Origin of the sequence: Micromonospora sp. NPDC050495, from assembly GCF_040655175.1 — a bacterium.
Classification (GTDB): domain Bacteria; phylum Actinomycetota; class Actinomycetes; order Mycobacteriales; family Micromonosporaceae; genus Micromonospora.
The window spans coordinates 112,552-165,652 of the sequence record NZ_JBFAJK010000011.1 but is presented as its reverse complement, the minus strand read 5'-3'; the positions used below and the strand labels follow the sequence as shown (position 1 = coordinate 165,652).

Genomic DNA, 53,101 nt, shown 5'->3' with positions numbered 1-53,101 from the left:
CCTAGTGACACACCCCGTCACCGGGCCAACAACTGTCTGCCCAGCTCACAGCCCAGATTCGCGGACTATATCGACGCCGAGCTGCGGAACGCAGGGGTCCGGGCGGTGCGGTGTCGCCAGGCTGTTCGGGTGGCAGAACGAGTACGGGTGCGCGAGGTCGATGACGACGAGGGGCAGCGGCTGCGGCGGATCATTCGTAGAGGCGCCGGTTCGGTGGTGACCTGGCGGCGAGCGCAGGTGGTGCTGCTGTCCGCGCAGGGCATGCCGGTGCCGAAGATCGCCGAGGTGACGTTCACCAGCGCGGATCGGGTCCGGGACGTGATCCACAATTTCAACGCCGACGGCTTCGACTCGCTCTACCCGAAGTACAAGGGCGGCCGGCCGAGAACGTTCACGCTGCCGGAGCGGCGTGAGATCAAGAAGATCACCAAATCCAAGCCGGCCGAGCATGGCCTGCCGTTCTCGACCTGGAGCCTGGCCAAGCTGGCCGATTTCCTGGTCGCTGAGGGGGTGGTCGACGACATCAGCCACGAGGGCCTGCGGGTCCTGCTCCGCGAGGAGGGCGTGTCGTTTCAACGGGTGAAGACCTGGAAGAGCTCCCGCGACCCGGACTACGCCGCCAAGAAGGCCAGGGCTTGATCAAGTTCCGTAGGCGTCCGGATCGTTGGTGATGCCCAGGATGGGGAGTGCTCGCTGGGGTTCGTCGCGGATCGCCCGGGTGGTCTTGGCGATGTTGTCGGCTCCGAGGGTTTTCAGCGCGCCGATGGCGAGGTTGCGGAGGGCCGCCATGGCCCGGGGTGCGGTTCCGGCGTGGATGGTGGAGGCGTCTTCGGCGAAGGTGACATCCCTGATGTGGTGTGAGGAGTTCTCCACTGCCCAGTGCCCGCGGATCGCGGCGGCCAGGTCGGCCGGGCTGGCCTGGTGGGCGTCGAGGCTGGTGACGGCGTAGATGCTTTCACGGGTCTCGTGCTTGCCGGACAGCTTGCGCCGGCGGTGGACGCGGATGGCCAGGCGGGCGTGGGGAAAGGCGATCCCGCCGAGTTCGTCCGCGACGGCGCAGGTCTTGATCGAGCGGGACTCGCGCCTGCCGTGCCCGGAGGCGGAGGCGGTGTGCTGCACGGCGATGTCCCGCCACGGCAGGGCCGCGAGCTGGCTGTGGGCGGTCGGTTGGTTGGTCTTGATCACGGCGATGTAGTGGGCGTTCTTGGCCTCGACCAGCCAGGAGATGTTCGCCTTGACCGAATGCAGGGCGTCGAAGGTGACGACGGCGCCGGCCAGGTCCAGCGGGGCCAGCAGCGGTTGGAAGTGCGTGGTTTCGTTCGTCTTCGCGCCGACCTCCACCTCAGCGAGGGTCACGACGGTGCCGTGCGTGACCGCCGAGAGCAGATGCCGGCGGGTCGCGGTGAGACGGGCTGATCCCTTGAGTGCTTTGCCGTCGACGGCGATCACGCGCAGCCGCCTGGACGCGGACGGCGACGGCGTCTGGGTGGGCTCGGTGGCGGCGCGATGCCGGGTGGCCAGGTAGGCGCACACCGCCCGGTCCAGGGCGTCACCGTCAACAGCCCCCAGCACACGGCCGATCGTGGCCGACGACGGAGTGCGCCGCCATCTGAACAGATGGACGCGGATCCCGATGACTGCCAGCAGCGCGTTCGAGGCGCGCTGGCCCCACTCGGCGAGTTCCTCGATGCTCTTCGCGCCCGAGACGACCCCGCAGGCGCACACCAGCAGGATTGCGGTCAGCGAGTACCACCGGCCACGCCGGGAACGCGGGTCGGGCACCGAGTCGAGGTAGGGGCGCAGGTCGGCGATCCGGCCGGTGTCCAGCGGCCCCAGTTTCACCAGCACGGCAGGGATGGGAGAAGATGCAACAGCAGGCACGGGCCACCTCGTGATCATCTGGCTTCGACACCACAATGATCACGAACCCCGTGCCTGCCCTGCTATACACCCCAACCGGTCACAACCCGACCAGCCACACAACCCCGGAACTTGCAACCGCCCTGCAAGAAGGCCCGCGTCGAGCACCTCTACGCGATCGCTGACGGCGAGGTCATACCCGAGGACGACGAGCCCGAAGTCATCTTCTGCCTTGACGAGTTCGGCCCCTTGAATCTGCAGCCCCACCCCGGACGGCAGTGGGCCGAACGCGGCGGACGACACAAGGACCCCGAGCGTGAGCCCAGGCCCCGCCGGCGGGCGACCTACACCCGACCCCACGGGATCAGGCACCTGTTCGCCGCCTACGACCTGGGCAAGGACCAGCTCTATGGCCACATCAAACCGACGAAGACCCGCACCCGGTTCCTGGAATTCTGCCGATACCTGCGCAGCCTGCACCCGCCGCAAACCCGGATCGCGATCGTGCTCGACAACTACTCCCCACACCTGAGCACGAAGAAAGACACCCGCGTCGGCGACTGGGCCACGGCCAACAACGTCGAGTTCGCCTACACACCCACCAACAGCTCCTGGCTCAACCGCATCGAGGCCCAGTTCACCGCCCTGCGCTACTTCAACCTCGACGGCACCGACCACGCCAGCCACCGCCAGCAGGGCAGCATGATCCGCCGCTACATCATCTGGCGGAACAAGAACGCCGCCAACGAACGCCTACGCGAGGTAGTCAACAGGGCGAACGTTGCCTGATGCGGCACTAGGTAGTCGGCTCGTCGATCTCCACAGGTCGTCCGAAGAGCACGCCAAACGACCAGGGAGAAATCCGGTGGAGATTATCCGTCCGATAGCCGGTGCACTTGAAACCCTTGGTACGCCGGGTGATCGTCGTCAGCTCGATGCGGACGATGCCTGCGTCAGTCTGCAAGTGCACGATGTCTCCGACGTGTAACTGTTCAGGGGCGACGACTCGGGCCACGCGGAGAGCTTGGCTGCTCATGCGTGGCCGCACAATCAGTTTGGAAGAGCGCGCTCAACGGGCCGTGATGCCCGAAGCGCCTGCGGCCAGCGGTAGAGTCCAATGCCGCTCGTGCCCGCTCATGACCGCTGCGCGCCACGTTTACCGGCCCGTGGATGGCCCGCCATCCGGCGCGAGCGAGAGCCCCCACGGCTACTGAGTGAGCTTGGTCCGTTCGTGGTGCGTTCTGAAGTCGAAGAAGCGCAAACCGCCGGCCGCCACGTCGTTAGCGATCTCGTCTGCCGTCCACGGATGGTCAGAGTAGTCGTCCATCGCGATGCCGCCTTGCGCGAGCAGCGCCAACGTCAGACGGCGAACCTCCACTGTCCCGTCAACTTGGCCCGAGACCTCGACCTGAAGCGCCCAACTGGGTCGCCGCCCGCAAGCCCGGCTCAGACCCCGCACGGCCTCCGGCTCCCAGTCCAGATAGAGGTACTCATCCTCGCTGGTCAGCTCCCCATACAGGCACCTGTCCACCCGCCACGGATGTCTCTGGCCCGGAGACAGCCTGTCGAGCAGAGCAACGACGGCGGCCTGCTCCATGTCCGGGAAGATGAAGACGGTACGCACGCCAAGAGCGTGGCACACCTCAGCCAACCTGACGGGATCTCCTCGTCGCGCACACTCCTTGCCCGGTCCGTCCAGCCTTCCCGGCCGAAGGTGGCCGCCAGTCTGCCCCCATCCCCGGATAGGGTGCCAAAGACTGCGCTGCCCGGTCGGGGTCAAGAGTGGCCGTAGGCCATCGGCGCGCCGAGGCGCAGCGCCCTTGACGCCGGCCGGGTGGCGTAGAGGATCGGGGCACCGGGGTCACCCCTGGTCCTCGTCGCCGTCGAACCGGCTGGAATCGCTTTTCGTCCTGCCGCTGGCGACCGGGCTTCGGCGGGCTGATCTGTTGGGCCTCCGGTGGTCGGATGTAGACCTACCGGGAAGGCACTGTTCGTTCGGCAGACGCTCCAGCGGACGGATCGCGGGTGGGGTTCGTGCCACCGAGGACGCGCCGGTCGAGCCGTCCGCTACCGCTGTCGACCCTGGCCGTGCGCGCGTTGGAGTCGCAGCGGGTACGCCAGGCCAAGGAACGGGATCAACCGGTGAAAGTGCTGGTGGAGCCCAGGGACGCGAACCCCTAACCCCTGCCTTGCAAAGATCAAGACTTCTGTCGGCCAGCGTCGACCCTTGCCGTTGACCTGCTCGACTCGTCGACCACGGTCGCTCGTCACCTGTCGCCGTCGGCCGGCTTGGCTGTACGGATGGCTGTACCGTCGCTGCGTGAAGCGCGAGGAGTTGATCTCTCTGCTTGCCGGCGAGAGCCCAGCCAACAAGGCGTGCCGTGAGGCCCTTGAGCGGGGAGCGTCCTTCCGCGTCTGGGACGGTGCGCACGGATTGGTCCCCGCCAACAACCTTGCGTCCACGTACCGGGCGCGGGAGTCGATAACCAGGAATCGAGGCATCCCGACGCTCGGTTTCGCGTTGGCCGTCGAGACGCTCCATGCGCTCGGTGAACAGCCTGTGCGACTTGGCGGGGTGACGCAGCCCGACCCTCCGTACTACTTTCAGCTCTTTTTGACGGCCGACGTGGCGTCAGTCCTCGCGTGTATTGGGGTGGATCAGAAACATCAAGAGCGGGATTAGTGCTCCTGACTGGTAGCGGGGCGGAGGTGTTCCCACTGCGGGTCGTAGCAAATAAGGCCGTGGTCGGCGGCCATTTGTGCTGCTGCGGCTGAAACCTCGTCGGCCCGGTTGAACGGGATCGTGAAGTAGACCATCGGGCCGGATGCCTCATCGATGAGCCCGTCCGACAGGGGGTAGAGCTGGGCGTCGTGGCCATAGAGGTCGGGCCATCGTTCCGCTACGGCATCGACGTAGGCGCGGATTCGGGGCGTGGGCGGCTGTTCCTCGTTCTCAAAGTACTGCTGGTACAGGGCTTCGTACGCCTCAACGGCCGATTCGTCGCCGGCGGGCATGTCGCCTTCCCACACCGCCAGGTCGTAACTCATGCGGGGAGTGTGCCAGTGCCTGCGGATCTCCTCCTCGGCGAGTCAGCAGATCGTCCAGATCCCCCGGCAGAAGGTGGTCGCCCAGGCTGTCCCCATCCCCCGGATAGGTGCTAAAGACTGCGGCGCCCGGTCGGGGTCAAGGGTGGCCGTAGGCCATCAGCGTGCCGACGCGCAGCGCCCTTGACGCCGGGCGGGTGGCGTAGAGGATCGGGCATCCGGGGGTGGGTCAGCCCTGGTCCTCGTCGTTATCGAACCGCCGACAGTGCCCGCGTGACTCGGGGGCAAGCAGCTCTGCTGCGCGGCAGCGATCGCCCCGCCCTCGAAGGTCAGCAACCCCGATGGCGATCGTCCCACCTAAGCCTCTCGTCCATGACTCCCCGCGGCCGGCCGGCCGGCTCGGCCGATGCCGGCCGCAGGTCGCTGCCGCTCCTCGTCCCTACATGTCTGCCGGCTTGGCTGTACTGATGGCTGTACGGTCGATCAACCAAAAGATCTCTTGGAGGTGCCGTGGACCGGGCAGACGATGATGCAGACGTCGACTACCTCCAGTCGGTCGAACGTCTCGCCCATGCGGTTGTTGAAGAGGCCGCTCAGGAAGGCTGGCTGGCCTTCATCGTGGACGAAGAAGTTGGCCAGACACAGCTCCAGCGGGCCATCAACGCGCTTGCTCGTGAGCTGCGCTTCGTTGCACTTCGACGGTGACGGCTGCCTCGACCACCCATAGTCGGTGTCTCCGACTGAGCTTCAGTTTGGAAGAGCGTGCTCAAGCGGTCGTGATGTCCAAAACGCCTGCGGGTGGCAGTCGGCCCGGTTGCGTCTCGTGCCCGCTGCGTGCCACGGTTACTGGCCCACCGATGGCCCGGCGGCTGACCGGCCACACGATGGCTGTGCGGCAGACTTGGGCCTTGTGCCAACTCAGCCGCTGATTCGCAAGGTTCGCTTTGAGGTCCGTCCGTGGGGCCATGGTCCCGACCCGGCACGCGAGTTATTGCCGTACGTCGACAATGTGAGCCTGGTGGACCTGGTCTCGGGCTTCGAGCGCGCGGCCGGCCACGATGTGCCCGGAGCGTATGCCGGGATCGTTCTCGATCACTTCAACTTCGGTGACCTGGGTGCCTACCTCACCGGACGCCCAGACTCCGCCTACTGCGGGAAAGGCGTCATCGCCCTACTCGGTTGCGACTGCGGCGAGGTCGGCTGCTGGCCTCTGGAAGCCCAAGTGATTACTACCGAGGAATCGGTGATCTGGCGCGGCTTCTCCCAGCCCTACCGCCCCCAGCGCGACTATGGGGACTTCGGTCCATTTGTGTTCCGTCGGAACCAGTACGAGCGCGCAGTTCGCGCGGCGGTGGCCGCCAGTCTGCCCGCATCCCCCTGATAGGTGCCATGGACTGCGGCGCCCGCTCGGAGTCAAGGGTGGCCGTAGGCCATCGGCGTGCCGACGCGCAGCGCCCCTGACGCCAGGCGGGTGGCGTAGAGGATCGGGCACCCGGGGGATGGGTCACGTCCTGGTCCTCGTCCTCATCGAGCCGCAGGAAGTGCCCACGAGAGTCCGGAGGCAAGCAGCTCTGCTGCGCGGCAGCCGATCGCCCCACCGTCGACGGGGAGCAACCCCGATCGCGATCGTCCCGCCTCAGCCCTTCATGCCCTTGATTCCGTCCGCCAGCGTGGCCGGCCGGAGGTCGCCAGCAGGCCGGGGCCGGTGCGGCGCGGCCCGCTTGCGGGCCGCCTTGGCTGTACGAGTGGCTGACTCGGGACCGAGATCAACCGAGGAAAGTGCTGGTGGAGCCCAGGGGACTCGAACCCCTAACCCCTGCCTTGCAAAGGCAGTGCTCTGCCAGTTGAGCTAGGGCCCCGGGGGCGGGCGGAGCCGCCCGGTGCTGGCAGTCGAAGGGACGGTCAGCGCAGGTCGGGCGAGGTGGTCGCCTCGTGCCAGAGCGCCCGCTCGTCGTTCGCGGCCTTCACCTTCTTGGCCACGACGGCGGCCACGCCGACGACGCCGACCAGGATCAGGAGCTTCTTGAACATTGGGGCGACCCCTTGCGCTCGACTACCGTCGGACGTTGCGGTGGGGCTAGCTGGAATCGAACCAGCGACCTCAGAGTTATCAGCTCTGCGCTCTAACCGACTGAGCTATAGCCCCGCGTAGCGACGAGCAAGGTTAACCCATCGCCGCCGCCGCTCCCAAATCGGGGTCGATGGCGCTGCCCGCGTGTCTTCGACCGTACCGGCAGCCAACCGGAGCGGCTACCGCTTTCCCCCGCCAGCCATGATCCACTCACTTTGCCGCAACCCGTGCCATCGACCGCCAGCGAAGGCCCAACCTGCCGCGACCCGGCCCATCACCCGCCGACGAAAGCCCAACCCGCCGCGACCCGGCCCATCACCCGCCGACGAAAGCCCAACCCGCCGCAACCCGGCCCATCACCCGCCGACGAAAGCCCAACCCGCCGCAACCCGGCCCATCGACCACGGACGAAAGCCCAACCCGCCGCAACCCGGGCCGGCCACCACCTGTCGGTGGATACGGCGACGCCGGGCGGCCGCGGTCGGCGGCTGCCCGGCGTCGGGTCGTCGTTCAGTCCCGCTCGGCGAGGGTCAGCTCGATCCCGCCGACCAGGTCGGCGCAGACGTTGTAGACGAAGGCGCCGAGGGTGGCCAGCGCGGTGAAGAGCACGACGTTGACCAGCCCGATCAGCGCGGAGCTGAGGATCACGCCCTTGGCGGTGATCCGGAAGCCGCCGCCGCCGGACTGGCCGCCGGCGTTCACCAGGTCGGTCAGGCTGTCGTTGACGCTCTTGAACACGCCCATCGCGTCCAGGGCCAGGTAGAGCACCGAGGTGGCGACGACCACCACGATGAAGAGCACCACCGAGACCGCGAACGCGAACTTCATCACCGACCACGGGTCGATCCGCTTGAGGTTCAGCCGGGCCCGGCGCGGTCCGCGCGACGCGGCCGAGCTGACCGAGGTACGCGCGGCGCGTACCGCCTCGCCGACGCGGGCGGCGCCGACGGCCGCCGCGCCGCTGATGCCCGGCGGCAGGCCGCCCCCGTTGGCGGGGCGGCCGGCGGTGCCGGGGGTGCCGGGGCGGGCGCCGTCCGGCGAGGGCTTCGGGGCGGTGCCGAGGCCGGCGCCGACGCGCGGCTGGGTGCCGGTGGTGCCGGTCGACGGCTTCGCCGTACCCGTGGGCTTGATCGGCTGGGTGGCGGTGACGGGCTTGGTGGCGGTGACCGCGGGGGCGGCCGCCGTGCCGTCGGCGGACGCCGGGGCGTCGGCCGTGGCCTGCTCGGGCGGGTCGCCGGCGGCCGAGTCCTCCCCGGGCTTGTCCGGTGGCGGAGCCATGCCGGGGGCCCGGGTGAACTTCGGGGCAGGCGCGTCGGCGGGGACCGTGGCCCGGCCCACGGCCGCGCGGCCGGTCGCTGGTGTACCGCCCTGCGCGGCCTCCTCGTCGACCGGGTTGGCCGAGGTCCCCTTGTTCCCCGACTTCGCCTGTGTCTCCGTCATCAACTAGTCCTGTTCGTCAGGCTCGTCGGCATTGCGAGCAATCGCCACGATAGTCACGCCGTCCGGGAGGTCCATCAGCTTGACCCCCATTGTGTTCCGGTCACGCGTACGGCGTACAGGCTTCACCGGAGTCCGGATGACGCCGCCGTTGCTGGTGATGGCAAACAGCTCGTCGTCCGGACTGATCACCACCGCACCGACCAGACCACCGCGTCGCTCGGTGATCTTCGCAGTCAGCACGCCCTTACCTCCCCGGCCCTGGACCGGGTATTCCTCGATCGGGGTACGTTTCGCGTATCCCCCGTTCGTCGCTACCAGCACGTCCTTCTCTTCCATGCCCTCACGGTGGATGACCTCCATGGCGAGCAGGACGTCTTCCTCGCTGAACCGCATGCCGATCACGCCGGAGGTGGCCCGGCCCATCGGCCGCAGCGTCTCGTCCGTGGCACCGAAGCGGATGGCCTGGGCGTTCTTCGACACCAGGAGCAGGTCGTCCTCCGGGCCCACCAGGGCAGCACCGACCAGCTCGTCCTCATCGCGCAGGTTGATCGCGATGATGCCGCCGGAACGGTTGGAGTCGAACTCCTCGAGCCGCGTCTTCTTCACCAGGCCGTTCTTCGTGGCCAGTACCAGGTAGGGCGCCACCTGGTAGTTCGGAATCTCGATGATCTGCGCGATCTGCTCGTCCGCTTGGAAGGCGAGCAGGTTGGCCACGTGCTGGCCCTTGGCCACCCTACTGGCCTCCGGAAGCTCGTACGCCTTCGCCCGATAGACCCTGCCCTTGTTGGTGAAGAACAGGATCCAGTCGTGGGTGGAGCATACGAAGAAGTGGCTGACAATGTCGTCCTGCCGCAGGGTCGCCCCGCTGACCCCCTTGCCGCCCCGCCGCTGCGAGCGGTACAGGTCGACCTTGGTGCGCTTGGCGTAGCCGGTGCGGGTGATGGTGACCACCACGTCCTCGCGGGCGATGAGGTCCTCCATGGAGACCTCGCCGTCGAACGGGATGATCTTGGTGCGCCGCTCGTCGCCCCACTTGGCGACGATCTCGCCCAGCTCGTCGGAGACGATCTTCCGCTGCCGCTCCGGCTTGGCCAGGATGTCCTTGAGGTCGGCGATCTCCAGCTCGAGCTTGGCCAGGTCGTCCAGGATCCGCTGGCGCTCCAGGGCGGCCAGCCGGCGCAGCTGCATGTCCAGGATCGCGGTGGCCTGGATCTCGTCGATCTCCAGCAGCCGGATCAGGCCCTGCCGGGCGTCCTCCACCGTGGGCGAGCGCCGGATCAGGGCGATGACCTCGTCGAGCGCGTCCAGTGCCTTGGCCAGGCCGCGCAGGATGTGCGCCCGCTCCTCCGCCTTGCGCAGCCGGAACGCGGTCCGCCGGCGGATGACCTCGATCTGGTGCTCGACGTAGTAGCGGAGGAACTGGGCCAGGTTGAGCGTGCGCGGCACTCCGTCGACCAGCGCCAGCATGTTGGCGCCGAAGGTCTCCTGGAGCTGGGTGTGCTTGTAGAGGTTGTTCAGCACCACCTTGGCGACCGCGTCGCGCTTGAGCACCAGCACGATCCGCATGCCGGTACGCCCGGAGGACTCGTCGCGGATGTCGGCGATGCCGGCGAGCTTGCCCTCCTTGATCAGCTCGGCGATCCGCTCCGCCAGGTTGTCCGGGTTGACCTGGTACGGCAGCTCGCTGACCACGAGCGCCGGCCGGCCCCGCTTGTCCTCCTCGACCTCGACCACGGCACGCATCCGGATCGAGCCGCGCCCGGTCCGGTACGCGTCCTGGATGGCGGCCTGGCCGACGATCAGGCCGTGGGTCGGGAAGTCCGGGCCCTTGACGATCTCCAGCAGCGCCTCGAGGGTGGTCGCCTCGTCGGCCTCCGGGTGCTCCAGGCACCACTGCACGGCCGCGCCGATCTCCCGCAGGTTGTGCGGCGGGATCTTGGTGGCCATGCCGACCGCGATGCCCTCGGAGCCGTTGATCAGCAGGTTGGGGATGCGGGACGGCAGGATGGTGGGCTCCTTGGCCCGGCCGTCGTAGTTGTCCTGGAGGTCGACGGTGTCCTCGTCGATGTCCCGCAGCATCTCCATGGCCAGCGGGTCGAGCTTGCACTCGGTGTACCGCATGGCCGCGGCCGGGTCGTTGCCCGGCGAGCCGAAGTTGCCGTTGCCGTCCACCAGCGGGTACCGCAGCGACCAGGGCTGCGCCATCCGGACCAGCGCGTCGTAGATCGCCGAGTCGCCGTGCGGGTGGAACTGGCCCATCACGTCGCCGACGACCCGGGAGCACTTCACGTAGCCGCGGTCCGGCCGGTAGCCGGAGTCGAACATGGCGTAGAGGATCTTGCGGTGGACCGGCTTGAGCCCGTCCCGGACGTCCGGCAGGGCCCGCCCGACGATCACGCTCATCGCGTAGTCGAGGTACGAGCGCTGCATCTCGACCTCGAGGCCGACCGGCTCGATCCGGTCGTGCTGGACGACCGCGGCCAGTGCCTCCGGGGTCTCCGGCTCTTTCGGGGTGGACTCGGGAGTATCGGTCACTGTTAACCCTTATCAGACTCAGAGTCGTGTTCGTGCTGTGGATAACGGCTGTGGAAACCGGCCTGGCTGTGGATAACTCTGTGGACCGCCGGGCCGACCGGTGGATCTCCGGCCGGCCCGGCGTGGTCCGTCAGATGTCCAGGAACCGCACGTCCTTGGCGTTGCGCTGGATGAAGGAGCGGCGCGCCTCGACGTCCTCACCCATCAACACGCTGAACAGCTCGTCGGCGGTTGCGGCGTCGTCGAGGGTCACCTGGCGCAGCGTGCGGGTGGCCGGGTTCATGGTGGTCTCCCACAGCTCGGGATAGTTCATCTCGCCGAGACCCTTGAACCGCTGGATGTCGTCCGGCCGGGCGTTGGCCTTCTTCTGCTGGCGCAGCGCGATCAGCCCGTCCCGCTCCCGGTCCGAGTACGCGTACTGCGCGTCGTCGCCCTTCTTGTTCCACTTGATCTTGTAGAGCGGCGGGGCGGCCAGGTAGACGTGCCCCAGCTCGACCAGCGGCCGCATGAAGCGGAACAGCAGGGTGAGCAGCAGCGTCTGGATGTGCTGGCCGTCGACGTCGGCGTCGGCCATCAGCACGATCTTGTGGTAGCGCAGCTTCTCGATGTCGAAGTCGTCGTGGATGCCGGTGCCCAGCGCGGTGATCAGCGCCTGGACCTCGTTGTTCTTCAGCACCCGGTCGATCCGGGCCTTCTCCACGTTGAGGATCTTGCCGCGGATCGGCAGGATCGCCTGGGTGCGCGGGTCGCGGCCCTGCTTGGCCGAGCCGCCCGCCGAGTCGCCCTCGACGATGAACACCTCGGACTCGCGCGGGTCGGTCGACTGGCAGTCGGCCAGCTTGCCCGGCATCGAGCCGGACTCCAGCAGCGACTTGCGTCGGGCCAGCTTGCGCGCCTGCTGCGCGGCGATCCGGGCCCGGGCGGCCTGGGACGCCTTGGTGATGATGATCTTCGCTTCGGCCGGGTTCCGGTCGAACCAGTCGACCAGCGACTCGTTGCAGACCCGCTGCACGAAGCTCTTCACCGGGGTGTTGCCGAGCTTGGTCTTGGTCTGGCCCTCGAACTGCGGGTTGGTCAGCTTGACCGAGATGATCGCGGCCAGCCCTTCCCGGATGTCCTCGCCGGAGAGCCGCTCGTCGCCCTTGAGCAGCTTCTTCTCCGCGCCGTAGCGGTTGACGACGCTGGTCAGCGCGGCGCGGAAGCCCTCCTCGTGGGTGCCGCCCTCGTGCGTGTTGATGTTGTTGGCGAAGGTGTAGACCGACTCGCCGTACGACTCGTTCCACTGCATGGCGATCTCGACGGACATCCCCTCCTCCTCGGCGGAGAACTCGACCACCGTCTTGTGGATCGGGTTCTTCGAGGCGTTGAGGTGCCGGACGAAGTCGGCGATGCCGCCCTCGTAGCGGAAGGTGACCTCGCGCGGCTTGCCCTCCTCGGTATCCGGGACCCGCTCGTCGAGCAGGTGGATGGTGAGGCCGCGGGTGAGGAAGGCCATCTCCTGGAGCCGGCGGTAGATGGTCTGGAAGTCGAAGTCGACCGTCTCGAAGACGTCCGAGTCGGGCCAGAAGGAGACCGCCGAACCGGTACGGTCGGTCGGCTCGCCCTTCTCCAGCGGGGTCGGCTTGGAGTTGTGGTACTGCTGCCGCCAGACGAAGCCGTCCTTGTGGATCTCCACGGCCATCTTGGTGGAGAGCGCGTTCACCACGGACACGCCGACGCCGTGCAGGCCGCCGGAGACCGCGTACGCCTTGCCGTCGAACTTGCCGCCCGCGTGCAGCACGGTCAGCGCGACCTCGACACCGGGCTTCTTCAGCTTCGGGTGCAGGTCGACCGGGAAGCCACGGCCGTTGTCGGTGACCTTGACGCCGCCGTCGGCCAGCAGCACCACGTCGATGGTGTCGCAGTATCCGGCCAGCGCCTCGTCCACCGCGTTGTCGACGACCTCCCACACGAGGTGGTGCAGACCGCGCTCACCGGTGGACCCGATGTACATACCGGGCCGCTTCCGGACCGCTTCCAACCCCTCGAGGACGGTGATCGACTCCGCGCCGTACTTCTTGTTGTCCTCCGCTGCCACCCTCGGCCACTTTCTCGCACCGGCCGCGCCAAGGCGCGGGGCGCGGGTTCGGCGGACAGGACGCGACGTCGGCGCACAAACCGGTCCCCGGGCGTCCAGGTCGCGGATCGCTGCGCCGGTCGCCGCGGTTGCCCGCGGATCGCGATCGGCTCGACCCGATCCGGGACAATGATCAAGGGCCCTGCGGGCCCGTGTCCGTCGCTCCGTGTCGGGTCTTTCGTCTCGCCTCCAATCTTACTGTGCGCAGCCGACCAAACCGCCACTCGGCACCCCTGCGGGGCGGCTGAGAACTCCGTAGCCGGCCGAACCGCGCTGTCCGCGACTCCCCCTACACGCCACGGAGGGCTTCCGGTCGGGGCGGGGCGTCAGACCCGGCCCGACGGATCGGTACCGGCAGTTGACCGACCGGGGGTCGCGGCGGGATCGGCCGTGCCGTACCTTTGCGGCGCCGCCGCTGCGGCCTTGATCTTTCACGGACCGAACCGGGACGATCGACCCGATCGGTGGTGAACGCGCTTGGTGAGAGGTGACGCGAGATGGGGCTGGACAACGTCGCGGTGCACTGGCCGCGGACCGGCCGCTTCTACGACCCGGTCGCGCCGGCCGAGTTCGTGGACTTCGGCGAGATCGTGGACCTGCCACGGATCTCCGCGCCCACGGCGGCGCTCGCCGAGCTGATCGCCAAGACCGGCACGGTACGCGCCACCGCGTACACCGAGCTGGTCGACCTGATCCTCGGCCTGGAAAATGTGCTCTACGCCACGGAGAACGCGGCCGAGGACGAGGACCCGGTGATCGACCCGGACGGGTGCTCCTGGATCGCCGACGGCGTGGAGAAGTTCATCGCCCGCCACCGGCCGATCGGCGAGTCGGTGACCTTCGAGTCGGTGAGCGAGGTGCTGCGCTCGCTGCTCGGCGACGGCCGGCTGGCCGAGCAGCAGCTGCGCTGGCTGGACACCCGGCTGGACCGGCTGCGCGACGAGAACGGCGAGCCGCCGCAGTGGAACTTCACCTGCGCCGAGCTGAGCGTGCTGGCCGCCTTCTACCGGCGCTGCGCCGACCGGGGCTTCGCGGTCTACGCCGACGTCTGACCGGGCCGGTCGGCCGGGGCGGCCACCGCCCGGTTGGCCGCCGCGATCACGCCGGTCAGCACGGTGTGCAGGTGCCGCAGCTCGGCCAGGGGCAGGCCGAGCCGTTCGACGATCGCCGGCGGGATCTGCTCGGCGCGGGCCCGCAGCGCCTGTCCGCTGGCGGTGAGCGAGACGGCGAGGCTGCGCTCGTCCGCGGCGTCCCGTTCCCGCCGTACGTAGCCGGCGGCCTCCAGGCGCTTGAGCAGGGGTGACAGCGTGCCGGGGTCGAGTTGGAGCAGCCGACTGAGTTCCCGGACCGAGAGCGGCGCGTACTGCCACAGCGCGAGCATGACCAGGTACTGCGGGTGGGTGAGCCCCATCGGCTCGAGCAGCGGCCGGTAGACGGCGACCACCCCGCGCGCCGCCACGGAGAGCGCGAAGCAGACCTGCTCCTCCAGCGCCAGCGGATCCCCGTCGAGCTGGTCGGACACCGGACGCCTCCTCCTGGTCGTTGCGATCGTAGCAATGATTGGGGTACAAACAGTTTGCACACCAACTTTATCCCCGTGGCGGAGGAGAGACGAGCCCGATGAGCGAGGAGAAGCAGGCGGACGCGAGACCCGGCGAGGGCGGCCGGCTCATGGGCTGGGTCTTCCGCAACCTCGCCGGCCCGTCCGACGTGCACGGCGCGGTGCAGGGCGGCTCGCAGCAGGCCCGGGAGGCCTGGAAGCGGGACCTCGAACTCCGCAAGCAGTGGAGCCGGGAGCAGCGGGAACGCCGGCGCGCGGAGCGGGCGGCCCGGCGCGGCGGTGACGGTCAGCCGTAGGTGTCGCGCGGGCCCCGGCCCCGGACCCGCCGCGGCCCGCGCGCCCAGGACGGCGCCGCCGGGCCGTGGATGTGCAGCTTGCGCACCACGTTGTGGCCGACCTCGCGGCCGATCTGCTGCAGCAGCGAGCCGGCCAGCAGCCGGAGCTGGGTCGCCCACGCCGTCGAACGGGCCTCCACGGTCAGCTCGCCGTTCTCCAGCTTCACCGGGCGGCTGTGCTGCGCCACCTCCGGCCCGACCACCCGCTCCCAGGCCCCGAAGACCGTCGCCTCGGCCGCCGGCTGCTGCCAGCCCCGCGCCTTGACCAGCTTGTCCAGCACCGCGCCGAGCGGCTGCGGATCGCGCGGGTCCGGCCCCGGGCCGGAGTAGCCGCGCAGCCGCTTTTCGCCCTCGCCCCGCACCGCGCTGCGCCGCCGGGTGCCCGCCGCCGCCTGCCGGCGGGCCTTCGCCGCGTCCAGCACCGCCCGGGCCAGCTCCGGCCCGGCCGCCCCGTTGGGCGGATCACCGCCGGCCGCGCCGCCCGGCGCCGGTTCCGGCCCCTCGGGGGTACGGGCCCGACCGGCCCCCTCCGGGGTACGGGCCCGACCGGCCCCGTCCGCCCCCTCCGGGGTACGCGCACCGCGTCCCGGCCCCAGCCGGGCCGGCGGGAGCTGCACCTCATCCGACACGGCGCACCGTCCCTTCGCCCACCGCGTACCGGGCCCCGCGCAGCGCGGTCGGCACGTCGTCGTCCACCGCACAGGTCACCAGCAACTGGCTGGCCCCGCCGACCAGCTCGGCCAGCCGCTCCCGGCGCCCGGCGTCCAGCTCGGCGAAGACATCATCCAGCACCAGCACCGGCTCGATGCCGTCGGCGCGCAGCAGGTCGTACCCGGCCAGCCGCAGCGCGAGCGCGTACGACCAGGACTCGCCGTGGCTGGCGTACCCCTTGGCGGGCAGCGGGCCGAGGGTGAGGGCGAGATCGTCGCGGTGCGGACCGACCAGGGTGGTGCCGCGTTCGATCTCCGCCGAGCGCTGCTCGGCCAGCGCGGACGCCAGCGCCTCGGTCAGCACCGCCCGGTCCGTGGTCGGCTCGGCCAGCGGCACCGACGGCCGGTACGCGATCCCCGCCGCGCCCCGCCCCGCCGCCACCGCGTCGTAGGCCTTCGCGACGTGCGGGGTGAGCGCGGCGACCAGCTCCAGCCGGCCGGCGAGCAGCTCCGCCCCGTGCTGCGCGAGGTGGGTGTCCCAGACCGCGAGGGTGGACAGGTCCCCGCCCCGCGACCCACCGGTCTTGCGGGCCAGATACGCCGTGCGCAGCAGCGCGTTGCGCTGCTTGACCACCCGCTCGTAGTCGGCCCGCACGCCGGCGTACCGGGGCTGGCGGGTGACCAGCAGGTCGTCCAGGTAGCGGCGGCGCTCCGCCGGGTCGCCCCGGACCAGTTCCAGGTCCTCCGGGGCGAAGAGCACCAGCCGCAGCGCGCCGAGCACGTCCCGGGCACGCCGGGCCGGCGAGCGTCCCAGCCGGGCCCGGTTGGCCTTGCCGGGCACGATCTCCAGCTCGATCAGCAGCTCGCGCCCCTCGTGCACCACCGCGCAGCGGATCACCGCGGCGGCCGCGCCCAGCCGGACCAGCGGGGCGTCCGTGGCGACCCGGTGCGAATCCAGGGTCGCCACGTAGCCCAGCGCCTCGACCAGGTTGGTCTTGCCGACGCCGTTCGCGCCGATCAGCACGTTCGGGCCCGGCTCCAGGTCGACGCCGACCCGCTCGTACGAGCGGAAGTCGACCAGTTCGAGCCGGCGGACGTACACAGGCGGGTGGCTGCCGTCAGCGCTTGTGGACGGCGTGCCCGCCGAACTGCTGGCGCAGCGCGGCCACGGCCTTCATCGCCGGCGAGTCGTCCTGCCGGGAGGCGAACCGGGCGAACAGCGAGGCGGTGATGACGTTCAGCGGCACGGCCAGCCGGACCGCCTCGTCGACGGTCCAGCGCCCCTCGCCGGTGTCCTCGGTGTAGCCGCTCAGCTCGGCCAGCTCCGGGTCCTCGTCCAGCGCGCGGTCCAGCAGGTCGAGCAGCCAGGACCGGACCACGGTCCCCTCGCGCCACGACTTGAACACGCCCGGCACGTTGGTCACCAGCTCGGAGGCGGCCAGCAGCTCGTAGCCCTCGGCGTAGGCGTGCATCAGGCCGTACTCGATGCCGTTGTGCACCATCTTGGCGTAGTGACCGGCGCCGACCGGGCCGGCGTGCACGAAGCCGAACTCGCCGGCCGGCTTGAGCGCCTCGAAGATCGGCATGAGCCGCTCGACGTGCTCCTGGGCGCCGCCGACCATCAGGGCGTAGCCGTTCTGCTTGCCCCAGACGCCGCCGGAGACGCCGACGTCGATGTAGCCGATGCCCTGCTCGTTGAGGCGCTCCGCGCGCGGGGCGTCGTCGCTGAACCGGGAGTTGCCGCCGTCGATGATGATGTCGTCCGCGCCGAGGACGCCGGCCAACTCGTCGATGGTGGCGTCGGTGACCCCGGCCGGCACCATCACCCAGACCGCCCGCGGCGACTCGAGCTTCTCGGCCAGCTCCGCGAGGCTCGCGACGTCGCTCAGCTCCGCGTTGCGGTCGTAACCGACCACCTCGTGACCGGCGGCGCGCAACCGTTCGCGCATGTTGCCGCCCATCCGGCCGAGTCCTACCAGGCCGAGCTGCATCTGCTCCTACCTCCGTACGTCTGGGTGGTGCTGCGTGCGATCAGCGGGACACGCGGATCGGCATGATGAGGTACCGGTACCCGGGGATGACCTCGCCATCCTCACCGGCGGGGGAAATCACCGCGGGCTTGAAGGCGTCGACGAAGCGCAGCAGGGCGTGCTGGGCGCCCAGGTTGGCCAGGCCGTCGATCAGGTACTGCGGGTTGAAGCCGATGGTGAGCGGGTCACCGGTGAAGGTGGCCTCCATCGCCTCGCTGGCCCGGGCCTCCTCGGTGCCGCCGGCCTCGACGACCAGCCCGTCCGCGCTGAAGCTGAGCAGCACCGGGGTGGTCCGCTCGGCGACCAGGGCGACCCGCTTGACCACCTCGATGAGCGTGGCGACCGGCACCCGGGCCTCGGCGTTGTGGTTGGCCGGGAAGAGCGAGCGCACCGGCGGGTAGTTGGCGCCGTCCAGCAGCCGGCTGGTGGTCCGGCGGGTGCCACCGGAGAAGCCGATCATGCCTTCGCCGGCGCCGCCCTGGGAGAGGGCCATGGTCACCTGGCCGCCGAGCGGGCCGAGAGCCTTGGCGGTGTCGTGCAGCGTGCGAGCGGGCACCAGGGCGTTGATGCTGATCTCGGGATCGTCCGGGTTCCACTCCATCTCGCGCAGGGCGAGCCGGTAGCGGTCGGTGGCGAGCATCGCCAGGGTGCTGCCGGAGAGCTCGATCCGGACGCCGGTCATCATCGGCAGCGTCTCGTCCCGGCCGGCGGCGACGGCCACCTGGGCCACCGCGGCGGCGAAAGCGGCGGCGTCGACGGTGCCGGCGCTCTCCGGCATCTCCGGCAGGCTCGGGTAGTCCTCGACCGGCATGGTCGGCAGGGTGAAGCGGGCGCTGCCGCAGACCAGTTCCAGGTGCGCCCCGACGGCCGCGATGTCCACCGGCTTGGCCGGGAGCGCCTTGGTGATCTCGGCGAGCAGGCGGCCGGAGACGAGAGCGGCGCCGTCGGCGTCACCCTGCACCTCGACGGTGACCTGGCTGGAGACCTCGTAGTCGAAGCCGGAAACCTGGAGGTTGCCGTCGGTGACCCGGAGCATCACCCCGGCCAGCACCGGCACGGAGGGTCGGTTGGGCAGGCTCTTGGCGGTCCAGGCGACCGCCTCGGCGAGCGCGTCGCGCTCCACTCGGAACTTCATCAATGCCTCCGCGTCGACGTCAGCGACAACTCTCTCATGCCGACCGCTGCCACCCGCCCCGCCCGACCGTGCGGGTACCCATCGCACCTTAGGGCGCGTGGGCATCGGCTGTGCGCCCGACCCCGTGGATCCAGGTGCCCCGGGCGACTGCCGGCGGCAGTGCACGGCCCGATCCACAGGAAGTCCAACGGTGATGATTGGTTTTTGTTGTTTAGAAGAGATAACTCATCGTCTTCATCGCACCTGTGCAAACTGTGGAGAACCGACGTCCGCGCAGCTCAGACAGGTTATCCACCGGTGGTTTGACTGTGGAGAACCAGGGGTAGAACCCGTGTCGCGGTCCACAGACGGGCGCTGCCCCCAGGTTGTCCACGGTTGTCCACCGGTTGTCCACCGCTAATCCACCGGGTTTCTCCCCAGCGTTGTGGACGACGCGGAGCGAGTCGGCCCGCGTCATCCCCAGAACCTTCAACAGGTAGCCCACAGGTCGACCGTCGGCGGTGGACAACCGACCCGTCGTCCCCAGGCGTCCACAGCACCGTCCCCAGGGTTTGTCCACAGTCTGTGGGTAACCGGCCCGGGACGGAGCGTGGTTATCCACCGCCTGTGACACAGGGGATGTGGACAACCGGGCGATGCTGTGGACGAACACGACACCGATGGTGGGCCCTGAACCGGGTTGAGGGTCAAGTCGCGGCTGTCCACCGGCCCGGTGGGGAGTGCCCGCCCGCGGCCGCCGAACGCTCACAGGTCCGCCCGCGGCCGCCGGACCCGCCCAGATCCGCCTGCGGCGGCCGGACGCGCACAGGCCCGCCTGCGGCGCCCGGACGCGCGCAGGTCCCGCCTGCGGCGGTCGGACGCGCGCAGGTCCGGCCGGGCGGCGCCGCCCGGCGCGAGACGGGGTTGCGAGCTGGGGTCGCCGAGTCGGCGTCGCGAGTTGGGTTCGCGAGTTGCGGTATGTCGTGGCTTCCCGCTGCGGGGAGTCCCCGTTCTGCCGCATTCCGTGCCGTCACGCCGATGGCCGTGGCGATCACGCCGTCGGCCGTGGCGATCACGCCGTCGGCCCCGCAGCCGCGATCAGGTGGTCTGCTTGATCCGGTTGGTCAGCTCGGCGATCTGGTTGTAGAGCGACCGGCGCTCGGCCATCTGCTGACGGATCTTCCGGTCGGCGTGCATGACCGTGGTGTGGTCCCGGCCGCCGAAGGCCTGCCCGATCCGGGGCAGCGACAGGTCGGTCAGCTCCCGGCACAGGTACATGGCCACCTGGCGCGCGTTGACCAGCACCCGGGACCGGGAGTGCCCGCGCAGGTCCTCCAGGCTGACCCCGAAGTAGTCCGCGGTGGAGGCCATGATCTGGTCGGCGTTGATCTCCGGGCCGGCGCCGTCCGGCATGAAGTCCCGCAGCACCTCCTCGGCCAGCGACAGCTCGACCGAGGAACGGGTGAGGCTGGCGAACGCGGTGACCCGGATCAGCGCGCCCTCGAGTTCCCGGATCGAGTTCGACACCCGCGAGGCGATGAACTCCAGCACGTCCGGCGGGGCGTACATCCGCTCCTGCGCCGCCTTCTTCTGCAGGATCGCGATCCGCGTCTCCAGGTCCGGCGGCTGGATGTCGGCCAGCAGCCCCCACTCGAACCGGGTCCGCATCCGGTCCTCGAGGGTGGCGAGTTGGCGCGGCGACCGGTCGGAGGTGATCACGATCTGCTTGTTGGCGTTGTGCAGCGTGTTGAAGGTGTGGAAGAACTCCTCCTGGGTCCGCTCCCGGTTCTCCAGGAACTGGATGTCGTCGATCAGGAGGATGTCCACGTCCCGGTACCGGCGCTGGAAGGCGCTGGTCTTGTCGTCCCGGAGCGAGTTGATGAAGTCGTTGGTGAACTCCTCGGTCGAGACGTACCGGACCGAGCGGGCGTTGCCCAGCGTCGTGGCGTAGTGCCCGATGGCGTGCAGCAGGTGGGTCTTACCCAACCCGGAGTGGCCGTAGATGAAGAGCGGGTTGTACGCCTTGGCCGGCGACTCGGCCACCGCGACGCTCGCGGCGTGCGCGAAGCGGTTCGAGGAGCCGATGACGAACGTCTCGAACATGTACTTCGGGTTGAGCCGGTTGCCACCGCTCTCCGCCCCGCCGGGCAGCCGCCGGTCGGGCGAGCCGCCGGGGCGGTGATCCGCGCCACCGCGCCCGGGGCCCGAGTCGGTGGCCCCGTCGCCGGGCAGGCCACGCAGCGGCGGCGCGGCCGCCGGGTTCTCCCGGTACCGCGGCTCGAAGCCCCGGCCGACCGGCGCCGGCGTGTCCGCAGCGCGATCCTCGAAGCCGCGGCGCTCGGGGGCGGCCCGCATCGGGTCGCCGAAGGCGGCGCTGAACAGGGTCTCCTGGCCGTCCCGGCTGGCCGGGATGAGCGGCGGTCGGGTCGCCTCGGGCGCGCGCTGCCGGGGGCCGGACTCCTCGGCCGGCTGCTCGGCGCGCGGCTCGGGATAGCCGGCGCTGTCGGTCCGGGCCGGGAAGCCGAACTCGGGGAAGCCGGGTGGCTCCGCCGGCGGACCGGGCTGGGCGAAGCCCGCGAGCAGGTCTTGGGGGGCGTCCAGCTCGGCCGGCTCGGGGCCGCTGCGGTAGACGGTGCCGGACGGGCGGCCGTCCTCGGCGACCCGTACGGTGACGGCCACCTGGATGGGCCGGCCGAGCCGGCGGCTCAGCGCCTCGGTGATGGCCGGGCGGAGGCGGGACTCGATCACGTCCCGGGTGAAGGCGTCCGGCACGGAGAGCAGCGCGGTGTCCTCGACGATGGCCCGTAACCGGGTGAGCCGGAGGTACGCCCGCTGCTGCGCGGAGATGATCTCGTCGGCGAGTTCGTCGGTCGTCGCCGTCCACACCGCGGCAAGGTCGGTCGCTCCGGTCACCGTCGTGCCACCCCCCTCGCCTCTACTCACGCCCGCCCGGACGGCTGACCGGTCGTCATCCACAAGTTATCCACAGCCTGTGTGTACCGACCGATTGTGGCCGCCCACCGGACGCGGGTCGGACCTGCCCCCCATTTCCCGGAGGCGTTGAAGCGGGTTCACCGTGCCGAACGATTCACCACCATGTCCGGTCTTGCCGGCCGGCGACACGGACCCCCGACGCTGACCGCAATCGGGCACGCTAACAGCGCGGACCCCGCGCCATCAACCGTCGACACCGGGGCAGCCTTGTCAACATCAGTGAAAACCGCCCCTTCGGTCTTGTTCCGGGGCGGGGAACGCCCCGGCTGTGATGTTTGACGGTCATTGCCCCCCTGCGTAGGCTGGAGCGGCTGCTCTCTCGCCCTCTGCTAGGGTGACGGGTGCTTGCTGTCCGCGGTCGGCGTCCCGCATCCACGAGGACCGACGCCGCCGGACAGCACCGATCGGAGGCCACCGCCGAGGTGGCCTGAACCACCACACGACCCCGGGCGATCCCCCGCGCGGGGCCGACGACAACGGAGAGCCTGACGTGAGCAAGCGCACCTACCAGCCGAACAACCGCCGGCGCGCGAAGACCCACGGCTTCCGGCTGCGCATGCGCACCCGTGCCGGCCGCGCCATCATCTCGACCCGTCGCGCCAAGGGCCGCACCCGCCTGTCGGCCTGAGGCCGACCGGTCCGGTCCGGGGACGTGGGCAGTCGTGCTGACCGCCGCGCAGCGACTGCGGCGCAGTAGTGACTTCGCCGCAGCGGTCCGGGGTGGCCGGCGCGTCGGCCGTGGCGCCGTCGTGGTCCACCTGACCCTCCCCGCCCAGACCGGAGTCACCGCGACAACCTCGCCGGAGCCGGCGCGGAACAGCGGTGCGGAGACCTCCGCACCGACCCGCGCCGGCTTCGTCGTGTCCAAGGCGGTCGGCAACGCCGTGGTCCGGAACAAGGTCCGCCGACGGCTGCGGCACCTGGTCCGCGAGCGCCTCGCCGAGCTGCCCGTCGGGAGCACCCTCGTGGTGCGGGCCCTGCCGCCGGCCGCCGAGGCGTCGTACGCCCGGCTCGGGGCCGACCTGGACGCCGCGATCGCGGCCGCGCGGACCGCCCGGGGCCGGCGGTCCCGGTGACCCGCCCCACTGCCGCAGCGCGGCCGACAACCGGTGCCCGGATGCTGCTGGTGCCCATCATCGCGTACCGTCGGTGGATAAGTCCGGCACTGCCGGCCCGCTGCCGGTTCTACCCGTCGTGCAGTGCCTACGCCGTGGAGGCGGTGACCCGGCACGGTGCGCTGCGGGGAGCCTGGCTGACGGTCCGGCGGCTGTCGCGCTGCCACCCTTTCCACCCAGGTGGACACGACCCGGTGCCGGAGCCGGGCGGCCGCCGCCGCGTCGACGTGACTGGAGCCTGAGTGTTTAGTCTCGACTGGATCTACTACGCGATCTCGTGGATCCTGCTGACCTGGCACTCGGCCTGGGACGCCATCGGAGTTCCGGTCGGGGCCGTGATCGGCACGAACTGGGCCTGGATCCTGTCCATCATCTTCCTGGTGGTCACGGTCCGGGTGATCCTGTTCCCGGTCTTCGTCAAGCAGATCAAGTCGCAGCGGGCGATGCAGGCGCTCCAGCCCAGGGTCAAGGAGCTCCAGGAGAAGCACAAGGGTGACCGGGAGACGCTCCAGAAGGAGATGATGGAGCTCTACCGGAAGGAAAAGGCCAACCCGCTGATGGGCTGCCTTCCGATGTTCCTCCAGATCCCCGTCTTCCTGGGCCTGTTCCACACGCTCAAGCGGCTCAACCCCGACAACCAGGGCAAGACCCTGTACGGCTGGACCGTCGACCAGTTCCACAGCGCCTCCAGCGCGACGCTCTTCACCGCCCCGATCTCCGGCCGGTTCGGCTCCACCGCCGACGACCTGGCCAAGCTCGGGGCGAACGGCACGACGGTCAAGGTCGTCGCCGGCATCCTGGTGCTGATCATGATCGCCACCACCTACCTGACCAGCCGGCAAATGATCCTCAAGACCGGCTGGGCGGAGGACCCGCAGCAGCGCATGGTCCAGCGGCTGATGCTCTACGGCATCCCGGTGTCGCTCCTCGTCTCCGGCTCGATCTTCCCGATCGGTGTGATCATCTACTGGGTCACCAACAACCTCTTCACCCTCGGCCAGCAGCAGTGGGTGCTGCGGAAGTTCCCGCCGCTGGTGCCGGCCAAGAACGCCGGCAAGACCACCACCGCCGGGAAGACCACCGCCCAGCCGGCCAAGACCGGTGGCCTGCTCGGCCGCAAGACCGTGCAGCCGGCCGCCAAGGCCCCGGCGGCCGCCCCGAAGGTGGCGGCCCCGAAGCCCGGCGCCAAGCCGCTCAACCCGAAGAAGGGCAGTCGGCCCGCCAAGCGGCAGGGCTGACCCCGCCGGGCCGCCGCCGGTACCACCGGTGGCGGCCCGTTCCGGCCCCCGAGCTGCCGCCGTACGGCCGGCGCCGGGCCGGAACCGCCGCGCGGAGCGCGGTCACGGGCGAAACTGGCCCGTACAGACGTGCCCGAGGGCATCGGCGAACCTCCCGCCGGCCCCGGGAGACCAGCGGACCCGACGGTCCGGCCGAGCGAGTACGGAGATGAGACCGTGACCGACACCAGCATCCCCAGCGCCGACCAGTCCCTGGACGAGGAGACCGTGCCGGCTGCCGTCCTCGACGAGGCCGACGAGGCCGACGAGGCCGACGAGGCCGACGAGGCCGAGGAGACCGAGGCCGAGGGCGCCCGGGAGAAGAAGGCACCGGCCGAGAGCGAGCTGTTCCGGCAGAGCGAGATCGCGGCCGACTACGTCGAAGGGCTGCTCGACATCCTCGACTACGACGGCGACATCGACGAACTGGTCTCCGGCGGTCGCCCGGTCGTCGAGGTGGTCGGAGGCCGGCTGCAGAACCTGGTCGGCCAGCGCGGCGCGACGCTGGAGGCGCTCCAGGAGCTGGCCCGGCTCGCCGTCTTCCGGCAGACCGGCTCGCCGAGCCGCCTGCTGCTCGACGTTGGCGGCTACCGGGCCGCCCGGCGCAAGGAACTCGCCGCCGTGGCCCGCAACGCCGTCGAGAAGGTCAAGGAGTACGGCGAGCCGGTGCGCCTGGAGCCGATGTCCGCCTTCGAGCGCAAGTGCGTGCACGACGTGGTCAACGCGATGAGCGGGGTGGAGAGCGAGTCCGAGGGCGTCGAGCCGAGCCGCCGGATCGTTGTCCGGCCGGTGGCGGACTGACGGGGTGACCCACGACGAGACGCCGGCGGGTGCCGGGTCCGGCCCGGGCGGCACGCCGCCCGGGCCGTCGCCTGTGCACCCGGATCCGGCCACCGACCCGGTCTTCTCCGACCGCGACACCGGCACGGCGGCCGACCCGGTGCGCCCCGGTGCCGCGCCGGTGCCAGGTGACCCGGCCTTCTCGGCGCCGGCCGAGCCCGAGATCGAGAGGTACCCCGGAGGTGGGGACGCACCCGCCGAGGTGCCGCCGCCCTTCTCCGGCCGACATGGTCCCGGGGCGGGGGCCGGAGCCACCGGACCGTCGGACCCGGCGGGCACCCTCGCTCCGGTGGGCGACGTGGCGTCGCTGTTCGCCGCGCCTGCCGCGGAGCCGGCGCGGGCCGGCACCGCCCCACGTCCGTCCGCTGTGGACGGTGACCGCCGGGGCGAACCGCGTAAGCCTGCCGGGCGGGCCGACGCCTCCGAGTCTGGCGGCGAGGCCGAACGGTCCGAGCCTGCCGGTCCGGGCGGTGGTGCCGAACGGTCCGAGCCTGCCGCTCGTGGCGAACGGTCCGAGCCTGCCCGTCCGGCCGCTCGTGCCGAACAGTCCGGGTCGGCGGACGCTGCCGGGCCGGACCAGGTTGCCGGGTCGGATCGGGTCGCGGGGTCGGATCGGGTTGCCGGCTCCAACGGGGTCGCCGGGCCGGACGGACCGGTGGGGTCCGACGGAAGCGTCGGGTCGGACCGGGTCGCTGGGGCCGACCGGGTTGCCGGGGCGGACGGAGGCGTCGAGGCGCCGCCGCCGGCCGAGGTGACCCTCCCGCCCGAGCTGGCCCAGGCCGCCCGTACCCTCTTCGGCGACCGGCTCGACCTGGCCGCCGCGTACGCCGAACTGCTGGCGACGGACGGTGTGCTGCGCGGCTTGATCGGCCCACGCGAGACGCCGCGCATCTGGGAGCGGCACCTGCTCAACTGCGCCGCGCTGGCCGAGCGGATCCCGGACGGGGCGAGCGTCATCGACGTCGGCTCCGGTGCCGGACTGCCCGGCCTCGTGCTGGCGATCGCCCGGCCCGACCTCACCGTGACGCTCGTCGAGCCGCTTGCCCGGCGGACCGGGTTCCTTATTGAAACGGTCGAGCGGCTCGGCCTGGCCCGCACGGTCCGGGTCTTCCGGGGGCGCGCCGAAGAGGCCGCCGCCGGCAGCCGTGACACGGCACCGCTGAGCGCCGACGTGGTGACCGCACGGGCGGTCGCCGCGCTGGACCGGCTCGCCGCGTGGTGCCTGCCGCTCGCGGTGCCCGGCGGCCGGCTCATCGCGCTCAAGGGCGCCTCAGCCGCCGAGGAGATCGCCGAGCACGGCGCCGCCGTGACGCGGCTCGGCGGCGGCGAACCCGAGCTGCACCGGTGCGGGGTCGGCGTGATCGACCCGCCGGCGACCGTGGTCGAGGTGGTCCGGGAGCGGGTCGTGGGTCCGGCCCGGAAGAAGGGTCCGAAGCGCTCGCGTGGTGGGCGCCGGCGCGGCGGCCGGGACGGGGATCGCTGACCCGGCAGGGCTTCCCGGTGTCGTTTCGGCGGCCGGATCGGCCTCGGGACAGGTGATCGAGCAAACCCGACGTGGACCGGCCGCGCCCGTCCGCCGTAGGCTGACCGCGCGTCGATAGTGTGGAGCGGCGGTGCCGGGACGGCACCCGAACCCGACCGTTCCCGCCGGGCCGTGCAGAGCGCGTCGAGCGCGAGGGCCTGATTGACGGGGTGCGGACCGACCATCCGGAGCGGGCAGGGATGCAGGTGCATGACGACGGCAGGTACGACGATCCACGGGTGACCGGTTCAGGAGGACGACCCTCTGCCGACGATCCCGTTTCACGTGAAACCGACCACCCGGGCTGGCCGGTGGGCGACCCTCGCGGCCCGTCTCCCCGTGGGCCCGAGGAGGATCCGGCGGTGCGCCGGGACGTGCCCGGCCGGCCGATCTCGTCCGTGCCGGCGAACGTGCCGCTGAGCCGCGAGCCGCACGACCCGACCGACGGTCCGGCGAACGCGCCGAGCGCGCGGCCCGGCCCGGTGCGGGGCAACGCGGCCGTGCCGGCTCGGTACGAACCGCAGCCGCCGGTGTCGGGTGTGCCGCACCAGCCGGCGCCGCAGGCCGCTCCGGACGCGGTGACGGGTGTCGTGATTCCGACCGACACGCCACCGGCCGCCGGCTACAGGACCGAGGCCGCCCCCAGCACGTACGTTTCACGTGAAACCCCGACGCGCGAAGAGGATGACCCACCGTTGGCTATGGAGGCGATGCGTGCCGTGCAGATCCTGAATCCCAGTGGCGAGGTGACCATGCCTCGTCCCGCGCGGACCCGGGTGATGTGCGTCGCCAACCAGAAGGGCGGCGTGGGCAAGACCACGACCACGGTGAACCTCGCGGTGGCGCTCGCCCTGCACGGCAACCGGGTACTCGTGGTCGACCTCGACCCGCAGGGCAACGCCTCCACCGGGCTCAACGTCCCGCACCACACCGGCGTACCGGACGTCTACGACTGCCTGATCGACAGCGTGCCCCTGGAGGAGGTGGCCCAAGCGGTCGAGGGCATCCCGAACCTGTGGTGCGTGCCGGCCACCATCGACCTGGCCGGTGCCGAGATCGAGCTGGTCTCCGTGGTCGCCCGGGAGTCCCGGCTGGCCCGGGCCATCGCCGGGTACCCGGGGCACTTCGACTACGTCTTCATCGACTGCCCGCCCTCGCTCGGCCTGCTGACCGTCAACGCGCTGGTCGCCGCGCAGGAGGTGCTGATCCCCATCCAGTGCGAGTACTACGCGCTGGAAGGCCTCAACCAGCTGATCCAGAACATCAACCTGGTCCGTCAGCACCTGAACCCGAAGCTCGAGGTCTCCACCATCCTGCTGACCATGTACGACCGGCGTACCCGGCTGGCCGACGCCGTGGAGCAGGACGTCCGGAACCACTTCGGCGACAAGGTGCTCCAGGCGGTGATCCCCCGGAACGTGCGGGTCTCCGAGGCACCCAGCTACGGCCAGTCGGTGATGACCTACGATCCCGGTTCGCGGGGGGCGACGAGTTACTTCGAGGCCGCCCAGGAGATTGCCGAGCGGGGCGTCAAGGAGCCGGTGAGCCGGAATGCGTAGTGCGAAGAAGTCGCTGGGAGGCGTCGCATGAAGAACCGTCCTCGCGGCGGACTGGGCCGAGGGCTGGGTGCCCTCATCCCCACCGGGCCCGCGCCGAGCGATGCCCCGGCGGTCGCCGATTTCGAGAGCGGTACGGCGTCGACAGTCCCGGCTACCCCGGTGACCGGTGCGACCGCCGCCATCGTCGGTCCGCCCACCCCGGCGGCCGAGCCCGAGCCACAGCTGAGCCCGGTGCCCGGCGCTCGCTTCGCTGAGATCCCGGTCGACGCGATCGTGCCCAACCCGAAGCAGCCGCGGCAGGTCTTCGACGAGGACGCCCTGGAGGAGCTGAAGACCTCCATCCAGGAGGTCGGCTTCCTTCAGCCGATCGTGGTGCGCCAACTCGACAGCGAGAAGTACGAACTCGTCATGGGCGAGCGGCGCTGGCGCGCCGCCCAGGCGGTCGGCCGGGACAGCATCCCGGCGATCGTCCGGGACACCAAGGACGACGCGATGCTCCGGGACGCCCTCCTGGAGAACATCCACCGGGCCAACCTCAACCCGCTCGAAGAGGCGGCCGCGTACCAGCAGTTGCTGGAGGAGTTCGGGGCCACCCACGAGGAGCTGGCCCGCCGGATCGGGCGGAGCCGGCCGCAGATTTCGAACACCATCCGGCTGATGAACCTGCCGGCCCAGGTACAGCGGCGGGTCGCTGCCGGAGTGCTCTCCGCCGGCCACGCCCGGGCGCTGCTCAGCCTCGACGACACCGAAGCCCAGGAGCAGCTCGCCAAGCGGATCGTCGCCGAGGGCATCTCCGTACGCGCCACCGAGGAACTGGTGGCACTGGCGCTGGCCGACGGCCCGGCGAAGGCCCCGGCGGCCAAGCGCCGACCGAAGCCCCACGCGCCGGCGCTCTCTGATCTGGCGGACCGCCTCTCCGACCGGTTCGACACCCGCGTGAAGGTCGACATCGGCCGGAGCAAGGGCAAGATCACCATCGAGTTCGCGACGGTCGACGACCTGGAGCGGATCGTGGGCATCATCGGTGTAGGCCAGGAAGAGCCGCCGACGGAGTAGTCGCTCCGCCTCGACTCCGGCCGCGTGGATCCCGTACGGACCACGCGGCCGAGTCGTATCCGGGGTAGCCGGGAGCGGGCTGGCCCGGCATCGGTGCTCCCGGCCAGACGGGCCGAGCCGGCCCCTACCCCCGGCCGGGCTGGCCTGGCATTCGAGACGGCTGGCCGGGCATTCGAGACGGCTGGCCGGGCATTCGAGACGGCTGGCCGGGCATTCGAGACGGGTGGCCGGGCTGCGCCACGGCTGGCTTGCCGAGCGCCCGAGGCGGCCGCTGGCGCAAGTTGGTTGGCCGGGCTGTGCCGAGGTAGCTGCGGGACTAAGTGGTCGGCGAGCAGACGCCCGAGCTGGGTGCAGTGGGCGGCCGAGATGCGAGCGGGTCGCCGGTGTTGCGGGTCGGCCGAGCAAGTACACGAGCCGGGCGCAGTAGGGCTGGCCGAGCGGCCGCTGGCGCCGCCGGTCGGCCGACTAAGTACCCGAGCCGGGCACAGTGGGCCAGCTGGGCGGTGCCGAGCAATGCCGGGCGGTGCCGAGCAGTGCCGAGCAGTGCCGAGTCGCCGTAGGCGCAGTGGCCGGGGCGAAGCAGCGCGGCGGCGCCTCAGCCGAGTCGGCCAGACAGGCGGGCCCTTGGCACGGGGTGTGCCGCGCCCTCCCGGGCGAGCCATGCCATCCCGACGTCCGAGCCGCGTGGTCCGGATCAAGGTCGGTCGGGCCCGGTGGCCCTCAAGTGACGGTTCCGTTCGCGTCCGAGGGTGCAGCCGGGCCGCACTTGCCGCCGACGGTCGCCGGGCCGTGTTCGTCGCCGTGGAGGTGGGCGCGCCGCGGCGACCGCGGTGCGGCACCGCGACCGCAGGATTTCGTACACCGCCGCTGAGCGAGCCGGACGCACATGGACCCAGTGCCGCTGCGGGTCCACGGAACCAATGCCGTAGGACCCGCTGAGAGGCCTCCTGCCGGCCTACTGTGACCGCGCTGTCCCGGCTCCACCGGGTGGGCGCCTCGATCGGCGCTGTGGGGCTCAGGGGCGTTGGTGGTCCCCCGGGGCGCGGATGAATGAAGGCAGGCCCTGTTTCACGTGAAACGACGGCCATGGGGCCCAGCACCGCCGCCCCCCGTGCCGAGACTCAAGCCGCCACCGGCGGAGCGACGAAGGGCGATCTGGGAAGCCCACACGCCAGGTCGAGTTCGCCGGGCCGGTCACACGGCAGCAGTGGCACACCGCGTCGGTGGATCGTTCCGGAGGTAGACCGGCGGTGGATACGGCTCGATTGGAGGCCGGGCGGGCAGGGTTCTCCGGGGTCGGTTGCGACCGACGGAGATGAAGCCAGCCGCTACTCCGGTGTGGCCGGAAGCGACGACCGCGCCGGTTGGGAGTCGACTCTCGGATGGGAATCGGTAACGGGTGCGCTCGCCCGGCGCTCAAGCGGTCTGGGAGCGGGCGGCCTGCCGGGAGCCCAAACGTCTGCACCGCACCGGTCGCCGATCCCGCAGGATGTCAGCACCAAGAGGCGGAGGCTTCGATCTCGGGCCGGGTGAGTGTGCCGACGGGCACTTGACCGCCGGGGACCTGGCCGGGGGACCGAAGGCGACTGCCGGCCCCGGGGACTGCTGCCCATGACCGCGGCGTGGCCGAACCACACTGAGCCAGCGCTGCGGCCAAGCCTTAAGGCGGCTGGACAGTGCGGATTCCGGACCGAGGCGCGCCGTTTCACGTGAAACGACGCCCGAGTTGGCGCAGCGGTCCAAGCCTCGATGTAACTGGATGGGTGGCGATCGGACTGAGCCGCCGTTTCACGTGAAACAGGGCTCAGGGGGCACCGAGCGCCGGCCAACGTGCCGTCAAACCACGGGTCGGCCCGAGCCCGTGCCGAGCTGCTACAGCCAACCGGTGTTGAACCAGCGGACCCTGGAGTGCGCCGGTTCGGACGGCCGTCAGGGTCGACAATGACGCGCGGCGGAAAAGCCGGCCGACCTCACCGCGGCGTCATCGGCGCCGCCCCACGGAAAGGCGTCAGCGATCCGCCCACCGCACCCGGCGGCGATCCAGCGGCTCGATCGCAGCCGGTAGTTCGGTCGAACCCGGCTCCCGGATGTCGAGCAGCGCGACCGCCGACCTCGCCGACGCCACCGTGACGTCGACGTTGGACCGGACCTCCGGCCGGGCGGCGAGGACCGCGTCTGGGCGGGGAACGACGGCCTCGCCGCCCGACCCGTACTGAGGCGAGCCGCGGCTGACGACGACGCCATCCCGGCGGTACCACCGACTCACCGGACCGTGAGGAATGCGAGCCACCGCCGCTGGTGGTCTGGTGTCGGACGCCCTCACCCGCCGACTGCTCGCGTGAGCACCCTCCCGTGACCGCAGCGCGACCGTCGTGCCGCCGCGGTCTCAGCGCTTGCCCTTCCGGCCTGATCCGTCGGGCCTGGGGCGCTCCGGGTCTGATCCATCCGGCTCGGGGCGTCAGATCCGCGCCGGCCGGCCCGATCGCCACTTACGAAACGACCGACTAGGACCGCTCCGGCTCAACGTGAAACTTCGCCTGCGAGCTCCCGAGTCCGCCCTCGCCGGCGTGGCACCGGGTAGGCCTTCGGGTTCGGCGGAGGTCCGTAACGGCTCAGCGATGGATGGGCGATCGGGCCTCCATGGGCCGGTGCCGATGCCCGACTCCGTCGTTAGGAAGTAGGGGCCGCGTCCGGTGCAGAACGCCATCGGGCGCCGCGTCACGTTATCCACAGTTGTTTTCCACAGGGTGCCGTCGTTTCACGTGAAACAACACGCTGAAAGCCTTGCTGAGCTGTGGATGACGCGGTGTGGCGGTGACCTCAGCTGCCTGTGGACAACCCGGTGGACAACCGGTGGACGGTCATCCGGATTCCGCCGATCACCGGGGGAATCGGGTAGGGACAGGCGTCGCTGACTCGGTTAGGGTCAGCGTCGTGCAGGACACCCCTCCCTCAGTCCCGGACTTCACCCAGTGGCCCTCCTTTCCCTTCGAGGGCGATCTTCACGTCAAGCAGCTCGACGATCCGGTGCCGGTCGAACCTCCCCGCCGTGGGGAGGGCAACCGGGAGTGCACCGCCTGCGCCGCGCCGGACGAGGCGTACATCTGGGTTGGCGAACGATGGCGGGTACGGACCATGGACCGGCCCACCGGCCTGCCGATGGTGCTGATCCTGGAGTCCCGCTCGCACCTCGATCTCGGTGACCTTCCGAACCTGCTCGCCGCCGAGCTTGGCGTGATGACGGTACGGCTGGAACGCGCCATCCGGTCGCTGGACGGGGTGGCCCGCGTTCACGTCAACCGCTGGGGCGACGGCTCAGCGCACCTGCATCTGTGGTTCCTGGCGCGGCCCTACGGGCGACTGCAGTTGCGGGGCACCTTCCTGTCCCTCTGGGACTCGATTCTGCCGCCGATCTCCGAGTCGCAGTGGCGGGAGAATCTGGCTATGGTCGCCGCCTGGCTGGCCGAGTTCGGTGGCCGACCGCTCGCCGAGCCGCCGCGCATCCAGTGGCAGGCCCCGTCCCGCTTCTCCTCCTCGGCGAGCGAGAGCGTCGACAGCGTGCCGGAGGACGAGGCCGTTTCGGTGATCGAAGCCGCCGAGGAAAACCCGGAGCCGGAACCAGTTGAGCCGGCCGAGCACGCCACGCCGCCGGGGAAAGTCCCGCCGACCGACCACCCCGCATCGAGCGAGGACCCCGCGCCGACCGGCCACACCGCGCCGACCGGGCATGCGGCGCCGACCGGGCATGCCGCGTCGGTTGAGGCCCTCGCGTCGACTGAGGACACCGTGTCGACGGAGCCAGCCGAGCCAGCGGGGCGCCCGGGCCCAGCAGACCGGGCCGAGCCAGCGGGGCACGCTACGTCGCCAGGGCAGGCCACGTCGGCAGGGCGGGCCACGTCGGCAGGGCAGGTGGACAACGCGGACCAGGTCGAGCGGATCGAGGTGCCAGCGCAGCCGGATCGGTTCGAAGCGGAGCAGAGCAAGCCGGCACCGAGCGCCGGCTGACCGAGGCACCCGTCCGCCGCACCGCGGCTGGATCGCCCACTCCCTGCACGCCAGCGCGGCGGATCGAGCAGGTCGTCGCAGCCGATTTCGGTGAGGAAGCCGCCCGAGCTTCCCCCAAAGCCGCCCGCGCCGACCCGAGCCGCGCCGACCCGGCCGCGCCGACCCGAGCCGGCCGCGCCGCCCCGTGCCCGCCGCGCCGCCCCGCGCCGGCCGCGTCAGCTAGCAACAGGATCGGGAACGCGGCCGGCGGGGCGGGTGACCTGAGAGCGCGGGGAGAGCTACGGGCGACGGCCCGCTGCGCGGCTGACCAGCGACCCGAGCACCCGGCCGAAGTCGAGCCCGGCGGCCTGCACGGCCAGCGGCAGCAGGGAGGTCTCGGTCATCCCCGGTGAGACGTTGACCTCCAACACGTGCGGCTGCCCGTCCGCGTCGACGATCAGGTCGACCCGGGACAGGTCCCGGAGGCCGAGCGCGCGGTGTGCGGCGAGGGCCACCTCGGACACCCGCCGCCTGGTCTCCTCGTCGAGCCGGGCCGGCGCGTGCCAGGTGGTGCGGCCGGCGGTGTAGCGGGCCGCGTAGTCGTAGACGCCGTTGCGGGGCACGATCTCGACCGGGGGCAGCGCCTGCGGGCCGGCGCCCAGGTCGACCACGGAGACCGCCACGTCCATCCCGGGCACGTACCGCTCCACGAGCGCCGTCTGGTCGTACGCGAAGCAGCCGACCATGGCGGCCGGCAGCGACGCCGCGTCCCGCACCACGGCGGCACCCAGCCCGGAGCCACCCTGCGCCGGCTTCACCATCAGCGGCAGGCCGAGCCGGTCGACGATCCGGTCGAGCACGGCGACCGCGCCGAGCTCGGAGAAGCGGTCGTGGGGCAGGGCCACCCAGTCGGGGGTGGGGATGCCGGCCTCGCGCAGGACCGCCTTCGCCGACGGCTTGTCCCAGGCGAGCCGGGAGGCGCGCGCGTCGCAGCCCACGTAGGGGATGTCGCAGAGGTCGAGCACCCCGCGCAGCGAGCCGTCCTCGCCGGTGGCCCCGTGCAGCGCGATCACCACCGCGTCCGGCGGGTCGGCGGCCAGCGCGGGCAGCAGGGCCACGTCCGCGTCACGTAGCTCGGCTTCCACGCCCACCGCGCGCAGCGCGTCGAGTACCCGCCGGCCGGACCGTAGGGATACGTCCCGCTCGTAGGAGAGGCCGCCGGCGAGCACCAGCACGTGCAACTCGTCGGTGGCGGCGGGGTCGGTCACGGAATCCTGGGCGGCGGGGCTGACGGCCATGCCGGCATCATGCCAAGTCGGGACCGGGCGCGTCCGCGCCGCCCTGCCGGCGCCGCGGCCCGGCGCCGCCGACCGCCCCGAAGACCTTCCGCATGGCGATCTCCTGCTCCATCACGCCGGCCAGCCGGCGGACGCCCTCCCGGATCCGCTCCGGGGCCGGGAAGGAGAAGTTGAGGCGCATGTTGCCGGTGCCGGTACCGTCGGCGTAGAAGCCGGTGCCCGGCACGTACGCGACGCGGGCGGCGATGGCGCGCGGCATCATCGCCTTGGAGTCGAGGCCGTCGGGGAGGGTGGCCCAGACGAAGAGGCCACCGCCGGGGGTGGTCCAGGTGGTGCCGGCGGGCATCAGGTCCGCGAGCGCGTCCAGCATCGCGTCCCGGCGCTCCCGGTAGACCTCCCGGTAGACCTTGAGCTGCTGCCGCCACGGCATGGTGCCGAGGTACGTGGCGACGGCCGCCTGGGCGTACCCGCTGGGGCAGAGGATCTGCGCCTCGCTGGCGATCACCAGCTTGTCGCGGACGGCGTGCGGGGCGAGGATCCAGCCCACGCGCAGGCCCGGGGCGAAGGTTTTGGAGAAGGTGCTCAGGTAGAAGACCCCGTCGCGCCGCCGGGCCCGCAGCGGGGCCGGCGCCTCGCCCTCGAAACCGAGCTGACCGTACGGGTCGTCCTCGACCACCAGCAGGCCGGCCCGCTCGCAGATGTCGAGCACCCGCTCGCGCCGCTCCTCGCTCAGCGTCACGCCGGTCGGGTTCTGGTACGTGGGGATGGTGTAGAGGAACTTCACCCGCCGGCCGGCCCGGGCCAGGTCGGCGATGGCCGTCTCCAGCGCCTCCGGGATCAGCCCCTCGTCGTCCATCGGTACGTGGGCCACCTGGGCCTGGGCGGCCTGGAACACCCCGAGCGCGCCGACGTAGGTCGGGCCCTCGGCGAGCACCACGTCGCCCGGGTCGAGGAAGAGCCGGGCCACCAGGTCGAGCGCCTGCTGACCGCCGACGGTGACCACCACGTCCTCGGGCGAGGCGCCGCAGGCGGCGTCGATCCCGGAGAGGGACATCACCTCGCAGATCCGCTCGCGCAGCTCCGGGGTGCCCTGGCCGATGCCGTACTGCAGGGTGGTCGCGCCGTGCTCGGCGCCGAGCCGACCGAGCATCTCGCCGACCGCGTCCAGCGGCAGCGCGGCGATGTACGGTGCCCCACCGGCGAGCGAGACCACCTCCGGCCGGCTGGCCACCGCGAAGAGCGCCCGGATCTCGGAGGCGGTCATCCCGCGGACCCGGCGGGCGTACCGGTCGGTGTAGTCGTCGAGCGTCGTGCCGGTCATGACATCACCTCGATCGGGTGTCGGTGAAGCGGCCGTCCGGTGGGTACCCCCGATACCGACATCCATGGCGGCGCGGGACGGCCGGTTGGTCGATCGTAGTCCGCGGGCAGCCGACCCGGACCAGCCATCCGGGTACGTCCACATCCCGGACGGGCCGTCCCGCCGCCGGGTGGGGGTTCGCGCGTCCCCTCCCGAACCGCGGAGCGGCGGCGTACGATCGCTCGTCGGGGGCAGGGGAAAGCGGCGGAACGTGTGCACCGCGGTGGTTACCGCCCCGAGCCTATTGGTGGGGATGCGCTGATGTCGCGACGTCTGGTCAGTCTGACCCTCGACACCCTTGAGGACCTGCCCCGTCCCTGCCGGGAGTGCGTCTACTGGGAGCTGGATCCGGTTTCGGCCGATCGGGCCTGCGCGGCCGGTGACCCTGGGCTGGAGAAGGAGGCCTGGGTCTCGCAGACGCTGCTGGAGTGGGGTTCCTGCGGCAAGCTCGCGTACGTCGACGGGATGCCCGCCGGTTTCGTCATGTACGCCCCGCCCGCGTACGTTCCGCGCTCGATGGCCTTCCCGACCTCGCCGGTCTCGGCGGACGCCGCGCTGCTGATGACCGCGAACGTGGTGCCCGCCTTCGCCGGCGGGGGTCTGGGCCGGATGCTGGTCCAGGGCGTCGCCCGGGATCTCACGAAGCGCGGCATCAAGGCGATCGAGGCGTTCGGTGACGCCAAGTTCGGTGACGGCGCGGCGGACGACCCGACCCGGGCCTGTGTGGCGCCGGCCGACTTCTTTCTCTCGGTGGGCTTCAAGACCGTCCGCCCGCATCCCCGCTATCCGCGCCTGCGGCTGGAGTTGCGCACCGCGCTGAGCTGGAAGTCCGACGTCGAGTACGCGCTGGAGAAGCTGCTCGGCTCGATGAGCCCGGAGTCGCTGCTCCGCCCGGTGCGGCCGGCCCCGGCCACCCGCGCGACGAGCTGACCACCGCCCCGATCCGCCGGGCCAGGGCCGTCGGACCAACGCCACCGAGCAAGCGCCACAGCGAGCGCCACCGAGCAAGCGCCAGAGAGCGAGCGCCGACGGGGTTCAGTCCACCACCGTGCCGGCGGCGACGATCGCCCGCAGTTCGCTCACGTCGATCGAGCCGGTCGGCACGTCCCGCTCGATGGGGAAGTACATCCGCTGCACGGCGGCGACGATCGCCTCGACGATGGTGTCCCGGAACCGGGGGTCGACCAGCCGGCCCCGGTCCTCGGGCGAGGTCAGGTAGCCCACCTCGACGCGGACCGCGGGCATCCTGGTCAGCCGCAGCAGGTCCCACGACTTGGCGTGGGTACGGCAGTCACGCAGCCCGCTCCGGGCGACGATCTCCCGCTGCACCAGCCCCGCCAGGCGTTCCCCGGTGGCCGAGGTGACGCCGTTGTCGGTGCCGTAGTGGTAGGTGGCGACCCCGTTCGCCGCCGGGTTGGCGTGCCCGTCCATGTGCAGCGAGATGAAGACGTCCGCGCCCAGGGCGTTGGCGAGCTGCGCCCGGTCGGCGTCGGGCAGGCACGTCGCCGGGGACGGGCCCCGGGTGAGCTGCACCCGCACCCCGGCCGCGGCGAGCCGCCCCTCCAGGCGGCTGGCCAGGTCGTACACGATGTCAGCCTCGGTCCAGCGGAGCGGGCCGTCGGGCACCACCTCGCCCGGGTCGGTGCCCCCGTGCCCGGGGTCGATCACCACGGTGCGCCCGACCAGGGTCGGCCCGGCCTGGCGGATGGCGTCGGACTCGCGGAGCCACTGCGGGCGTCCGCCGACCACCTTGCGGCCGAGCCGGCGCAGCGTGTTCATGGTGTGCGGGCCGCAGGCCCCGTCCGGCTTCAGTCCCATCTCGCGCTGGAACTGGGCGACCGCCCGGGAGGTACGCACGCCGTAGATGGCGTCGGCGCGGCCCACGTCGTACCCCATCTCCAGGAGGCGTTCCTGGAGCGACCGGACGTCCTCGCCGATGAGCGGCTCGGGCACGGCGTGGTAGAGGGTGCGGGCGCCCAGCCGCCAGCGGGCGGCGTCCAGCGCCCGCCAGGTCTCCGCGCCCACCCGTCCGTCCACGCTGAGCCCACGGGACTGCTGGAACGCCCGGACGGCCCGTTCGGTCGCGGTGTCGAACTCGTCGCCCGGCCCGTCGGACGGGAGCAGGTCGAGGGTGGTGAGGACGGTGCGGATCTCGGCCACCGCGGGGCCCCGGTCACCGGGTCGGATCGGACGCACGACGACCCCCTCTGCGCGGATGGTGGCTGGCCGGAGACTCCGGAGGATGTGCTGCTGGTGGCTGGCCGGAGACTCCGACGGAGGTGCTGCTCCCCCGACCCGGGGGACGCCTACGGAGCGTACCGTGACCGATCACCCGGAGCTGCGGGTTCGCGGAGGTCTCCGGAGAGCCGGAACCCCGTCACCCAGGCCGGGTGACGGGGTTCCGTGGGGTACGGGGTCGGCTCAGAGCGCCGACTCGATGAGCTTGACCAGCTCGCCCTTCGGCTTGGCGCCGGCGATGGACTGCACCGGCTCGCCGTTCTTGAAGATGGTGAGGGTCGGTACGGACATCACCCGGTAGGTGCGGGCGGTCTCGGGGTTCTCGTCGATGTTCAGCTTGACGATGCTGACCTGGTCGCCCATCTCACCGGCGATCTCCTCAAGCAGCGGCGAGACCTTACGGCACGGACCGCACCATTCCGCCCAGAAGTCGACCAGGACCGGCTTGTCGGACTTGAGTACGTCGCTGGCGAAGCTGGCGTCGGTGACCGCCTTGGTTGCTCCCACTATGAATCCCTCCTCCGGGACTTGCTTCTGAGAATTGTTCAGCCGTTCAGGGTGGCGATGAAGCGCTCGGCGTCGAGTGCGGCGGCACAGCCCGTGCCGGCCGCGGTGATCGCCTGCCGGTAGGTGTGGTCCACCAGGTCGCCGGCGGCGAAGACACCCGGGATGTTGGTCCGGGTGCTGGGCGCCAGCACCTTCACATACCCCTCGTCGTCGAGGTCCACCTGGCCCTGGAAGAGCTCACTGCGCGGGTCGTGGCCGATCGCCACGAAGACGCCCGTGACGTCGAGCACCTTGGTCTCGCCGGTGTGCACGTTACGGACCCGGACCCCGCTGACCTTGCCGTCTGCGCCGAGGACCTCCTCGACCACGCTGTTCCACTCGACCTTGATCTTGTCGTTGCCCAGCGCGCGGTCGGCCATGATCTTGCTGGCCCGGAACTCGTCCCGTCGGTGGATGATCGTCACCGACTCGGCGAACCGGGTGAGGAAGCTGGCCTCCTCCATCGCCGAGTCGCCGCCGCCGACCACCACGATGTGCTGGTTACGGAAGAAGAAGCCGTCACAGGTCGCGCAGGACGACACCCCGTGGCCCAGGTACTCCTGCTCGCCCGGCACGCCCAGCGGGCGCCAGGCCGAGCCGGTGGAGAGGATGACGGCCTTGGCCTGGTACGCCGTCTCGCCGACCCAGACGGTGCTGACCGTGGGCGAGCCCACCTCGCCGGTGTCCTGCAGCTCGACCCGGGTCACGTCGTCGGTCAGGAACTCGGCGCCGAACCGCTCGGCCTGCTTGCGCATGTTGTCCATCAGCTCGGGGCCGAGAATGCCGTCCGCGAAACCGGGGAAGTTCTCCACCTCGGTCGTCGTCATCAGCGCACCGCCGGACTGCACGCCCTCGATGACGAGCGGCTTGAGGTTGGCGCGCGCGGCATAGACCGCCGCCGTGTAACCGGCCGGCCCGGAGCCGATGATGATCAGGTTGCGGACCTCGTCCACTGCCGTCTCCCGATGTGTGTGTTCGTCACCGGCCGCGTACCGATGCCGATCCCGAGTGCCGGCGGCTCAACGGCCCCGGCGCCTGACTTGCAGAACGTCATCGTACGAAGTGGGGATTCCCGAGCCGGTCATCCGGTGGGTCACGTCACGTGGCGGACACGTCCGGGTGACCGTGATCCTCACCCTACCCGGGTACGGAACCGGGTGTCCGCGCCGGAGCCCGGGACGCCACACTCGGGTCCACTCACCCACGCCCACCGCGCGCCGCCGCCGTCGACGAAGGTGACGACCAGTGCCGGCACCCCCTGGTAGGTGGCGAAGTCGACCAGGTCGACGGTGAGCGGCCCGGTCGCGTGCTCGGTGCTGATCGCGGCGAGACAGGCCGCCAGCGCCTCCGGCTGGCCCAGCCGGTCCAGCCGCGTCGCGAACGGGACGCGCTGGTCCCGCGGGGCGTCGCCGGTGGCGTCCTTGCCGCCCGCCGGGGTCGTCGGCCCGACGCTCCACTCGCGGGTCCCACCGGAGAGCCGCTCCGGGCCGTAGTCGGTGCCGCTGTGCTGCGGGGGTCCGGTCGTGCGGAACGGCGCGGCGGCCGCCATCGGCGCGGCCTCGTCGGCCGCGGGCCGGCCGCCGTCGGCCACCGAGCCGGCGAAGCCGCCGCCGGCGCCGACCAGGTTGCCGACCCCGAGACCGACCGCGGTGACCGAGGCGGCGGCCACGGCGACCGGTCCGGCGATCCGGACCCAGCGGCGCGCCCGCCGGCCGGGACCGGTGTGGTGACCGGTGCCGCCGGCCGGCCGGGTGCCACCGGTGGGCTGCGCGGGTACGGGCCCCGGCCGAGGGGCCGGCCCGCCGTCCGGTGCCCCCGAGACGCCGGCCGTGACCTCCGGCCCGGTGGCTTCCCGCTGCGCGTCGACCGGAGCCGGACCGGCACCGGCCAGCGCCGCCGTGATCCGGTCCGCCACGGCGAGCGGCAACTGCGGGGCCGGGGCGGCCGCCCAGCCGGACAGGTCGGCCCGGACCAGCTCCACCGCCCGGGCCAGCGCCGCGTACGCCTCGGCCCAGGCCGGGTCGTCATCGATCAGTCGGGCCACGGCGACCTGCTCCGGCGTACCGTCCAGCGCCCCGCCGAGGTAGTCGGCGAGCAGGTCGTGGTCGACCCCGCTGAACTCCCGGGCAGTCACGTGTCCTCCTGGCTGGCGTCCCGCCGGGACCACCCCGACGTCGATCCGACGCCCTCGGGCGGTCGCGGGTTCCCCCCGGTGACCGGGCGCACGTCCGCGGTCTCGTCGGACCCGGTCCGCAGGTGCCCGAGGAGCCCGGCGAGGCGGGCCCGGCCCCGGGCGCAGCGGCTCTTCACCGTCCCCTCGGCGACGCCGAGGATCCGCGCCACCTCGGCCACCGGATAGCCCTGGACGTCCACCAGCACGAGCGCGGCCCGCTGCTCGGCCGGCAGCTGGGCGAGCGCCTGCCGGACCACCAGGGCGGTGTCGTGGTCGTGGGTCGGCGCGGCCGGCTCCACCCCGCCGGTGTGCCGGCCGGACTCCCCGTCGCCGTGCACGCCGTCGGGCAGCGGGACCGTGGCGTGGGTCTGCCGGCGTCGGATCCGGTCCAGGCAGGCGTTCACCACGATCCGGTGCAGCCAGGTGGTCACCGCCGAGTCGCCCCGGAACCGGGCGGCCGCGCGGTGCGCCGAGAGCAGGGCGTCCTGGAGGGCGTCCGCCGCCTCCTCCCGGTCGCCGACGGTACGCAGGGCCACCGCCCAGAGCCGGTCCCGGTGCCGGTGGAACAGCTCGGTGAAGGCGTCCCGGTCGCCGGCGACGTGCGCCCGCAGCAGGTCGAGGTCGGACGTCCCGGCCAGCGGCCCGGCCCCGGTCACCGGCTCGGGCGGGTGCCCGGCGCGACCGGACATCACCACGTCCGGCGGAGGCGGTGCGTCGGCCGCGGCGGTCGGCTCACGAGCCTTGGACCGTGATCTCCTGGACCCCCAGCTTCCAGCCGTCGCCGCTGTCCTTCTGCGGCAGCTCGGTGATCCAGAAGAGGAGGTACTGGTATTTCCGCTCCGGGTCGAACCCGTTGAACGCCATCTTGGTGCCGTCGTGGTCCTCGAACGGCTGCCCGATCCGGGTGCTGTACGCGGCCACGAGCTGCTTGTCGCCCGAGGAGCTGGACGGGAACTCGGCCGTGCCGGCGAACAGCTCGGCCGAGGCGCCGGTGGAGGAGAGGGTGGCCTGGAGCGACTTGACCGTGTGCGGGGCACCCAGGTCGATCCAGATGCCCATGCCCTTCTTCAGGCCGCCGAACTTGCCGTTGTTCCGGTAGCTCTGGGTCTCCCAGCCCTCGTTCTCGTCGCCGTCGATCACCTTCTCGGCGTTGCGCACCTCGGCGCGGTCCCGGCTGTCCGGGTCGATGATCCGCACGTCCTGGATGGTCAGCTTGCGGACCGGAGCGTTGGTCGGCGTGGCGTCGCCGGCCGCCGGAGCGCTGCTGGAGGGGCGGGCCACCGGCTTGGTCTTCGGGTCCTTGTCGTCGCCCAGGACGCTGATCCCGACGAGCAGCCCGACCAGGGCCACCGCCAGCAGGCCGGCGATGCCCAGGGCGACCTTGCGGCCACCGGCGGAGGCCAGCGGCGACGGCTCCTCGCCGGTGTCCGCGGTGAACCGCAGCGGGCCGGCCTGCTCGAGGAAGTGCTCGTCGGCCGGCACGTCCAGCCGGCCGAGCTCCGCCGCCAGCACGTCCGACGACGGCGGGGCGATCTCCGGGTCGAGCAGGTCCATGGTCAGGTCGTCGAGGTACGCCGGCACGCCGGCGCGGACCTGCCGGGGCGCGGCGATCGAGCCGCTGGCGTCGCGTACCGCGTCGGGCAGGGCGGCCCGCCCGTGCCCGGCGGTGGCACCGTGCAGCGGGGCCTCGCCGTGCGGCCAGTGGCCGGTGAGCGCGAAGTAGAGCACGCCGCCGACCGCCCGGATGTCGGTCTCCTGGCTGTCCGCGCCGTCGGTCCGCGCGTCGGCGAGCACCACCCGGCCGTCGTCGCTGATCATGACGGTGCCGGGGTGGACGTTGCCGTGCACCATGCCGGTGGCGTGCACGGCGGCGAGGGCGCTGGCGACCGCGTTGCCGATGGCGGTGGCGCGCACCGGGTCGAGCGCGCCGTCGACGGCGACCAGCTCGCGCAGGGAATGCCCGTCCACCCACTCGCGGACCACGTACGCCCGGTCGGCCTCGTCGATCGCGTCGTATACGCCGACCAGGTTCGGGTGGATCACCCGGCTGGCCGCGACGGCGGCCTGGAGCATCTCGGTGGCGGAGTCACCACCCGGGTAGCGGAGGACCACCGCGACGGGACGGCGCAGCACGACGTCGACCCCGCGCCAGACCAGGCGGCCGGCGCTGTCGTTGTTGATGTGCTCGACCAGCTCGTACCGCTCGGCAAGGACCTCACCGGCCGTGGGAGCACCGAAGGTCATGACCGGAGGTGCGTTCTCCTCCGCCTCCTGACCCTCGCCGACCTGGGTCACCCGTCCTCCCTCGGTGATCGTGTCGATCGATGGACCCGTGCTGCTGGGCATGTGGCTGTCCGCTCTGCCTTCGAAGGAACCGGCAGGCCGGCGTCGACGCCCGCGTCGGCACCTGCCGTACCCGTCGAGAGCGACCTTACCCGGGATGCCCGGTTCTCCGACATGTCATCTTCCCGGCGGAGCCGGTGGGACGCCAGCGACCACGGCGGCCGGCCGCGGCCCGGTTGCGTCTCGCCGCGTCGACTGACAACACGCTCCCGCCAATCTAAAGGTTGCGGTCGGGCGGTGGACGCAGGGGCGGACCGGTGTGGCGACCCCTCCAGCGACCTGCGGTTTCCCCCGGTCCAGCTGGTCACCCTCATCCTTACGGCTGGTTGTCCACAGGCCGGTAGGCCCACTGGGCGGCGGAAGCCCGAGTTATCCACAGCCGTATCCCCAGGCTGGTGATCCTCGTTCACCCTCCGTCATAGCCGCTGGTCGGGCTCATCGACCCAGGCGACGCCGGACCATCGCGACGACCTCGGTGATCTCACCGATCCGCAGCACCATGGCCAGCCCGAGGTACGTCGCGCCGATCACCGCCCCGCCGATTACCAGCTGGACCGCCGCGGCGAGCCAGCTCAGGTGCGCCGGGTCGCCGGGGAGCAGCTTGACCACCAGCAGGCCGACCAGGGCGGCGCCGAGCGCGGCGACCACCACCCGGCCCATCGTGCGCATGATCCCGCCCAGCCCGATCCGGCCCACCCGGGGACGCAGCAGCACCGCGGAGAGGATCGCGGCCGCGACGTACGAGACGGCGTTGCCGAGCATCATGCCGGCCGCCGCGAAGGTGGCCGAGAAGGCCAGGAAGAGGCCGACCTGGAGGAGCACCCGCAGCGCCACCACCGGGATGTTGATCAGAGCCGGGGTGCGGGTGTCCGGCAGCGCGTAGAAGGCGAAGGTGAAGAGCTGGCTGATCGCGAACGGGACCAGGCCCAGCGCCGCCACCAGCAGCACGGTCGAGGTGGCCACCGCGTTGTCGCCGGTGAACGCGCCGTACCGGAAGACCACCACGGAGATCGGGCCGGCCAGCACCGCGTAGCAGACCGCGATGGGGGCGAGCACCGCGGTGACCATCCGGGTGCCCCGGGACAGGTCGGCGGTGACGTCGCCGAACCGGCCCTCGGCGGCGGCCGCGCTCATCCGGGGCATCAGCGCGGTGATGATCGAGACGGCGATGATGCCGTGCGCCATCATCAGCAGCAGGAAGACGTAGTTGTAGATCAGCAGACCGGCGTTCTTCCCGCCGCCGACCCGGGTGAGCAGGTTGACCACCACGAAGAGGCCGAGCTGGTTAACCCCCACGTAGCAGAACATCCAGCCGCCGAGCCGGGCCAGCTCGCGCAGGCCGAGCGCGCGGAAGTCGAACCGCCACTTCCACCGGAAGCCGACCTTGCGCAGCGCCGGCAGCAGGCCGGCGGCCTGCACCGCGACGCCGAGCAGGGTGCCGCCGCCGACCAGCAGGATCCGGCCGGCGTCCATCTGATCCGGCCGCAGCGCCCGGGCCCCGTACACCACGATGTACAGGCCGAAGGTGCCGGCGACCACCAGGTTGTTGAGGATCGGCGCCCACATCGGGGCGGCGAAGTGCCCCCGGGTGTTCAGCACCGCGGCGATCAGCGCGCTCAGGCCGGTGAAGAACAGCATCGGCAGCATCAGATAGGACAGGTCGTTGACCAGGCCCTTGTACGTGTCGTCCTTGCCGGCGGCGTAGATCGCGGTGATCACCGGTGCGAGCAGCACCGCGATCAGCGCGGCGGCGGCCAGGGCGAGCACGGCCAGGCTGAGCAGCCGCTGGGCGTACGCCTCGCCCCGGTCCGGGTCGATCTTGCGGCGGCGGACCAGCACCGGGATCAGGACGCTGGTGAGCACGCCGCCGAGCAGGAACTCGTACACCTGGTTCGGCAGGAACTGGGCGGTGGTGTAGACGTCGCCGACCGCGTTGCCGAGCGCGGCGCCGATCAGCAGGTTGCGGATGAAACCCGTACCCCGGCTGACCAGGCTGCCGATCGCCATCACCGCGCTGTTCGCCGCGGCGCTGGTCTCGGCGACCACCTCCTGCGGCGGCGCGGTGGCCTCGACGGCCGGTTGGTTGAGCGGCTCGGCCGAGATGAAGGTGGCCTCGTCGTCCGGTGGCTGGGCGCCCCCGTGCGCGTTGGCGCTGCGGTACAGGCCGCCGCTCATCTCCAGCCTCCCAGGGGTACGTCGCAGCCGGACCTGCGGGCCCGCACACCGAGACCTTAGTCAACCTCGGTGGCATACCCGCGCCCGGCGCAGTTGTTCCCGCCCCGGCCCGATAGGCTGGCGATCCCATGTCCGAAGCCTCCGCATCCCACGCCGCCGACCGCCGTGAGCTGACCGGCGTCCAGCGCAACGCCGTCGCCGAACTGCTCCGCGTCTCGCCGGTCGCCGACGAGCTGGGCCGCCGCTTCGCCCGGGCCGGCCACGAACTGCACCTGGTGGGTGGCTCGGTGCGGGACGCGCTGCTCGGCCGCCTCGGCAACGACCTCGACTTCTGCACCGACGCGCACCCGGACCAGACGTTGAAGATCGTCCGGGGCTGGGCCGAGTCGGTCTGGGAGACCGGCCGGGAGTTCGGCACCATCGGCTGCCAGCGCGACGGGCTCAGCCTGGAGATCACCACCTTCCGCGCCGAGTCGTACGACCAGGTCAGCCGGAACCCGGTGGTGGAGTACGGCACCAACCTCGTCGACGACCTGCAACGCCGGGACTTCACCATCAACGCGATGGCGGTCAGCGTCCCCGACCACCGGTTCACCGACCCGTACGGCGGGCTGGCCGACCTGGCCGCCAAGATCATCCGTACTCCGGGCACGCCCCAGGAGTCGTTCGGTGACGACCCGCTGCGGATGCTGCGGGCCGCCCGGTTCGCCGCCCAGCTCCGCTTCGCGGTGCACCCGGACGTCCGCGCGGCGATGACCCGGATGGCGGCGGACCTGGACCGGATCACCGCCGAGCGGATCCGGGACGAGTTCACCAAGCTGCTCTGCGGCGCCGACCCGGTCACCGGGCTGCGGCTGCTGGTCGACACCGGGCTGGCCGAACGCTTCCTGCCGGAGCTGACCGGGCTCAAGCTGGAGATCGACGAGCACGCCCAGCACAAGGACGTCTACGAGCACACCCTGACCGTGGTCAGCAACGCCATGTCGATGGAGACCGACGGCTGCGACTTCGTGCTGCGGATGGCCGCGCTCATGCACGACATCGGCAAGCCGGCCACCAAGGCCGTCGGCCCGGACGGCCGGGTCAGTTTCCACCACCACGAGGTGGTGGGCGCCCGGCTGACCAAGGCCCGGATGAAGGCCCTGCGGTACCCCAAGGACGTCACCTCCCAGGTGGTCAAGCTGGTCGGCCTGCACCTGCGCTTCTACGGCTACGGCCGGGGCGAGTGGACCGACTCGGCGGTGCGCCGGTACGTCACCGACGCCGGTGACCTGCTCGCCCGCCTGCACAAGCTCACCCGCTCCGACTGCACCACCCGAAACCGGCGCAAGGCGGCCCAGCTCGCGGCCGACTACGACGCGCTGGAGGAGCGGATCGCCCGGATCGCCGCCGACGAGGACCTGGCCCGGGTGCGCCCCGACCTGGACGGCAACGCGATCATGGAGCTGCTCGGCATCCCGCCCGGCCCGGTGGTGGGCCGGGCCTGGCAGTACCTCAAGGAGCTGCGGCTGGACCGCGGCCCGCTGGACCGCGACGAGGCCGAGGCGGAGCTGCTGCGGTGGGCCCGCGAGCAGGAGATCATCGCCTGACCGGTACGCACGAGGACGGGCCCCCGGCACAACGCGCGGCGTTGACCGGGGGCCCGTCCTTGTCGCTCAGGCCTCGACGGCCGGCTTGGTGGTGGTGCCGTTGGTGGTGTGCGCGCCGCCCAGCTTGGCGAGCAGGCCGGGCAGGTCGATGCCGGTGAGGTCGCTGCCGAGCTGGAGGCCCTGGGCCACGTTGCCGGCCACCGACTTCGTCAGCGAGGACGCGCCGTCGGTGGAGATGACGGTCATCTTGTCGATCGCGCCGATCGGGGCGCTCGCCGCCTCGACCACCTGCGGCAGCACCCTGACCAGCAGGTCCAGCACGGCGGCCTCGCCGTACGCGGCGAACGCCTCGGCCTTGCGGGCCATCGCGTCGGCCTCGGCCTGCCCCTTGGCCAGGATGGCCGCGGCCTCGGCCTGACCCTCCCGCTCGACGGCCTCGGCGATGGCGCTGCGCCGGCGCTGCTCGGCCTCACCCTCCTTGGCGCCCTCGATCGCGTTCGCCTCGGCCAGCGCGGCCCGCCGGGCCCGCTCGCCCTCACCGATGAGGCGGGCCTGCTCGGCGGCGGCCTGCGCGGCCGCGATGGTCGCCTGCCGCTGCGCGTCGGCGGTCAGCACGGCCGCGTTGCGGGCCGCCTCGGCCTCCTGCTCGACCTTGTAGCGGGCCGCGTCGGTCGGCTTGCGCACCTCGGTGTCGAGCTGGCGCTGCTTCAGCTCGGCGTTGCGCTCGGCGACCTTCTGCTGCTCGGAGAGGATCGCCTGGTCCCGCTCGGCCTGGGCGAGCGGTCCGGCCGCCGCCGACTTCGCCTTCGCGGCGTCGATCTCGGCCTGGATGGCCGCCTGCTTGAGCGACAGGTTCCGGTTCGCCTCGGCGATCGCCTCCTCGGCGAGCAGCCGCTCCTGCTCGGCCTGCTGACGGGCCCGCGCCTCGGCGATGGCCGCGTCCTTGAGCACCCGGGCCGCCTCCGGCCGCCCGAGGTCCTGCAGGTAGGAGCCCTCGGCCAGGATGTCCTGGAGCTGGAAGGTGTCCAGCACCAGGCCCTGGTTGGTCATCGAGTGCTCGGCCTCCTCGGCGACCGCGCTGGCGAACGCCGCCCGGTCCCGGATGATCTCCTCGACGGTGAGCCGCCCGACGATCGAGCGGAGCGCACCGGCCAGCACCTCGCGGGTGAAGTTGTCGATCTCCTCCTGCTGGTTCAGGAAGCGCTGGGCGGCGGCCCGGATCGCGTCCTCGGTGCCGCCGACCTTCACGATGGCGACGCCGTGCAGGTCGGTCCGGATGCCCTGCTTGCTCACCGCGCCCTTGATGCCGACGTCGATCCGCCGGCTGGACAGGTCGAGGGACTGCAGCTTCTGCACCACGGGCAGGACGAAGACCGACGCGCCGAGGACGACCTTCTGCCCGGACATGTCGGTGGACCGGCCGCCGTCGGCGGTCTGGGTGGTCCGGCCCTTGCGGCCGGTGACGATGAACGCCTGGTTCGGGCCGGCGACCTTGATCCGGGAGAGCACGAACAGGACGAGGAGGACGGCGAGGAGAACCGCGCCGCCGATGGCGACGAGCAGGGGCATGGGTGTTCCCGTCTGTGGAAGGGGGGATCAGTACGTTTCGACGTGCACGCTGGTCTCGCTGAGCGCTTCGACCACGAAGATCCGGGCGCCGACCGGGAGTGGGCGGTCGGCCCGGGCGTTGAGCTTGACCGGCTGGCCGGCGAGGCGTACCCGGACCTCGCCGTAGCCGCTCGCCGGCACCGGGGTGACCACCAGGCCGGTGGCGCCGACCAGGTGGGACCGGGTGGGGGTGGCGTCGGTGCGCATGTTGCGGGCGGCGCGGCTGAGCCGGGCCGCCAGCCACGCGGTGGGCACGGCGGCGACCAGCCCACCGGCCGCCGCCCCGGCGATCATTCCGGGGGTACGCCCGCCGAGCAGCTCATTGACGATCGCCGCGCCGAAGCCGAAGGCGCCGGTGAACCCGGCGACCGCCTCCAGCGACACCGGACCGTCGACGTCCGGGTGCCCGATGTGCAGCAGCCCGGCACCGACGAGGGCGAGGGCCAGCACGCCGACCCCCGCCCCACCGATGATCAGAAAGATGAGCGTCCCCGTGGCCACGACCTGCACGGTATCGACATCGTGCAACGTTGCGGCCCGGCCGAACGGTCAACCCGGCGCGACGGTCACCTCGAGCCAGACGTCGCCTCTCCGCGCGAGGAAGAATGGAAACCATGCGTTGGACCGTGCTCGACTCGCCGATCGGGGAGTTCTCCGTGGCCACCGACGGCGCGGCCGTCCGGGCGGCGCACTTCGGCCGGATGGAGTCGGCCACCGAGCGGCCGGGCGACCCGGTCGCCGGGCTGGCGCTGGCGGAGTTGCGCGCGTACTTCGCCGGCGAGCTGACCGAGTTCACCGTGCCGGTGCTGGTCTCCCGCGGGTCGGAGTTCGAACGCGCGGTGTGGCGGGAGATGACCCGCATCCCGTACGGCGAGACGCTCACCTACGGCGAGGTGGCGCGGGCGGTCGGCGAGCCGGGCGCGGCCCGGGCGGTCGGGGTGGCCTGCAACCGCAACCCGGTGCCGGTGCTCGTGCCCTGTCACCGGATCGTCGGGGCGGGTGGCAAGCTGGTCGGCTTCGGGGGCGGGCTGCCGCGCAAGGTGACCCTGCTGGAGCTGGAGGCCGGGGTGGCGCTGCGGCGCGCCTGGCTCTCCTGAGGAGTTGTCGCACAATTCGTCCGCCCTGGTCCGAGCGCTGCTCGCCATCATCTCCTCCGGCAAGATCCCGAGTCGTGCGGAGGAGACGTGGCGCCCAGCGTGGTTGACGTGCAGACACGCGAGTTATACAAATCTGGTATGGCCTTCACCCTGAACCTGAAGCCCGAGGTCGAGCAGCGGCTCAAGGAGCTCGCCGAGGCGGAGCACCGGTCGATGCACAAGACGGTCGAGGTGGCGGTGCAGGCGTACCTGGACCGGCACGAGCGCGACGAGTGGACCCGGCAGGCCGCCCGCCGGGTGTTCCAGGAGGACGCGGAGTTCTTTGAGATGTTGGGGGATCGGTGACCCACCCCTGGCCGGACGCGGAGGACCTGCTGACCCTGCTCGCGGAGTACACCGGCCCCCGGAGCCAGGTACGGGATGCCGGAATCCTGGTGGCGGCGACCGCCCGGCCGCACGCCCGGCTGCTCGGCCGGCCCGCCTATCCGACCGCGCTGGAGAAGGCGGCAGCCCTGCTGCACGGGTTGATGATCTGGCGTCCCCTCGACCTGTGGAACGCCGGGCTCGCCTGGGCGGCGATGCGCATCTTCCTGACCCGGTCCGGCCTACGCCTCAGCATGCCGGCCAAGGAGCGGATGGCGTTGACGGACGCGCTGACCAGCGGCGAGGTCGACTCGGTCGAGGAGCTGGCGTTGCGGCTCTCGCCGTACCTCGACATGACGGACTGAACGCGCGAGGGCCGGGTCCGTGTGGACCCGGCCCTCGTCGGTGCTGCTCGTCAGCGGGTCAGCGCTCGACCTCGCCGGCGATGAACGCCTCGACGGCGGCGTGCGCGTCGTGGTCGGCGTACTGCTGCGGCGGGGACTTCATGAAGTACGAGGAGGCGGAGAGGATCGGGCCACCGATCTTCCGGTCCAGCGCGATCTTCGCGGCCCGGACGGCGTCGATGATGACGCCGGCCGAGTTCGGCGAGTCCCAGACCTCGAGCTTGAGCTCGGCGTTGAGCGGGGTGTCGCCGAAGGAGCGGCCCTCCAGCCGGATGTACGCCCACTTGCGGTCGTCCAGCCACGGCACGTGGTCGGACGGGCCGATGTGCACGTCGCTCTTCTGCATCTCGTGCGGGATCTGCGAGGTCACCGACTGGGTCTTCGAGATCTTCTTGGAGACCAGGCGGTTGCGCTCCAACATGTTCATGAAGTCCATGTTGCCGCCGAAGTTGAGCTGGTAGGTGCGCAGCAGCTCGACCCCGCGGTCCTCGAAGAGCTTCGCGAGGGCGCGGTGCACGATGGTCGCGCCGACCTGGCTCTTGATGTCGTCACCGACGATCGGCAGACCGGCGTCGGTGAACTTCTGCGCCCACTCCGGGTCGGAGGCGATGAAGACCGGGAGGGCGTTCACGAACGCGCAGCCCGCGTCGATGGCGGCCTGCGCGTAGAACTTGTCGGCCTGCTCGGAACCGACCGGCAGGTAGGAGACGACGACGTCGACCTGCGCGTCGCGCAGCGCCTGGACCACGTCGACCGGCTCGACGTCCGATTCCTCGATGATCTCGCGGTAGTACAGGCCGAGACCGTCGAAGGTCGGGCCGCGCTGCACGGTGACGCCGGTCGGCGCCACGTCGCACAGCTTGATCGTGTTGTTCTCGCTGGCCACGATGGCCTCGGCGAGGTCCATGCCCACCTTCTTGGCGTCCACGTCGAACGCCGCGACGAACTTCACGTCGGAGACGTGGTAGTCGCCGAAGGTGACGTGCATGAGACCCGGGACGCGGTCGTTCGGGTCGGCGTTCCGGTAGTACTCCACGCCCTGCACGAGGGACGAGGCGCAGTTACCCACACCGACGATGGCGACGCGGACGGAGCCCATAACGTCTGCCTCCTTCTCTTTCATCACGGCCGCTCTTTCCTGGACTCTCCAGGCGGGGGCGGGCTGTCGTTTTCTCGTCGGCCGCCGGCTGTCCCGGGTTGCGGGACCGTCGGGGCTCGGCCGGAGCGCTCGTTGGCGATGAGCTCCTCCAGCCAGCGGACCTCGCGCTCACAGGCGTCGAGCCCGTGGCGTTGCAGTTCCAGGGTGTACGCGTCGAGCCGCTCGGCCGCCCGGCCGAGCACGTCGCGAAGGCCCTCGCGACGCTCCTCGATCTTCCGGCGACGACCTTCCAGGATCCGGAGCCGGGTGGCCTGGTCGGTCCGGGCGAAGAACGCGAAGTGCACGCCGAAGCCCGTGTCGTCGTACGTCTCGGGACCAGCCTGCGCTATGAGCTGGGCGAAGCGTTCCTTGCCCTCCGCGGTAATGGTGTAGACCACCCGACCGCGTCGGCTGGTCAGCGCGGGAACCTCCTCGGCGGTCGCGGGTGTGCCGGCGGCTTCGGTGATCCAGCCCGCCGCCTGCAGCCGGCGCAGGGTCGGGTAGAGCGTGCCGTAGCTGATCGCCGCCCGGATGGCGCCGAGTTTGGCGGTCAGCTCCTTGCGCAGCTCGTAGCCGTGCATCGGAGCCTCCTGCAGGAGGCCCAGGATGGCGAACTCGAGCACGGGCCATCCCTTCTTACCCCCGGCGCGGAGTCGTAACCGCCGCGATGTATCGGACCGATACATCGCACGTTAGCGGAGTCGCCCGACCGGGGCAAACCCCCGTTACGCGGTGCCGCGGTCACGGATCGTGACCATGGTCGCCTCGTTCGGCCGGACCGCGTACCCTTTGCCGCATGCGCACGTCTCGCCAGGTCGTCGACTACTCGCTCCAGAAGCGAGCGGTGCTGCGTGACCTCCTGGCGAACCGGATCGGCACGTATGACGTCTGCGACGCGTCGCCGTACCTGAAGAACGCTGCTCGCTTCCATGGCGAACCCACCGATGAGCGCTGCCCGATCTGCCGCAGCGAGAACCTCATCCACGTCCACTACATTTACGGGGACGAACTCAAGCAGTCGGCCGGGCAGGCGCGAAACCGGGCCGAGTTGTCGCTGCTGGCGATGACGCTGCGTGAGTTCCAGGTCTACGTGGTGGAGGTGTGCCCCGGCTGTGCCTGGAACCATCTCGTCGAGCAGTACCTGCTCGGCCGGGACGGGCTGGCCGACGGCACCGAGGACGGGTCGGAGCAGGAGGCGGCGAGCGGTTCGGCCGCGACCGGTTCCACCCCTCGTCGAAGGCGAGAGGCGCAACGGTGAACCTGGCTGTCCTGGTCGACCCCCGCGACATCGGCGAGCGGTCCACCCGACAGCTTCCACGTCTGATTGGTCCGATTAGGTCGGATCTGACGCCTGCGCCGGGGTGCGCCCACGGTGTAGCGTCTCGTGTTCCATCTCACGGCAACCCGGTGGCGGCGCGACCGCGCCCCACCGCGACCGGCAGGGTGTGAGGAATGAACTACGGCGATCCCAGTTCTTCGCGTGGGCGGGCCCAGATCCCGGGCCCGGGTGGGGACCCCGGCTCCGGCGGGGGCGCACGCGGGAACGGCTGGCCATCCGGAACGGGGGACGGTGCCTCGGCCCGCGCCTCCGTACCGCCGCGGGGCGGGCCCCCGGTCGGTGGCTCCGCCCCCGCACCGCGCGGCACCTCGGGCTCCGCATCCGCC

The 53,101-nt window shown here is 71.4% G+C and carries 49 protein-coding genes, 2 tRNA genes and 1 pseudogene (1 of these 52 cut by a window edge); 23 read left to right on the top strand and 29 right to left on the bottom strand.

Annotated elements, in window-relative coordinates:
* The first annotated feature begins 129 nt into the window (after positions 1–129).
* Positions 130–639, top strand: a complete 510-nt coding sequence (locus AB0I11_RS14685) for a helix-turn-helix domain-containing protein (RefSeq protein ID WP_357319187.1) — start codon at positions 130–132, stop codon at positions 637–639.
* On the opposite strand, the gene AB0I11_RS14680 is transcribed toward AB0I11_RS14685, so the two are convergent.
* Positions 640–1,848, bottom strand: coding sequence for an ISAs1 family transposase (locus AB0I11_RS14680; RefSeq protein ID WP_357319184.1), 1,209 nt, complete (start codon positions 1,846–1,848; stop codon positions 640–642).
* A gap of 144 nt (positions 1,849–1,992) precedes the next feature.
* On the opposite strand from AB0I11_RS14680, the gene AB0I11_RS14675 reads away from it, so the two are divergent.
* Complete coding sequence (locus AB0I11_RS14675; protein WP_357319181.1) at positions 1,993–2,649, top strand: transposase; 657 nt, start codon at positions 1,993–1,995, stop codon at positions 2,647–2,649.
* Between the two features lie 7 nt (positions 2,650–2,656).
* Here the strand turns inward: AB0I11_RS14675 and AB0I11_RS14670 are convergent, their stop codons facing one another.
* Entirely contained in the window at positions 2,657–2,875 is a 219-nt protein-coding gene (locus AB0I11_RS14670) for a hypothetical protein (RefSeq protein WP_357319178.1), read from the bottom strand.
* A 192-nt stretch (positions 2,876–3,067) separates the two neighbouring features.
* Positions 3,068–3,484, bottom strand: a complete 417-nt coding sequence (locus AB0I11_RS14665; protein WP_357319175.1) for a hypothetical protein — start codon at positions 3,482–3,484, stop codon at positions 3,068–3,070.
* Between the two features lie 696 nt (positions 3,485–4,180).
* Here AB0I11_RS14665 and AB0I11_RS14660 point away from each other — a divergent pair.
* Positions 4,181–4,543 (top strand): hypothetical protein, encoded by a 363-nt coding sequence (locus tag AB0I11_RS14660; protein ID WP_357319172.1) that lies wholly within the window; start codon positions 4,181–4,183, stop codon positions 4,541–4,543.
* On the opposite strand, the gene AB0I11_RS14655 is transcribed toward AB0I11_RS14660, so the two are convergent.
* Positions 4,540–4,908, bottom strand: a complete 369-nt coding sequence (locus AB0I11_RS14655; protein WP_357319170.1) for a hypothetical protein — start codon at positions 4,906–4,908, stop codon at positions 4,540–4,542. The two genes, AB0I11_RS14660 and AB0I11_RS14655, sit on opposite strands and share 4 nt — an antisense overlap.
* A gap of 507 nt (positions 4,909–5,415) precedes the next feature.
* On the opposite strand from AB0I11_RS14655, the gene AB0I11_RS14650 reads away from it, so the two are divergent.
* Together AB0I11_RS14650 and AB0I11_RS14645 are read left to right on the top strand one after the other, a co-directional pair.
* The gene (locus tag AB0I11_RS14650) at positions 5,416–5,610 is read left to right on the top strand and encodes a hypothetical protein (RefSeq protein ID WP_357319167.1); all 195 of its coding nucleotides are present in this window, start codon (positions 5,416–5,418) and stop codon (positions 5,608–5,610) included.
* A gap of 205 nt (positions 5,611–5,815) precedes the next feature.
* Positions 5,816–6,286, top strand: a complete 471-nt coding sequence (locus AB0I11_RS14645) for a hypothetical protein (protein ID WP_357319164.1) — start codon at positions 5,816–5,818, stop codon at positions 6,284–6,286.
* Between the two features lie 402 nt (positions 6,287–6,688).
* Here the strand turns inward: AB0I11_RS14645 and AB0I11_RS14640 are convergent.
* The 6 genes from AB0I11_RS14640 to gyrB form a co-directional block, all read right to left on the bottom strand.
* Positions 6,689–6,764 (bottom strand) — tRNA-Ala (locus AB0I11_RS14640).
* 43 nt (positions 6,765–6,807) lie between these two features.
* Complete coding sequence (locus AB0I11_RS14635; protein ID WP_357319161.1) at positions 6,808–6,936, bottom strand: DLW-39 family protein; 129 nt, start codon at positions 6,934–6,936, stop codon at positions 6,808–6,810.
* A gap of 41 nt (positions 6,937–6,977) precedes the next feature.
* Positions 6,978–7,051: transfer RNA gene (locus tag AB0I11_RS14630), tRNA-Ile, on the bottom strand.
* 435 nt (positions 7,052–7,486) lie between these two features.
* Positions 7,487–8,416, bottom strand: coding sequence for a DUF3566 domain-containing protein (locus tag AB0I11_RS14625; protein WP_357319158.1), 930 nt, complete (start codon positions 8,414–8,416; stop codon positions 7,487–7,489).
* 3 nt (positions 8,417–8,419) lie between these two features.
* Positions 8,420–10,951, bottom strand: a complete 2,532-nt coding sequence (gyrA, locus tag AB0I11_RS14620; RefSeq protein ID WP_357319156.1) for a DNA gyrase subunit A — start codon at positions 10,949–10,951, stop codon at positions 8,420–8,422.
* Positions 10,952–11,081: 130 nt separating this feature from the next.
* Complete coding sequence (gene gyrB / locus AB0I11_RS14615; protein ID WP_357319153.1) at positions 11,082–13,028, bottom strand: DNA topoisomerase (ATP-hydrolyzing) subunit B; 1,947 nt, start codon at positions 13,026–13,028, stop codon at positions 11,082–11,084.
* A 536-nt stretch (positions 13,029–13,564) separates the two neighbouring features.
* On the opposite strand from gyrB, the gene AB0I11_RS14610 reads away from it, so the two are divergent.
* Positions 13,565–14,119 carry a hypothetical protein gene (locus tag AB0I11_RS14610; RefSeq protein WP_357319150.1) on the top strand — a complete coding sequence of 185 codons (555 nt, stop codon included), beginning with the start codon at positions 13,565–13,567 and terminating at the stop codon, positions 14,117–14,119.
* Here the strand turns inward: AB0I11_RS14610 and AB0I11_RS14605 are convergent.
* On the bottom strand, positions 14,104–14,589 hold the full coding sequence (locus tag AB0I11_RS14605; RefSeq protein WP_357319148.1) for a MarR family transcriptional regulator: 486 nt from the start codon (positions 14,587–14,589) through the stop codon (positions 14,104–14,106). The genes AB0I11_RS14610 and AB0I11_RS14605 overlap by 16 nt on opposite strands.
* Before the next feature lie 98 nt (positions 14,590–14,687).
* On the opposite strand from AB0I11_RS14605, the gene AB0I11_RS14600 reads away from it, so the two are divergent.
* Positions 14,688–14,924 (top strand): hypothetical protein, encoded by a 237-nt coding sequence (locus AB0I11_RS14600; protein WP_357319145.1) that lies wholly within the window; start codon positions 14,688–14,690, stop codon positions 14,922–14,924.
* Here AB0I11_RS14600 and AB0I11_RS14595 read toward each other — a convergent pair.
* The 5 genes from AB0I11_RS14595 to dnaA form a co-directional block, all read right to left on the bottom strand.
* Positions 14,915–15,592 (bottom strand): DciA family protein, encoded by a 678-nt coding sequence (locus AB0I11_RS14595; RefSeq protein WP_357319142.1) that lies wholly within the window; start codon positions 15,590–15,592, stop codon positions 14,915–14,917. The genes AB0I11_RS14600 and AB0I11_RS14595 overlap by 10 nt on opposite strands.
* Positions 15,582–16,715 (bottom strand): DNA replication/repair protein RecF, encoded by a 1,134-nt coding sequence (gene recF, locus AB0I11_RS14590; protein WP_357319139.1) that lies wholly within the window; start codon positions 16,713–16,715, stop codon positions 15,582–15,584. The genes AB0I11_RS14595 and recF overlap by 11 nt, the downstream gene beginning before the upstream one ends.
* Positions 16,716–16,731: 16 nt before the next feature.
* Complete coding sequence (gene gnd / locus AB0I11_RS14585) at positions 16,732–17,604, bottom strand: phosphogluconate dehydrogenase (NAD(+)-dependent, decarboxylating) (protein ID WP_357319136.1); 873 nt, start codon at positions 17,602–17,604, stop codon at positions 16,732–16,734.
* Positions 17,605–17,644: 40 nt separating this feature from the next.
* Complete coding sequence (dnaN, locus tag AB0I11_RS14580; RefSeq protein ID WP_357319133.1) at positions 17,645–18,778, bottom strand: DNA polymerase III subunit beta; 1,134 nt, start codon at positions 18,776–18,778, stop codon at positions 17,645–17,647.
* 1,077 nt (positions 18,779–19,855) lie between these two features.
* The gene (gene dnaA, locus AB0I11_RS14575) at positions 19,856–21,670 is read right to left on the bottom strand and encodes a chromosomal replication initiator protein DnaA (protein ID WP_357319130.1); all 1,815 of its coding nucleotides are present in this window, start codon (positions 21,668–21,670) and stop codon (positions 19,856–19,858) included.
* Positions 21,671–22,241: 571 nt separating this feature from the next.
* On the opposite strand from dnaA, the gene rpmH reads away from it, so the two are divergent.
* The 9 genes from rpmH to AB0I11_RS14530 all read left to right on the top strand — a co-directional run bounded on the left by rpmH (position 22,242) and on the right by AB0I11_RS14530 (position 33,125).
* Positions 22,242–22,379 (top strand): 50S ribosomal protein L34, encoded by a 138-nt coding sequence (rpmH, locus tag AB0I11_RS14570; protein WP_074478258.1) that lies wholly within the window; start codon positions 22,242–22,244, stop codon positions 22,377–22,379.
* Positions 22,380–22,413: 34 nt separating this feature from the next.
* Positions 22,414–22,827, top strand: coding sequence for a ribonuclease P protein component (rnpA, locus tag AB0I11_RS14565; protein ID WP_357319125.1), 414 nt, complete (start codon positions 22,414–22,416; stop codon positions 22,825–22,827).
* 41 nt (positions 22,828–22,868) lie between these two features.
* Positions 22,869–23,108: a membrane protein insertion efficiency factor YidD gene (yidD, locus tag AB0I11_RS14560; RefSeq protein WP_357319123.1), complete on the top strand. Its 240-nt coding sequence runs from the start codon at positions 22,869–22,871 to the stop codon at positions 23,106–23,108.
* Positions 23,109–24,104: a membrane protein insertase YidC gene (gene yidC, locus AB0I11_RS14555; RefSeq protein ID WP_357319121.1), complete on the top strand. Its 996-nt coding sequence runs from the start codon at positions 23,109–23,111 to the stop codon at positions 24,102–24,104.
* 216 nt (positions 24,105–24,320) lie between these two features.
* Positions 24,321–24,944: a R3H domain-containing nucleic acid-binding protein gene (locus tag AB0I11_RS14550; protein ID WP_357319118.1), complete on the top strand. Its 624-nt coding sequence runs from the start codon at positions 24,321–24,323 to the stop codon at positions 24,942–24,944.
* Positions 24,945–25,734: 790 nt separating this feature from the next.
* Positions 25,735–26,466: a 16S rRNA (guanine(527)-N(7))-methyltransferase RsmG gene (gene rsmG / locus AB0I11_RS14545; RefSeq protein WP_357319218.1), complete on the top strand. Its 732-nt coding sequence runs from the start codon at positions 25,735–25,737 to the stop codon at positions 26,464–26,466.
* Between the two features lie 245 nt (positions 26,467–26,711).
* Positions 26,712–28,064, top strand: coding sequence for an AAA family ATPase (locus tag AB0I11_RS14540; RefSeq protein WP_357319215.1), 1,353 nt, complete (start codon positions 26,712–26,714; stop codon positions 28,062–28,064).
* Between the two features lie 27 nt (positions 28,065–28,091).
* Positions 28,092–29,120, top strand: a complete 1,029-nt coding sequence (locus AB0I11_RS14535; RefSeq protein ID WP_357319115.1) for a ParB/RepB/Spo0J family partition protein — start codon at positions 28,092–28,094, stop codon at positions 29,118–29,120.
* A gap of 3,159 nt (positions 29,121–32,279) precedes the next feature.
* Positions 32,280–33,125, top strand: coding sequence for a hypothetical protein (locus AB0I11_RS14530; RefSeq protein ID WP_357319212.1), 846 nt, complete (start codon positions 32,280–32,282; stop codon positions 33,123–33,125).
* A 278-nt stretch (positions 33,126–33,403) separates the two neighbouring features.
* On the opposite strand, the gene AB0I11_RS14525 is transcribed toward AB0I11_RS14530, so the two are convergent.
* Positions 33,404–34,402, bottom strand: a complete 999-nt coding sequence (locus tag AB0I11_RS14525; RefSeq protein ID WP_357319112.1) for a D-alanine--D-alanine ligase — start codon at positions 34,400–34,402, stop codon at positions 33,404–33,406.
* Positions 34,403–34,409: 7 nt separating this feature from the next.
* Entirely contained in the window at positions 34,410–35,723 is a 1,314-nt protein-coding gene (locus AB0I11_RS14520) for a PLP-dependent aminotransferase family protein (protein WP_357319109.1), read from the bottom strand.
* Between the two features lie 300 nt (positions 35,724–36,023).
* Here AB0I11_RS14520 and AB0I11_RS14515 point away from each other — a divergent pair, with 300 nt between their 5' ends.
* Positions 36,024–36,692 (top strand): GNAT family N-acetyltransferase, encoded by a 669-nt coding sequence (locus AB0I11_RS14515; protein ID WP_357319107.1) that lies wholly within the window; start codon positions 36,024–36,026, stop codon positions 36,690–36,692.
* A 105-nt stretch (positions 36,693–36,797) separates the two neighbouring features.
* Here the strand turns inward: AB0I11_RS14515 and AB0I11_RS14510 are convergent, their stop codons facing one another.
* From AB0I11_RS14510 to murJ, 7 genes are all read right to left on the bottom strand, one after another.
* Positions 36,798–37,958: an N-acetylmuramoyl-L-alanine amidase gene (locus AB0I11_RS14510; RefSeq protein ID WP_357319104.1), complete on the bottom strand. Its 1,161-nt coding sequence runs from the start codon at positions 37,956–37,958 to the stop codon at positions 36,798–36,800.
* A 225-nt stretch (positions 37,959–38,183) separates the two neighbouring features.
* The gene (gene trxA / locus AB0I11_RS14505) at positions 38,184–38,507 is read right to left on the bottom strand and encodes a thioredoxin (protein ID WP_357319100.1); all 324 of its coding nucleotides are present in this window, start codon (positions 38,505–38,507) and stop codon (positions 38,184–38,186) included.
* Positions 38,508–38,545: 38 nt separating this feature from the next.
* Positions 38,546–39,499 (bottom strand): thioredoxin-disulfide reductase, encoded by a 954-nt coding sequence (gene trxB, locus AB0I11_RS14500; RefSeq protein ID WP_357319097.1) that lies wholly within the window; start codon positions 39,497–39,499, stop codon positions 38,546–38,548.
* A gap of 179 nt (positions 39,500–39,678) precedes the next feature.
* Entirely contained in the window at positions 39,679–40,680 is a 1,002-nt protein-coding gene (locus tag AB0I11_RS14495; RefSeq protein WP_357319094.1) for a hypothetical protein, read from the bottom strand.
* On the bottom strand, positions 40,677–41,408 hold the full coding sequence (gene sigM / locus AB0I11_RS14490; RefSeq protein ID WP_357319091.1) for an RNA polymerase sigma factor SigM: 732 nt from the start codon (positions 41,406–41,408) through the stop codon (positions 40,677–40,679). Before sigM ends, AB0I11_RS14495 begins: the two co-directional genes overlap by 4 nt.
* A 43-nt stretch (positions 41,409–41,451) precedes the next feature.
* Positions 41,452–43,065: a protein kinase family protein gene (locus tag AB0I11_RS14485; RefSeq protein ID WP_357319088.1), complete on the bottom strand. Its 1,614-nt coding sequence runs from the start codon at positions 43,063–43,065 to the stop codon at positions 41,452–41,454.
* A gap of 432 nt (positions 43,066–43,497) precedes the next feature.
* On the bottom strand, positions 43,498–45,237 hold the full coding sequence (gene murJ, locus AB0I11_RS14480) for a murein biosynthesis integral membrane protein MurJ (protein WP_357319085.1): 1,740 nt from the start codon (positions 45,235–45,237) through the stop codon (positions 43,498–43,500).
* A gap of 128 nt (positions 45,238–45,365) precedes the next feature.
* Between murJ and AB0I11_RS14475 the strand changes: the two genes are divergently transcribed.
* Positions 45,366–46,826, top strand: a complete 1,461-nt coding sequence (locus AB0I11_RS14475; protein WP_357319082.1) for a CCA tRNA nucleotidyltransferase — start codon at positions 45,366–45,368, stop codon at positions 46,824–46,826.
* 66 nt (positions 46,827–46,892) lie between these two features.
* On the opposite strand, the pseudogene AB0I11_RS14470 reads toward AB0I11_RS14475, so the two are convergent.
* Positions 46,893–48,404, bottom strand: a pseudogene (locus AB0I11_RS14470) (SPFH domain-containing protein); the annotation flags it as partial.
* Between the two features lie 18 nt (positions 48,405–48,422).
* Positions 48,423–48,944, bottom strand: coding sequence for a hypothetical protein (locus tag AB0I11_RS14465; protein ID WP_357319079.1), 522 nt, complete (start codon positions 48,942–48,944; stop codon positions 48,423–48,425).
* A gap of 104 nt (positions 48,945–49,048) precedes the next feature.
* Here AB0I11_RS14465 and AB0I11_RS14460 point away from each other — a divergent pair, with 104 nt between their 5' ends.
* The 3 genes from AB0I11_RS14460 to AB0I11_RS14450 all read left to right on the top strand — a co-directional run bounded on the left by AB0I11_RS14460 (position 49,049) and on the right by AB0I11_RS14450 (position 50,259).
* On the top strand, positions 49,049–49,531 hold the full coding sequence (locus AB0I11_RS14460) for a methylated-DNA--[protein]-cysteine S-methyltransferase (protein ID WP_357319076.1): 483 nt from the start codon (positions 49,049–49,051) through the stop codon (positions 49,529–49,531).
* 138 nt (positions 49,532–49,669) lie between these two features.
* Positions 49,670–49,876 (top strand): Arc family DNA-binding protein, encoded by a 207-nt coding sequence (locus AB0I11_RS14455; protein ID WP_357319073.1) that lies wholly within the window; start codon positions 49,670–49,672, stop codon positions 49,874–49,876.
* Positions 49,873–50,259, top strand: a complete 387-nt coding sequence (locus AB0I11_RS14450) for a hypothetical protein (protein WP_357319070.1) — start codon at positions 49,873–49,875, stop codon at positions 50,257–50,259. The genes AB0I11_RS14455 and AB0I11_RS14450 overlap by 4 nt, the downstream gene beginning before the upstream one ends.
* A gap of 58 nt (positions 50,260–50,317) precedes the next feature.
* Here the strand turns inward: AB0I11_RS14450 and AB0I11_RS14445 are convergent, their stop codons facing one another.
* Together AB0I11_RS14445 and AB0I11_RS14440 are read right to left on the bottom strand one after the other, a co-directional pair.
* Positions 50,318–51,397 (bottom strand): inositol-3-phosphate synthase, encoded by a 1,080-nt coding sequence (locus AB0I11_RS14445; RefSeq protein ID WP_357319067.1) that lies wholly within the window; start codon positions 51,395–51,397, stop codon positions 50,318–50,320.
* A gap of 23 nt (positions 51,398–51,420) precedes the next feature.
* Positions 51,421–52,059 (bottom strand): PadR family transcriptional regulator, encoded by a 639-nt coding sequence (locus tag AB0I11_RS14440; RefSeq protein ID WP_357319064.1) that lies wholly within the window; start codon positions 52,057–52,059, stop codon positions 51,421–51,423.
* A gap of 173 nt (positions 52,060–52,232) precedes the next feature.
* On the opposite strand from AB0I11_RS14440, the gene AB0I11_RS14435 reads away from it, so the two are divergent.
* Both AB0I11_RS14435 and AB0I11_RS14430 read left to right on the top strand, forming a co-directional pair.
* The gene (locus AB0I11_RS14435; protein WP_357319061.1) at positions 52,233–52,694 is read left to right on the top strand and encodes a DUF5318 domain-containing protein; all 462 of its coding nucleotides are present in this window, start codon (positions 52,233–52,235) and stop codon (positions 52,692–52,694) included.
* A gap of 194 nt (positions 52,695–52,888) precedes the next feature.
* Positions 52,889–53,101 carry the beginning of a transglycosylase domain-containing protein gene (locus AB0I11_RS14430; RefSeq protein ID WP_357319059.1) on the top strand. It continues 2,622 nt past the right edge of the window, so 213 of the gene's 2,835 nt are visible here — the first part of the coding sequence; it begins with the start codon at positions 52,889–52,891; the stop codon falls past the right edge of the window.

What these genes read in the sequence shown, in the direction of transcription:
- AB0I11_RS14655 (WP_357319170.1), bottom strand. Translation starts at nt 4,908, where the DNA reads ATGAGTTACGACCTGGCGGTGTGGGAAGGCGACATGCCCGCCGGCGAC.
- AB0I11_RS14635 (WP_357319161.1), bottom strand. Translation starts at nt 6,936, where the DNA reads ATGTTCAAGAAGCTCCTGATCCTGGTCGGCGTCGTCGGCGTGGCCGCC.
- AB0I11_RS14625 (WP_357319158.1), bottom strand. Translation starts at nt 8,416, where the DNA reads ATGACGGAGACACAGGCGAAGTCGGGGAACAAGGGGACCTCGGCCAAC.
- AB0I11_RS14610 (WP_357319150.1), top strand. Translation starts at nt 13,565, where the DNA reads ATGGGGCTGGACAACGTCGCGGTGCACTGGCCGCGGACCGGCCGCTTC.
- AB0I11_RS14600 (WP_357319145.1), top strand. Translation starts at nt 14,688, where the DNA reads ATGAGCGAGGAGAAGCAGGCGGACGCGAGACCCGGCGAGGGCGGCCGG.
- gnd (WP_357319136.1), bottom strand. Translation starts at nt 17,604, where the DNA reads ATGCAGCTCGGCCTGGTAGGACTCGGCCGGATGGGCGGCAACATGCGC.
- dnaN (WP_357319133.1), bottom strand. Translation starts at nt 18,778, where the DNA reads ATGAAGTTCCGAGTGGAGCGCGACGCGCTCGCCGAGGCGGTCGCCTGG.
- yidD (WP_357319123.1), top strand. Translation starts at nt 22,869, where the DNA reads ATGCTGCTGGTGCCCATCATCGCGTACCGTCGGTGGATAAGTCCGGCA.
- AB0I11_RS14535 (WP_357319115.1), top strand. Translation starts at nt 28,092, where the DNA reads ATGAAGAACCGTCCTCGCGGCGGACTGGGCCGAGGGCTGGGTGCCCTC.
- AB0I11_RS14530 (WP_357319212.1), top strand. Translation starts at nt 32,280, where the DNA reads ATGGTGCTGATCCTGGAGTCCCGCTCGCACCTCGATCTCGGTGACCTT.
- AB0I11_RS14525 (WP_357319112.1), bottom strand. Translation starts at nt 34,402, where the DNA reads ATGGCCGTCAGCCCCGCCGCCCAGGATTCCGTGACCGACCCCGCCGCC.
- AB0I11_RS14520 (WP_357319109.1), bottom strand. Translation starts at nt 35,723, where the DNA reads ATGACCGGCACGACGCTCGACGACTACACCGACCGGTACGCCCGCCGG.
- AB0I11_RS14515 (WP_357319107.1), top strand. Translation starts at nt 36,024, where the DNA reads ATGTCGCGACGTCTGGTCAGTCTGACCCTCGACACCCTTGAGGACCTG.
- sigM (WP_357319091.1), bottom strand. Translation starts at nt 41,408, where the DNA reads ATGTCCGGTCGCGCCGGGCACCCGCCCGAGCCGGTGACCGGGGCCGGG.
- AB0I11_RS14485 (WP_357319088.1), bottom strand. Translation starts at nt 43,065, where the DNA reads ATGCCCAGCAGCACGGGTCCATCGATCGACACGATCACCGAGGGAGGA.
- murJ (WP_357319085.1), bottom strand. Translation starts at nt 45,237, where the DNA reads ATGAGCGGCGGCCTGTACCGCAGCGCCAACGCGCACGGGGGCGCCCAG.
- AB0I11_RS14475 (WP_357319082.1), top strand. Translation starts at nt 45,366, where the DNA reads ATGTCCGAAGCCTCCGCATCCCACGCCGCCGACCGCCGTGAGCTGACC.
- AB0I11_RS14460 (WP_357319076.1), top strand. Translation starts at nt 49,049, where the DNA reads ATGCGTTGGACCGTGCTCGACTCGCCGATCGGGGAGTTCTCCGTGGCC.
- AB0I11_RS14455 (WP_357319073.1), top strand. Translation starts at nt 49,670, where the DNA reads ATGGCCTTCACCCTGAACCTGAAGCCCGAGGTCGAGCAGCGGCTCAAG.
- AB0I11_RS14445 (WP_357319067.1), bottom strand. Translation starts at nt 51,397, where the DNA reads ATGGGCTCCGTCCGCGTCGCCATCGTCGGTGTGGGTAACTGCGCCTCG.
- AB0I11_RS14435 (WP_357319061.1), top strand. Translation starts at nt 52,233, where the DNA reads ATGCGCACGTCTCGCCAGGTCGTCGACTACTCGCTCCAGAAGCGAGCG.